The sequence below is a fragment of the Microbacterium sp. GXF7504 genome (assembly GCF_054798235.1).
Genome location: NZ_JBSJZI010000004.1, coordinates 167930 through 224824, shown reverse-complemented (window position 1 = coordinate 224824; position 56895 = coordinate 167930). Strand labels below are relative to the sequence as shown.

Below are 56895 nucleotides of genomic sequence, written 5' to 3'. Positions count from 1 at the left end.
CGCCGAAGGACGACGAGGAGCGCGACGCCGACACCGACGAACAGCGCTGACGCCCGCATCCTGCGTCATCGCGTCGCACGCCGTCGCGGAGTCGGGGAGAATCGACGGAAGCCGGCACGGTGACCCCCGTGCACTGCGCCGACGACGGAAGACCCATGAGCTCCACGCACGACCACCCCGCGCCCCGCCCCGCCCCGCCGATCTCGGCCGCCCGCCGACGGACGATGATCCTGTTCGCGGCCACGGCCGCGGTCGTCACGATCTCGGCCATCGGTGCGCCGGTGATCGCCCACCAGGTGGCGTACGTGAAGGCGCTCGGTTCCTACCGGCAGTCCGTCGACGCCGTCACCGACGCGTACGCGCGGCTGGTTCGGGCGCACGCCGCGTTCGACGTCGCCACCGGCCGTGCCGAGGCCGCTGCCGCGGAGGCGACCGAGCTCCTGACGGACGCGGTGGAGGCCGCGGACCCGGTGGATCTCGATGCGCTGCGCACGGAGACCCGCCACCTCGCCCGCCGCGCCGGCCTCGTCCTCACGCCTCCCGGCGCGGACACGCGGTCGGTGACCGTCAGGCAGCACGACCCCGTCCCTCGCCTGGAACTCGGCGAGACCCCGCAGGGGATGCATCCGCTGCGGGAGGCGACCGATGAGAACGACCGCCGCGCCGCGAGCCTCGCACACGACGCCGCGGGCTACGAACTCGCAGTCGATGCCGTCGAGGACCAGCTCGAGGTCGTCATCGACCTCACGACCGGCATCCGCGACACGGTGCACGGGTTCGGCGCCGGCGGGCGCGTCATGTTCGATCCGGATGCTGCGGACGACCCCGTCCTCGCGGCCGCCGAACCGGATGCCGAGGCGTCGACGCCGGCGGCGTGACACGCCCCAGCGGCCGCCGTCGCGGCGCGCAGCGGCCCCGTTCGTGCCCTCCGTCCGCGCCGTTCGTGCCCTCCGTCCGCGCGGGGGGGGCGTGCACAACTGCGGAGATTGCACCCGACACGCCGCGCCCCCGGCATCCGATCCCGGCGTGTCGGCCGTCGACTCCGCAGTTGTGCACGCGGTGATCAGACGGGAGTGCACGCGGCGCGACCGGATTCGGGCGCACGCGGCGCGACCGGACTCGGGGTGCACCCGGCGTGGGCCGGATGCGGCGGCTACCCGTTCGGGTTGGTGGCGACGCCGTCGAGCCACAGCTCGTCGGTCGGATCCGCGTGCGTGCCGCCGCTGCCCACGTGCTTCCCGCTGATCTTCGGCCCCTTCGTGATGACGTGGACCATCGCCATCGCGTGACCGCGGCCGAGCCCGTAGTCCTCGGCCAGCCACGCCACGATCGGCGCGGCCTTGGTGTGCTCGTCGAACCCCTTCGCCCGGGCGAGGTCGATGAGCTCGCGCGGGGTGAGGCCCGTCTTCTTCTCGACGGCGTCGAGGTACGCCTGGAACGACATGATGACTCCTTCGTGTGTCCGGTTCAGTCGGTGACGGCGGGGATGTCGAGGCGACCGCGGTCGTCCCACCACTCCTGGATGATCAGCGGGGAGGCGTGCATGCAGACGATCCGCAGCCGGCCCGCGCCGACATTGACGAACCGGTGCCACGTTCACACCGGCGCCGTCGCGGTGTCACCCGCTTCGGCGCGCAGCACCCGGTCGCCGATGGTGAGCTCCGCCGAACCTTCCAGCACGAGCCACGTCTCGGTGTACGGATGCCGGTGGAGCCCCGGGCCCTGACCAGGTTCGTTGTCCACGAAGAAGTACGACACGTCTGCGCCGTGCTCCCGGCCGACGAACCTGCGCGTCCGGCCCGTCCCGATGCGCAACGATCCCGCTGCGACGATGTCTGCGATCTGCTCGTCCACGATGACCTCCGATCGATTCCCTTCGAGCGTGGCGCGGGTGGACCTGGCGTCCTAGCCTTTCGATGTGGATCGAAAGGTCGTCGACTTCGTGCTCGCACCCGACGACGTGCGTGCGATCCGATTCGGCGTCTCACCGGGGCACGAGCTCTGTCACGCGGTCCGTGTGGTGCAACGGCCCGACCTCGCCCCGCTGCAGTGGGGATGGCTGCGCGCCACCCGTGCCGGGTTGCCGCGGGACGCGTTGGAACTGCTCGTCCTCCTCATCCGCGACGAGGGGTACTTCCCCGACTTCCTCACCAGCGCGCCGACCTGGGATCTCACGCCCGAGGACGAGGCGGAACGGTTGCGGCACGTCGACGACGACCGCTTCGCCGTCGACATGCGCAAGGTGCTCGACCGCTCCACGGGTGCCCGACGCGACGCCGTACAGCGGCTGCTCGACCACCCGGACCGGGCGCGCGCGATGATCGCGGAGGCGTGGCTCGAGCTGTGGCGGGCCGCGCTCGAGCCGGTCTGGCCGCACATCGAACGCCTGGTGCGCGCAGACATCGCGGTGCGATCGCGGCGGATCGCCGAGCAGGGCCTGGGCGCCATGATCGAGACGCTGCACGACCGGATCTCCTGGCACGAGGGCGCCGTCCGCGTCCGGATGCGGATCTGGAGCGAGGTCGTCGACTGCCGGGGCAGCGGCCTCGTGCTGGTGCCGTCGGTCATGAGCTCCACCGGATGCAGCGTCATCACCGAACCGCCTTCGACGCCCACGCTGTTCTACGCCGCACAAGGAGTGACCGCCGACTGGGCTCGGCGCGCCGAAGGCTCCGGGGCGCCCCTCGCCGCACTGCTGGGACCCGCCCGCGCGCGGATCCTGCTCGACGCGCACGAGGCGCGCACGACCGGTCAGGTGGCGGCGGACACCGGAATCACGGCGTCGACCGCCTCGCATCATCTCACCGTGTTGCGTGAGGCCGGGCTCCTGCTCAGCGAGCGGAGCGGCCCGCGGATGCTGCACCGACGCTCGCCGCTCGGCGAGGCGCTCGTCGCCGGCGCGGTCACGGGCTGAGCGGACGCGGCACGCCCTGCCCGGCGCGACCGGTCAGCGGATGACGGCGGCGACGGCGGCCAGTTCGATGAGTGCGCCCGGCACCGCGAGGCCCGCCACCCGCGCCGACGTGACGAGCGGCGGGCGGTCGGCCGCAAGTTCCGCCGCGATCGCGCGGTAGCCGGCGGCGACGTCGACGCCGTCGACGAAGAGGACGGTCCACTGCACCACGTCGGCGAGCGTCGCGCCTGCCGCGGCGAGCGCGACCTTCGCGTTCGCGAGCGCCTGCACGGACTGCGCGGCGACGTCGCCCGCGCCGACGAGCGACCCGTCCTCGGCGATCGCGTTCTGTCCGCCGACGTAGATCGTCGTCGCCCCGGGCGGCACCACCGCGACGTGGCTGAACGCAGGACTGGACACGAGCCCTTTCGGCTTCAGGCGTTCGATGCGGTTCATACGGACACGATGGCACGCACCGGGGACACCGCGCTCAGGGCCGCGGACGCTCCGCGCCGAGGATGCGGAGCAGGTCGACCAGCTGCGCACGCTGCGGCTCGGTCAGGGCGTCCAGCATCCGCACCTCCGCCGCGACGAGCTCGCGCATCGCCCGCTCCGCGACCGCACGCCCCTCGGGGGTGATGCGGACGATGCGGCTGCGCGTGTCGTCGGGGTTCCACTTGCGGGCGACGAACCCGCGCTGCTCCAGCCGGTCGGTGCGGTTCGCCATGGTCGCGGACGGCGTGTGCGTCGCCGCCGCGAGTTCCGAGGGCGTCGACATGCCGTGCGGCGCGACGCACAGACTCGAGAGGATCTCGAACTCCCCGGTCTCGAGGCCGGCGCGTTCGAAGGCCGCGGCACGCTCGACCTGCAGCGCCTGACCCAGCCGCCGCATCCGCGAGAACACCTCGAGCGGTGAGAAGTCGAGGTCGGGGAGCTCGTGCTTCCACCCGGCGATCACGAGGTCGACGTCGCCGGTGACCGCGTCGGGAACCTGTCGCCGCCGCATCCGCCCCGCCTTCCCGTACGCGCTCGAACGGACCGGATGCGGCCCGCGGTCTCAGTATCGCGTACCCCGGTGCCGGCGGGACCGCGGCCGTATGATCCAAGGGCGGTCGTGGGGACCGCGAGGAGCACCGGGGACAGCCCGGTCTGACGGCGCCGGGACGCCGAGGGGGATGCGCATGGCCTCGACGCGACGGAGCCGCCGGCAGATTCGACGACTGCGCGCGGTGCTGCTGAGCATCGCCGGCGTCATCGTGGTGGCGGCGGTGGCGGGCGTCGTGTGGCTGGTGTCGGCCACCCGTACCGAGTCCGCGCCTGCCGCCGAGACCACACCCACCCCCGCGGCGACGAGCACGGCTCCCGACGCCCCGACCGACCCGGTCGACGCGCTCCTCGCCGGCACCGACGATCCGAACGCGTGTGCGGTCTCGTTCCACGGCGACGGCATCGACGTCGCCCCGCAGCTGCAGACCCAGGGCCTGCGGTACACGGGCCTCCCGATCCCGTCCCGCGACGGCTCCGTGTTCGGCGGCTGGTACGCCACGGATGCGGCGGCCGCCGCCCTCGACCCGGCCGCGCGGATCAACGGCGGCCGCGTGGTCTCGTGCACCGACCGGCGCATCGAGCTGCACGGCGCGTGGACGACCCCGGGCGAGCTGGCCGCCGCCGACGTGGGCGTGCCGATCCTGATGTACCACCAGTTCACGACGAACCCGGCCGGCGAGGACAACTCGCTCAAGCTCAACTACATCTACACCGCCGACTTCGACGCGCAGATGGCGTACCTGGCCGACACCGGCTTCTACTTCCCCACCTGGGACGAGCTCAGCGCCTTCATCGACGGACGGCTGTGGCTGCCCGAGCGGTCCGTGATCGTCACCGACGACGACGCCGACCGCACCTGGCTGGAGCTCGGCGTGCCGATCGTCGAGGCCCACGGCGTGCCTACCACGTCGTTCGTCATCACGAAGTGGCGCACCGAGCCGACCCCGTCGGTGTTCGTCGACCAGCGCTCGCACACGCACGACATGCACGACCCGGGTGCGAACGGCCAGGGCCGGATGGTCAACTGGCCGGCGGCCGAGATCGCCGCGGACCTCGAGACCTCGGCGCAGATCCTCGGCGCCAAGGAGGTCGTCGCCTACCCGTTCGGCCATTACAACGACACCGCCAAGGAGGGCGTGCGCCAGGCCGGGTTCGAGCTGGCGCGCACGATCGAGCAGGGGTATGTGCACGTGGGCACCGACAAGCTCGCGCTGCCCTGCATCCGGGTCAACTACGGCACCACACTGCAGCAGTTCATCGCCGCCGTCGGCTGACCTGTCGTTCTTGGCGCCGCGGGGCGAGCACAACTGCGGAGATCGTCCGCGACACGCCGTGCGTGCCGCATCCGTCACCGGCGTGTCGATCACGGACTCCGCAGTTGTGCACGGGATGCGGGCGGATGCGGCGCCCCGCCGCACACGCATGCCGCCTCGAGGCGATCCGAGGCACTGGGCGACTCCTCAGCATCCGACGGGCGTCGGGGCGTGCGCGCGCCGTAGCCTGGAGGCATGACCTCCGAGAACGCGACCATCACCATGTTCGGCGCCGACTGGTGCCGTGACTGCCGCCGCACGAAGGCGCAGCTCGACGAGCTGGGCGTCGCCTACGAGTACGTCGACCTCGAGCAGGACCCGGCCGCCGCCGACGTCGCCAAGGAGATCTCGGGCCGCACGAACATCCCGGTGGTCGTGTACCCCGACGCCACGCACCACGTCGAGCCGAGCAACGCCGACGTCGAGGCGAAGCTGCGCGAACTCGCGATCATCTGATCGCGTGAGCGCTCCGGGTCCGGCCCGCGCCGGGTCCGCGCCCCGCCGCGACATCCAGGGGCTGCGCGCGGTCGCGGTCGTCGCGGTGGTGCTCTGCCACGCCCTCGGCCTTCCCGCGGGCGGGTTCGCCGGTGTCGACGTCTTCTTCGTCGTCTCCGGCTTCGTCATCACGGCGTCGCTGCTGCGCGACGTCGCCCAGCACGGCAGGGTGCGTCTCGGGTCGTTCTACGGCGCCCGTGTGCGCCGCATCCTGCCGGTCGCGGTCCTCGCGATCGCCGTCGTGACCGCGGTCGGGTTCGCGGTGTTCAACGGTCCGCGCGCCTGGCAGACGCTGCAGGATGCGGGCTGGGCCGCCGTCTTCGCGATGAACTGGCATCTCGCGCTCGAGGGCACGGACTACTTCGCCGCGTCGGGCGCCGAGTCGCCCCTGCAGCATCTGTGGACGCTGTCGGTCGAGGAGCAGTTCTACCTCGTCTGGCCGCTGCTGGTCGTCCTCCTCGTCGCGGCGCTGCCGGCCGCCGCCCGCAGCGGACGCCGGGCCCGCGTCGTCGTCGGGGCGGGTGCGCTGGCCGTCGCCGCCGCATCCTTCGCATGGGGTGCGGTGCAGACCGCGGCCGCGCCGGAGGTCGCCTACTTCTCCACGGCGACACGCGCCTGGGAGCTCGCGCTCGGTGCGGTCCTCGCCGCCGCCGCGCCGGTGCTCGCGCGCATCCCGCGCCCGATCGGCGGCGCCCTCGGATGGGTCGGCACCGCCGGCGTGGTCGCCGCCTTCCTCATGCTCGACCCGGCGAGCCCCATGCCGGTACCGGCCGCCGTGCTGCCGACCGCGGCCGCCGCGCTCGTGCTGGCCGGCGGCGTCGCGGGCGATCCCCGGCACCGGCACCTGTTCGTCCTCACGAACCCGGTGAGCACCTTCATCGGCGACATGTCGTACTCGCTGTACGTCTGGCACTTCCCGGTGCTCGTGTTCGCCGCCGTGCTTCTGCCGCCGGGGACGGCGACGACGCTGCTCGTGCTGGCGGTCGTCGCGGTCGTCTCGCTGGTGTCGTACTTCGCCGTCGAGCAGCCGCTGCACCGGTCCCCGTGGCTGCGTCCGGTCGACGAGTCACCCGCGCCCCGCGACGTCGTCGAACCGGCGATCGCAGCGGCGCCGGCGCCGGAACGGATGCTGCCGAGCACCCGCCCCGCGGGCTGGCAGCCGGGTCGCCGGTACTTCCCGGGCGCACCCGCATCCACCGTCCCGGGTCTCTCGCCGCAGCCGGCCGCGCTCGAGGCCGCCGCACCCGAGCCGGCCGCGCCCGAAACCGCCGCGCCCCGGCCGCAGGCACCCGCGGTGGAAGCGCCCGAGCCGGTCGACGCGCCTGCCCGCCGCGACGCGTGGGCGGCGTGGCGAGCCCGCTACGCGCCGCGGGCGGGCGGCGCGCTGCTCGGGCTCGTCGCCGCGGCGGGCGCGGTCGTGCTCGTCCTGCAGAGCGTCCTCGGGGTGCCGGTGCTCCCACGCATCGACCCCCTCGCGGCGCCGCCGGCAGCGGACACCGATGCGATGGCGACGCTGCAGGCCGAGTTGGCGGATGCGGCGACGGCGACGGCCTGGCCGGACCTCACGCCGTCGATGGAGTCGGTGCTCGACACCGGATCGGGCGACAACCCGGCCCACGACTGCTTCTCCCCCGAGGTCGAACCGGAGCTCGCCGCATGCACCTGGGGCGCGGCCGACGCCCCACGGCACCTGTACCTCGTCGGGGACTCGACCGCCATGGCGTACGCACCGGCGTTCCGCGCGATCGCCGACGCGAGCGGCGGTGCGCTGCGGATCACCACCGTCGGACTGTACGGCTGCCGGTTCACCGACGTGCTCGTGGAGAACGGCGGCGCGGGCGTCATGGCCGCCTGCCAGGCCCGCAAGGATCTCGTCGCCGCGGCGATCCAGGCCGACGCCCCCGACGCGGTCGTCGTCTCGAACGCGTTCACCCTCGGCCACACGGTCGCGGGTCAGGACCTCGCGGCAGCCGATCTGGCCGCCGCGGCGCGGAACGAGGCGGCACGGTACGGGCTGCCCGGCCGCATCGTCTTCCTCACCCCGCCGCCGGAGAGCGTCTCGCCGCAGGTCTGCTTCTCGCCCGCCACCGGTCCCGCATCCTGCCTGTCCGGCATCGACGAGACCTGGCGCGCCATGGCCGCCGCCACCGCCGAGGACGCGGGAGCCGTCGGGGAACGGTACGTGGATGCGGTCGGCCTGGTGTGCTGGGAAGGGGTCTGCCCCGGCTTCGCGGGCGGCATCCCGGTCCGTTACGACCAGACGCACCTCACGGTGGCGTACGCCGAACACGTCGCGCCGGCGCTCCGCGAGGCGCTGACCGCCGCCGGCGTCCTCTGAGCCGCGTCGCAGTACCCGCCCCCGACTGCGCCTGTCAAGCACCGCGCGCGCACCGTTCGACGGCGACATGATGCCGGAAGACGACGCCACCCATCCCCCCGACGGCGTCGCCGACAGGAGCATCGTGACGCTGAGTGAGGTGATCCCCGCGCGCCTCGACGAGGACGCGCCCGCGGACGGAACCGCGACCCCGATCCGGGTGGCGTCGGTCCCCGCGAGTCATGTGTACGTGGAGCATCTGCAGCCCGAGCGGCACCGGACGGCGCCGCCCGTGCTCCGACTCCCCGACCCCGACCCCGACGACCCGGGCCGATCCGCGGTGTCGCGGTGGTGGCCCCCGGTGATGCTGGAGCCCGAGTGGGTGCGCGCCAATCGGGGTTTCGACCTGCTGCACCTGCAGTTCGGGTTCGACGCCCGCACGCCCGCGCAGCTCGCCGGGCTCGTGGCGGCGCTGCGGGAGACCGGCCGCCCGCTCGTCTACACCGTGCACGACCTGCGGAACCCCCACCACGACACCCGGGAGCTGCACGACGAGCAACTCGACGTGCTCATCCCCGCGGCCGACGCGCTCGTCACCCTGACCCGGGGCGCCGCCGACGAGATCGCGCGTCGCTGGCATCGCGAGGCGCTCGTGCTGCCGCATCCCCACGTCGTCCCGATCGAGCGGATGCGGGCGGTCGCCCCGCCGCGGCGGGACGGCGTCTTCCGGGTCGGTGTGCACGTGAAGAGCCTGCGCGCGAGCATGAACCCCCTCGCGGTGCTGCGCGTGCTCGTCGACGTCGTGCGCAGCATCCCCGGTGGGGTGCTGCAGGTCAACGGGCACCGTGACGTGCTGGAGCCGGACGGTGCCCGCTTCGACCCGGAGCTCGCGGGGTTCCTCCGCACGATGTCGGCGGGCGGCGCGCTCGAGCTGCACGTGCACGACTTCCTCCCGGACGACGAGCTCTGGGACTACCTCGAGTCCCTCGACGTGTCGGTGCTGCCGTACCGCTTCGGCACGCACTCGGGATGGCTCGAGGCCTGTCGCGACCTGGGCACCGCGGTCGTCGCGCCGACCTGCGGGTATTACGCCGACCAGGGTCCGGTGTACTCGTACGCGAACGACGAGCACGGTCTCGACGAGACCTCGCTCGCCGCCGCCGTGCTCGCCGCCTTCGAGGACGGGGCTCCCGAGCCGCTGTCGCCGGAGGCCCGGGCGGCGCAGCGCGACTGGGTCGCCGCCGAGCACGCCGCGCTCTACGAACGGCTGTGCCGATGACAGGCCTGCGCATCTGTCTCATCGCGTCGAGCCGGTTCCCCATCGCGGAGCCGTTCGCCGGTGGGCTCGAGGCGCACACGCACGCCCTCGCATCGGCGATGCGCGCCCGCGGGCACCGGGTCACGCTGTTCGCGGCGCCCGGCTCCGACCCGGACCTGCTGGCCGAGACGCTCGAGGTCGACGCGTTCGAACCGTCCGAGCGCGCCCGCCGCGACGTCGGCGCCGCCCCGGACGCGTTCATGCGCGAGCACCACGCCTACCTCGCCCTCATGCTGGACCTCCAGCGCCACGGCCGCCGCCGCTTCGACGTCGTGCACAACAACTGCCTGCACCACCTGCCGGTCGCCATGTCGGCGGCGCTCGACGTCCCGCTCGTCACCACGCTGCACACCCCGCCCACCCCGTGGCTGGAATCGGCGATGCGCCTCGCGGGCGGGCGTACGACGGCCGTGGCGGTGAGCGCGGCGACCGCCCGGCAGTGGGCGGGAACGGTCGACGCCGGGGTGATCCGCAACGGGGTGGACGTCGGCCGGTGGCGACCGGGGCCGGGTGGCGCGGACGCGGTCTGGTTCGGCCGGCTCGTCCCCGAGAAGGGGCCCCACCTCGCCATCGACGCGGCCAAGGCGGCCGGGATGCGGTTGGTGCTCGCGGGGCCCGCGCACGACCGCGCGTACTTCGACGACGAGATCGCGCCTCGGCTGAGCGCCGACGTCCGGTACGCCGGGCATCTCGCCGGAAGCGCCCTCCGCCGGCTCGTGGCGTCGTCGCGCGTCGCACTGGTGACGCCGTGCTGGGACGAACCGTACGGACTCGTCGCCGCGGAGGCGATCGCCTGCGGCACCCCCGTCGCCGCCTTCGCACGCGGCGGGCTCACCGAGATCGTCGGCCCCGACGCGGGACGCCTGGCCGCCCCGGACGACGTCGCGGGCCTCGCCGCCGCGATCGTGGCGGCCGCGGACCTTCCGCGCGCCGGAGTGCGCCGCCACGCCGAGACGCGGCTGTCGCTCGACCGGATGGTGACCGAGTACGAGGAGCTGTACCTCTCCCTGAGCCGGATGCGCACGGCGGCGTGATCGGCTACTACATCCACCACCACGGCCGGGGCCACCTCGACCGGGCGCTCGCGATCGCCGCGGCGAGCGCGACACCGGTCACCGGGCTGTCGTCGCTGCCTCGACCGGACGACTGGGCGGGCCCGTGGATCGACCTGCCGATGGACGACGGCGACGCGGCGGCGGATGCGGACGCCCACGGCCTGCTCCACTGGGTCCCCGTCGGCAGTGTCGGGCTCGCGGCCCGGATGGCGGCGGTGACCGCGTGGATCGTCTCGGCCCGCCCCACCGCGATGGTCGTCGACGTCTCGGTGGAGATCGCCGTCCAGGCACGCCTCCTCGGCGTTCCGGTCGTCACGATGGCACTGCCCGGTACCCGCACCGACCCCGCCCACGCCCTCGGCTACGGCCTGTCCGCCGCGATCATCGCCGCGTGGCCCCCGGGCGCCGCGGGCTGCCTCCACGGGATGCCGGACGCAGCGGCGGCACGCCTGCATCCGGTGGGCGCGATCTCGCGCTTCCCGCCCTTCGCCGCCACCGCCCCCGAGCCCCGGCACGTGCTCGTGTTCGCCGGCTCCGGCGGCGACGGCCTCACCCCCGGGGTCGTCGACGCGGCGCGGTCCGCGACCCCGCACTGGACCTGGCTGCACATCGGGGGCGGATCGGGCGCCTGGCTCGACGACCCGCGGGAGGCGCTCGCGGCGGCGTCGGTGGTCGTCACGACCGCCGGCCAGGGGGCGCTCGCGGAGGTCGCGGCGGCCCGCCGACCCGCCGTCGTACTGCCCCAGGAGCGTCCCTTCGGCGAACAGGCGGCGAGCGCGCGGGTGCTCGCCGACGGTCCGTGGCCGGTCGTCGTCCGCGATCGGCTGCCGGCGCCCGGCGGCTGGGAACCCCTCCTGGACGAGGCCGCCGCGCTCGACGGTCGACGGTGGGACGGCTGGAACGACGGCGACGGCGCCGCGCGCGCCGCCGAGATCATCCACCGGGTCGCGACAGGAGGACTCCGCTGATGCGCACCGCCGCCATCACCATCGCCCACGGCAGACACACGCACTGGGCGGCCCAGTGCGCCGCGATGGCCCGGGCCCGCCCCGGCCCGGACCGGCGCATCCTCGTCGCCATCGACGATCCGTACCTGGCCTCCTGGGCCGAACACGCCCGTACGGGCGTGGACGTGCTCGAAGTGGAGGCCGACACCGCGGGGCTTCCGCTCGCCCGGGCGCGGAACGCCGGGGCCGCGCGCGCGATCGCGGACGGCGCGGAACTCCTCGTCTTCCTCGACGTGGACTGCCTCCCCTGCCCCGAGCTGTTCGACGCATACGTCGCCGCCGCGACCGCCGAGGGCGGCCGTCTCCACTGCGGGCCGGTCACCTACCTGCCTCCGGCGCCGCACGGCGGCTACGACTTGACCAGGCTCGCCGACCTCGACGATCCGCATCCGGCCCGGCCCGCCCCCGCGCCGGGCGAACTGCTCCACGACGACCGCCACGAGCTGTTCTGGTCGCTGTCGTTCGCGGTCACGGCCGACACCTGGACCCGCATCGGCGGGTTCCATGAGGAGTACGTCGGCTACGGCGGCGAGGACACCGACTTCGGGCAGGCCGCGGCGGCGGCCGGCGTCGGCATGTGCTGGGTCGGCGGCGCCCGCGCCTACCACCAGCACCACGAGGTCGAGTCGCCCCCGGTGCGGCACCTCGACGCGATCATCCGCAACGGCCGGGTGTTCCGTGACCGCTGGGGCTGGTGGCCCATGGGCGGATGGCTCGACGAGTTCGAGGAACTCGGGCTCGTCGCGCGCGAAGCGGACGGCGACTACGCGATCAGGCACAGGCCGCGTCACTAGGCTGGTCTCCCCGCACGAAGGAGAGCGCCGTGACCCCAGCCGCGAACCCCGCGCACGCACTGCCCGATGCCGAGATCGCCGCGCTCGAGGGAGACATCGACGCCCTCCGCACCGGCGCCCGGCTGTGGTCGCAGCTGACCCTCGGCCAGCGCATCACGCTCCTCGAACGCATCCGCGAGGGCGTCGGCGCCGTCGCGGCCGAGTGGGCCGACGTCGCCGCCACCTCGAAGGGACTCGGCCCGGGCCACCCGGCCCGTGGCGAGGAGTGGATGTCCGGGCCGTACGCCGTGCTCGGCGCGCTCGACGGGTACCTCCGCACGCTCCGCCGGCTCGCCCGCGGCGGCAGTCCGCTCGACGGCGTCCGCATCGACGCGGCACCGGGTGACCGCATCCGCGCCCACGTCTTCCCCGCGACCGGCACGGACCGACTGCTGCAGTCCGGGTTCACCGGCGAGATCTGGCTGCGCCCCGGCGCGACGGCCGCGGACGCGGTGCGACGGGCGGGCCTCGGACAGCTGCGTCCCGGTGCCGAGGCCGGCGTCGGGCTCGTGCTCGGCGCGGGCAACATCACCTCGATCCCGGTGCTCGACGTGCTCTACGAGCTCCTCGCCGACAACCGGGTGTCGCTGTTGAAGGTGAACCCGACGCAGGATGCGCTCGTGCCGGTGTTCGAGCGCGCGCTTGCACCGCTCATCGGTCCCGGGATGCTGCGCATCGTCCGCGGCGGCGGCGACGTCGGGGCCTACCTGACCGCGCACCGGGCGTTCGAGCACGTGCACATCACCGGGTCCGCGGTGACGTTCGACGCGATCGTGTGGGGTACCGGCGGCACCGCGACGAGGCGCCGCCGCGAGGACCGGCCGAAGCTGAAGTCCCCGATCACGGCCGAGCTCGGTGGGGTGTCGCCCATCATCGTGGTGCCCGGCCGCTGGACCGACGCCGACCTGCGGTTCCAGGCCGAGCACGTGGTGACCATGCGCCTGCACAACAGCGGGCACAACTGCATCGCCGGGCAGGTGGTGCTGCTGTCGAAGGACTGGCCGCAGAAGGACGCCTTCCTCCGCGCCCTCCGCGACGCCTACGACGCCGCCCCCGAGCGCCCGGTCTGGTACCCGCGCAGCGACGACAAGCTCGCCGCCGCCGACGCGGACTACCCGGACGCGGCGCGCTGCGGCGACGGCACGAGGCGCCTGGTCGACGTCACCGAAGCGGATGCGGCGGCCATCGAGTCCACGGAGTACTTCGCGCCGGTGCTCGGCGTTGTCGAGCTCTCCGGCCTCGGGCAGGCGTTCCTCGACGCGGCCGTCGACCATGCGAACGAGAAGCTCACCGGCACCCTGGGCGCCAACATCCTCATCGACCCCGAGACCGAGGCCGCACTCGGTGACGGGTTCGACCGGGCGGTCGCGGCGCTCCGCTACGGCGGCATCGCGATCAACACCTGGACCGGCGTCGTCTTCGCGACCCCGGTGCTCTCGTGGGGCGGCTTCCCCGGCAGCACCCTCGCCGACGTCGGCAGCGGCCTCGGCATCGTGCACAACACGAGCCTGCTCGCCGACGTCGAACGGTCCGTGCTGCGAGGCCCGTTCCGGCCCTTCCCGCGGGCACTGACCGGCGGCCGGTTCACGGTGCTGCCGAAGCCGCCGTGGTTCGTCACCTCCCGCACCGCGACCGCGGTCGGCGAAGGACTCACCCGCTACCTCGTCGACCGCGACCCGCTCGGGCTCGCGGTGACCCTGACGAAGGCGATGGGCGCGTGAGCCGGTCCGCGCTCACCGCGGACTACATCGTCGTCGGGGCGGGCTCCGCCGGTGCCGCACTGGCGGCGCGGCTCAGCGAGGACCCCGCGACGTCGGTCGTCCTGCTCGAGGCGGGCGGGCCCGACAAGGCACTCGAACTGCACGTGCCGGCCGCGTTCTCGCGCCTCTTCCGCGGGCCCTACGACTGGGACTACGACACGGTCCCGCAGCCGCAGCTCGACGGCCGCACGGTGTACTGGCCCCGCGGCAAGACGCTCGGCGGGTCGTCCTCGCTCAACGCGATGATGTGGATCCGCGGCTTCGCCGCCGACTACGACGAGTGGGCGGAGACCGCCGGCGAACGGTGGAGCTGGGACGCGCTCGTGCCGTACTTCCGCCGCGTGGAACGCACGAGCGACGCCGCCGACCCGAGCCAGGGCGTCGACGGCCCGCAGTGGGTCGAGCACCAGCGCGACCCGCGCCCGCACACCGCCGCGTTCCTCGAGGCGGCCCGGCAGGCGGGGCACCGCGTCACCCCCGCCAACCTCCCCTCCGACCAGGGATTCTCGCAGACGATGGTCACCCAGCACCGCGGCGCGCGGGCATCCACCGCCGACACGTACCTGCGGCCCGCCCGGCGCCGCCGCAACCTGCGGGTGCTGACGGGCGCGCACGTCCGGCGCGTGACGTTCGCGGGCACCCGCGCCACCGGTGTGTCCGCCGACATCGCCGGCGTCACCCGGCAGCTCACCGCACGCCGGGAGGTGGTGCTCGCCGGCGGCGCGATCAACACCCCGCAGCTGCTGATGCTCTCGGGCATCGGGCCGGCGGACCACCTCGACGACCACGGCATCCCGGTCCGGGTCGACAACCCCGGCGTCGGCGCGAACCTGCAGGACCACCTCGTCGCGGGGCTCGCCCCGGGTGCGCGCGGCGGCACCCTCTTCGGCGCCGAACGGCGTGCGGAGCTGCTCCGCTACCTCAGCGGTCGGCGCGGGATGCTGAGCTCCAACGTCGCCGAGGGCTACGGCTTCGTCCGCACCGACGTCGCCGACGCGCTGGGCGCACCCGCCGGCCTTCCCGACATCGAGATCATCTTCGCCGCGGCGCCGTACGTCGGCGAGGGGCTCGTGCCGCTCCCCGCCGAGGGGCTCACCGTGGGCGCGATCCTGCTGCGGCCACGGTCGCGCGGCAGCATCCGGCTCGCATCCGCGGATCCGCTCGCCCACGCGCTCATCGACCCGGCCTACCTGTCCGACCCCGACGGGGCCGACTGGGAGACCATGCGCGCCGGACTCCGCGCCTGCCTCACCCTGCTCCGCACGCCCGCGCTGCAGGCGCTGACGGACGGCTGGGTGCAGCCTGCCGACGCCGACCGGATGAGCGACGAGGAGCTCATCGACACCTCGATCCGCCGCTACGCGCACACGCTGTACCACCCGGTCGGCACCGCCCGGATGGGCGAGGACGCCGCATCCGTCGTCGATCCGGAGCTGCGGGTGCGCGGCGTGGAGGGCCTGCGGGTCGCCGACGCGTCGGTGATCCCATCCCTCATCCGCGGGCACACGAACGCCCCGGCGATCGTCATCGGCGAGGTCGCCGCCGACCTCCTCCGCGCCGCCCGCTGAGCCGCCTGCCCACGGCGCGCGCGGCCGCCGAACCGGTCGCGTACGGTCGCCCGCAGCGTGCACAACTGCGGAGACGACGCGCGACACGCCGGGCCACCGGCATCCGGGCCCGGCGTGTCGGCCGCGAACTCCGCAGTTGTGTCCGCGCGCGATGCGGCCGAGCGCCGTGCCCGGGCGCCGAGTCAGCCGGCGAAGCGGTCGGTGGCGGCGCGGAGCGCGGCGGCGATCCCCGGCTCGCTCGCGGCGTGGCCCGCATCCGGGACGACCGTGAACTCGGCCTCCGGCCAGGCGCGGTGCAGGTCCCACGCGGTCATGATCGGGGTGCACACGTCGTAGCGACCCTGCACGATGACGCCCGGGATGTGCCGGATGCGGTCGACCTGCGCGATGAGCTGGTTCTCGCCGAACCAGCCGCCGTGGGTGAAGTAGTGGTTCTCGATGCGGGCGAACGCCGTCGCGACCGCCGCGTCCTGCATGTCGGCGATCTTGTCCTCGTCGGCCTGGAGCGACACGGTCGCCGCCTCCCACGTCGACCACGCCACCGCGGCCGGGCGGTGCACCGCCGGGTCCGGGTCGAACAGGCGCCGGTGGTACGCCTCGATGAGGTGCGCACGCTCCAGCACCGGGATCGGCGCGAGATAGTCCTCCCACCGGTCGGGGAAGAGTGCGGCCGCCCCGCCCTCGTAGAACCACTCCAGCTCGTGCGGGCGGAGCGTGAAGATGCCGCGCAGCACCAGCTCGGTCACATGGTGCGGATGCGCCTCGGCGTAGGCGAGCGCGAGCGCGCTGCCCCATGACCCGCCGAAGACCTGCCACGCGTCGATGCCGAGGTTCTTCCGGAGCAGGTCGATGTCGGCGACGAGGTGCCAGGTGGTGTTGTGGGTGAGGTCCGCGTCGGGCTCGCCGGCGTGCGGCGTGCTGCGACCGCATCCGCGCTGGTCGAACAGCACGATCCGGTACCGCTCGGGGTCGAAGAACCGCCGATGCCACGGGCTCGTGCCGCCGCCGGGACCGCCGTGGAGGAAGACGACCGGCTTGCCGTCGGGGTTGCCCGACTGCTCCCAGTACAGTCGATGCCCGTCGCCCACGAGCAGCATCCCGGTCTCGTAGGGCTCGACGGGTGGGTACAGGATCCCGTCGAGTTCGCTCACCGTCATAGGCTCACGGTACTGCGCCGTGCCCGCGCCACCGGGGATCTCAGGCGACACGGTGGCGGACGGCCCGCGCCCGGGAGGAAGGGAACCGCGATGGAGAGTCTCATCGTCGTCGTGCTGGGGGTGGTGCTCATCGTCGCGGTGACGGCGGTGGGCCGCCGGGTGAACATCGCGGCGCCCCTCGTGCTCGTCGCCGTCGGGCTGCTGCTGGCGGCGGTGCCGTTCGTGCCGGACCTGCCGCCGATCGACCCGGAGTGGATCCTCATGGGGGTGCTGCCGCCGCTGCTCTACTCCGCCGCGGTCAACGTGCCGGCGATCGAGTTCCGGCGCGACTTCACCCCCATCGCGGGGCTCTCCGTGCTCCTGGTGGTGGTCAGCGCGCTGGTGCTGGGGCTCTTCTTCACCTGGGCCGTCCCGGGACTGCCGTTCCCGGTCGGGGTCGCCCTCGGGGCCATCCTCAGCCCGACGGATGCGGTCGCCACCGGCATCGTGAAGCGCATGGGCATCGCGCCGCGGGTCGTGACGATGCTCGAGGGCGAGAGCCTGCTGAACGACGCGACGGCGCTGGTGCTCCTGCGCACGGCGATCGTCGCGATCGCGGGCGGGTTCTCCTTCGGACTCACGATCGGCACGTTCGCCTGGGGCGTGCTGCTGGCCCTCGTCATCGGCGCCGTGGTCGGCTGGCTGAACCTCCGCGTGCGGCGCTGGGTCGGAAACCCGGCCGCGAACACCGCGTTGAGCTTCGCCGTGCCGTTCATCGCCTACCTGCCCACGGAGGAGCTCGGCGGTTCCGGACTCGTCGCGGCCGTCGTCGCCGGCATCGTGACCGGCCAGGGCGCCGCCCGCTGGTTCACCCCCGAGCAGCGCCTCTCGGAACGGCTGAACTGGCGCACGGTCGAACTCCTGCTCGAGGGCGGGGTGTTCCTGGTCATGGGGTTGGAGCTCTCCGACGTCGTCGACCGCAACTTCGCCGAGCACGACGGGCTCTGGCACGGAACCTGGCTCGCGTTCAGCGCGCTGGGCATCGTCCTGGCGGTGCGGGCGCTGTACGTCACGCTCATCATCTGGGGCCAGGGCCGGCGCGCGAAACGCTTCAGTCATGCCGACCTCGACCGCATCGGGGCGCGCGTCGACGCCGCCGAACGCGCCGGCACCCGCCCGTGGGGCCATCCAGCCCGGCAGGAGCGCCGGTTCGAGGCGGTCCGCCGGCGCCTGCGCCGCCTCTCGGCGGACCTCGACTACTACCGGGAGTCACCGCTCGGGTGGAAGCACGGCGCACTCATCGTGTGGGCCGGCATGCGCGGTGTCGTGACGCTGGCGGCGGCGCAGACCCTCCCCACCGACACCCACAGTCGACCGCTGCTCGTGTTCGTCGCGTTCCTCGTCGCGGTGATCAGCCTGCTCCTGCAGGGGCTGACCCTGCCCGCCGTCGTCCGCGCACTCCGTTTCACGCGCGCCGAGGAGGACCGTGAGGAGGAGGACGAGGACGCCCCGGAGGAGGACGAGCGCCTCCGGGACGAACTCCGCGAGGCGGCCGCCGCGCAACTTCGCGATCCGGGCCTGCGCAGACGCGACGGCGCACCGTTCGACGCCGACACCGTCCGGCATGCGCGGGAGCGCCTCGCGCAGCTGCCGGAGCACGCGCCCCGGCTCGACACCGACGAGCTGCTGGAGCTTCGGGTCGTCATGATCGAGGTCATGCGCCGCCGGCTCGTCGAACTCACCGCCACCGGGCGCTACAGCACCCCCGTGCTGCGGCACAGCCTCGCGGAACTCGACGCCGACCAGCTGAGCCTGCAGCTGAAGCTCGACGACGAGGACGGCGAGTAGGCACGGGCCCACGCTCGGTGGACAATGGAGGGAAGGACGAGGAGGCGATGTGACCGAGCACACGCACGCGGCACCCGAGGGCGACGCCGCGACGACGAGTCCGATCCACCTGCCACACGACGCGTCCACCTGCGTCCGCTGCTTCCACGAGCTGGAGGAGGACCGCGACTGGTGGCGCGCCCGCCCCGCCGGGTCGCGGCTGGTCGGCATCGTCGTGAACCGCGACGACATGCCGTCGGTGGTCGAGCAGCGCAACGAGCTCGCCCGGTTCGGCGTGCCGATCCACGGCTTCCGGCACCCCTCGCCCGACCCGCTCGAGTCGTGGGAGCAGCGGCTCAGCCGGCTGTTCGGGCGGCTGACGAAGGGCGACGTGGTCGTCGTGACGAGCGTGCATGCGCTCGGCCGCGACCTCGAGGAGGAGACCCGCACGGTCGCGGAGCTGCAGCGCCGCGGCGTCGTGGTGAAGGTGCTCGGGCACGGCGCCCGCCACCTGTTCGACGCCGGACGCTGAGCCCGGACGCCTGCGGCCCGCGATCAGTTCGCGCGCCAGCATCCTTCGACGTGGTCGTCGACCATGCCGGCCGACTGCATCAGCGCGTACATCGTCGTCGGCCCGACGAACCGGAACCCCCGGGCGCGCAGGGTCTTGCTCATCGCCGCCGACTCCGGCGTGACCGCGGGCACATCGGCGAAGGCGCGGGGCCGCGGCCGGGCCGGCGGGGCGAACGACCACAGCAGCGCGTCGAGCTCGCCCGGCGCCATCGCCGCGACGAGCGCCGCGTTCCCGATGACGGCGAGGATCTTCGCACGGTTGCGGATGATGCCCGCATCCGCCATGAGCCGCTCGACGTCGTCGGCGCCGAACCCGGCGACGACCCCGGGCTCGAAGTCCGCGAACACCTCGCGGAACCGGGGACGCTTGCGCAGGATGGTGATCCAGCTAAGCCCGGCCTGGAACCCCTCGAGGCTCATCTTCTCGAACAGCGCACGGTCACCGTGGAGCGGCCGCCCCCACTCCTGGTCGTGGTAGCGCTGATACTCCGGATCGGCGCCCGCCCAGGCGCAGCGGTCACGCCCGTCGGGGCCGGTCAGCAGGTCGGTCACCCGCCCACCATACGACCCGCCCCCGACGGCTGCCGGGGGCGGGTGACGGTCACTTCTTCGACTTCTTGTGCAGCGTCTTCTCGGAGACCGGCGCCGTGCCGGACGCCTTGAGCTCGGCGTAGTAGGCGGCCGCCTCGTCCTGGCGCTGCTGCTCGGCACCCGACGCGATGGGCGCACGGACGTGCTCGGGTTCGAAGCCCCACGCGTCGACGAGGTCCTGCGCGTGCGGGCGCAGCCGCAGGCAGAGCCGGTCGATGTAGCGGGAGACGGTGCCGGCACGCTGCGCGGACAGCCGGCCGTTGATGAGGTACCAGGCCAGGTGCTTCTCGATGAGCGAGAGCCCGAACAGGTCGCGCACCCAGGTGAGCACCTGCAGCGTGCCGTCGTCGCTCACCTTGTGGAGCGCGTCGGTGAACGCCTCCCACTGCAGCAGCTCACCGTGGGCGCGGGCGGCCTCGATGAGCTCGGCCTGGTTCTCGTTGAACAGGGCGGCGGCGGCCTCCGGGCTCAGCTTGGATGCGGGACGAAGGCGGCCGGCGATGTCCGAGACCATCTGCTGCACGCGGTCGGCGAGCAGCTGGTGCTGCTGGTCCTCGCGCAGCCCGAACTCGACCGACCGGGCGCTGGAACCGAAATCGGCGACCGTCTGCCCGAGGCGGCGCAGGCCCGCGCCGTGGAACACCTTGCCCGCGGTCTGGCCGACGGCGTAGCGGGCGAGCTTCGCCGCATCCGCACCCTTGAACTGCTTCGCGAAGTCGCCGAGCAGGCGCTTGCCGACCAGCTGCAGCAGGACGTTGTTGTCGCCCTCGAAGGTGGCGTAGACGTCGAGGTCGGCGTGCAGGCCGACCAGGCGGTTCTCGGCGAGGAAGCCGGAGCCGCCGCACGCCTCGCGGCATTCCTGGATCGTGTCGAGCGCGTTCCACGTGCTGAGGGGCTTCAGCGCCGCGGCGAGCGTCTCGAGATCCTCACGCTCGGTCGGGGTGTCGGTGCGGCCGCTGAAGACGCCCTCGAACTTCTTCAGGAACTCGTCGTGCGCGAACGCCTGCGCGTACACGGTCGCGATCCGCGGGATGAGGCGGCGCTGATGCTTGCCGTAGTCGAGCAGCACGATCTCGGGGGTGCCGGCGCCGGAGTCGAACTGGCGACGCTGGTTCGCGTAGGTGGTGGCGATGTACAGCGCCAGCGCGGTGCCGGTGGTGGCGGCGCCGTCGAGCGAGATGCGACCCTGCACGAGCGCGCCGAGCATCGTGAAGAAGCGGCGGCCGGGGCTCGGGATCTCGCTGGAGTACGAGCCGTCGGCGGCGACGTCGCCGTACCGGTTGAGGAGGTTCTCGCGCGGCACACGGACCTGGTCGAAGTGCAGTCGGCCGTTGTCGATGCCGTTCAGGCCGCCCTTGACCCCGTCGTCCTCGCCGCCGACGCCGGGGAGGAAGTTGCCCTCCTCGTCGCGGATCGGCACGAAGAAGCAGTGCACGCCGTAGTTCACGCCGCCGGTGATGAGCTGCGCGAACACGGTCGCCGCGCGGCCGTGCACGGCCGCGTTGCCGAGGTAGTCCTTCCACGCCGCCCGGAACGGCGTGTGGATGACGAACTCCTCGGTCTCGGGGTCGTACGTGGCGGTGGTGCCGATCGCGGCGACGTCGGAGCCGTGCCCCGTCTCGGTCATCGCGAACGCACCCGGCAGCTTCAGCTGCGCGACGTCGGCGAGCCACTTGTCGTGGTGCTTCTTCGTGCCGAGCTGCTGGATCGCGGCGCCGAACAGGCCCCACTGCACGCCGGCCTTGATCTGCAGGCTCGGGTCGGCGAGCACGAGCTCCTCGAAGCCGGCGATGTTGGCGCCGTTGTCGTCCATCCCGCCGTACTCCTTCGGGTACGCGCGGGCGGAGGCGCCGTTCTCGACGAGCAGGTGCAGCTGGCTGAGCACGCGCTCGCGGTGGTCGGCGACGCTCAGGCCGTCGACGCGCCAGAACGCGGGGTCCTTGATCATCGCGCGCGCCTGACGGCGGGTGTCGGCCCAGGTGCCGAGCAGCATGTCGTTGACGGCCGCCAGGTCGATGCGCGGCTCGGCTGCCTCGGCCGCCGAGTGCGCGGCGGTCGGCGCACCACCGGCGGGGGTGCGCTTGTTCGTGGCGGGCTTGCGGGAACGGATGACGGCGTCGGCCATGACCTCACCCTTCGGTGTGACGGACAGTGGATGTCATCCTCGACGGTAGGACTCCCACAAGGGCACCCCAACTCGGTTGGACACCCTCGACAATCGCCCCGGACGCCGTCGCCCCGGCGGATTGTGCCCTCCCCACAGCGGTGCGGGCCGCATCCGGTGTCCGTCCGGGCGGTGGGGGCCGCATCCGGTGTCCGCCTGGGCGGTGCGGCCGCATCCGGTGTCCGTGGAGCGGTGGGGCCGTTCGGAACCGGTGTCCGTCGGGGCGGTGCGTGGACGTCCGTGTGCGGTGCGTGCTTCGTCGTGCTGTGTGCCGCGCGTGCACAACTGCGGAGATGGTCGCCGACACGCCGCGACCACCGCGCCGCGGGGCGGCGTGTCGCACACGGACTCCGCAGTTGTGCTCGCCCAGACCGACGCCCACCTGTCGCGAACTGCTGCCGGCGGCGACCACGAGCGACAGGCGACCGGATGCGGCGGGCACCGGATGGCGGCGGGCACCAGATGCAGGGCGCGAGCGTGGCGGTGATGCGCAAAACTCCGGACATTCCGACGGCTGCCACCGGGTCACGCGGATCGCGGGGGCCCTCCCCGCATCCGTCCTGAGTTCTGCACGGCGGCGACGCCGCGGCCGACGGGCCACCCACGGCGGCGAGCGCGGGCACGGGCCGGGCGGCGGGTCAGTGGCGGGAGACGACCTCGAGCACGGCCTCGCCGAACGCCTCGCGCTTCTTCGCACCGATGCCGCTGATGCCGTCGAGGTCGCCCATCGACTGCGGCCGGGTCGCGGCGAGCGCGCGGAGCGTCGCGTCGCCGAACACGATGTACGCGGGCACGCCCTGCTCCCGCGCGGTCGCCGCACGCCAGGCCCGCAGCGCCTCGAAGAGCTCACGGTCGCCCTCGGGCACGTCCGACGGCGCGGCGGACTTGCGCGTGCGCGGGACGCTCACCCGGCCCATCACGTCGTGCCGCAGCGGCACCGGGGTCTCGCCGCGCAGCACGCCGCCCGCCTCCTCCCCGAGGCCGAGGGTGCCGTACTCGCCCTGCGCGACGAGGATGCCGCGGGCGAGCAGCTGCCGCACGACGCTGCGCCAGTCCTGGTCGCTGAGGTCGGCGCCGAGCCCGTACGTGCTCAGCGCGTCGTGACGCTGCTGGCGGATGCGGTCGGTGTCGGCGCCGCGGAGGATGTCGATGAGGTGCCCCGCACCGAACGCCTGACCGCGCTCCCGCTGCAGCCGCACGATGGTCGAGAGCAGCTTCTGCGCCGGCACGAGTCCGTCGAACGTCTCGGGCGGGGTGAGGCAGGTGTCGCAGTTGCCGCACGGCTGGGAGTCCTGGCCGAAGTAGCCGAGGAGGTTCTGCCGGCGGCATCCGACCGTCTCGCACAGCGCGAGCATGGCGTCGAGGTGCTGCCCGAGGCGCATCTTGAACGTGCGGTCGCCGGGGCTCTGGTCGATCATGCGGCGCTGCTGCACCACGTCGCCGAGGCCGTAGACCATCCACGCCACGGAGGGCTCGCCGTCGCGGCCGGCTCGACCGGTCTCCTGGTAGTACCCCTCCACGGACTTCGGCAGGTCGATGTGCGCGACGAAGCGCACGTCGGGCTTGTCGATGCCCATGCCGAACGCGATCGTCGCGACCATGACGACGCCGTCCTCGCGGAGGAAGCGCGACTGGTTCGCGGCCCGCACCTCGGCCGGGAGGCCGGCGTGGTACGGCAGGGCGTCGACGCCCTGCGCCGCGAGGTACGCGGCGGTCTGCTCGACGCTCTTGCGACTGAGCGCGTAGACGATGCCGGCTGCACCCTCGGGCTGCGAGCGGATGAACGCCACGAGCTGCCGGCGCGGGTCGACCTTCGGCTCGATCCGGTACTGGATGTTCGGGCGGTCGAAGCTCGCGACGAAGTGGCGGGCGTCGGGCAGCCGCAGCCGCTCCGCGATCTCCCGGTGGGTCTCGCGGGTGGCGGTGGCGGTGAGCGCCATCCGGGGCACACCGGGGAAGTCGTCGGCGAGTTCGCCGAGCTGCAGGTAGTCGGGGCGGAAGTCGTGGCCCCACTGCGACACGCAGTGCGCCTCGTCGATCGCGATGACGCTCAGGCGCCCGCGCCGCAGGAGCGACTTCGTGGCGACGAGGTTCAACCGCTCCGGCGCGACGTAGAGCAGGTCGAGCTCGCCGGACAGGTACGCCTGCTCGGTCGCCTGCCGCTCGGCCATGGACTGCGTGGAGTTCAGGTACGCGGCGTTGACGCCGTTCGCGCGCAGCGCGTCGACCTGGTCGTGCATGAGCGCGATGAGCGGGCTCACCACGAGCCCGGTGCCCTCACGGACGAGCGCGGGCACCTGGTAGGTGACGCTCTTGCCACCACCGGTCGGCATGAGCACGACGGCGTCGCCGCCGCCGACCACGTGCGCGACGATCTCGGCCTGGTCGCCGCGGAACGCGTCGTAGCCGTAGACCTCGGACAGGACGGCGAGCGGGTCGGCGCCGGTGTGGACGCGACGGGGCGCGGGGCGCACCTCGGGGGCGGATGCGGCGGCCCCGCCCGACCACGGATCGTCGGGCGGCGGGGCGAACTCGTCGTCGGGGGCCCAGTCGTCGGGCGGCACCCAGCCGTCGGGGAGCTCGTCGAAGCCCGCCGTGTCGTACCGGGGGACGGGGGGCTGCGAAGTCACCGTCCCAGCGTAACGACCGCCGCTGACAGTCGGCCGGTCAGCACCAGCGCTCGGCGAGCGCAGTCACGACCGAGAGGTTGCGGTTCGTCGCGACCCCCAGCATCCGTGCCGCCCCGAGCGGATCGACCTGCCCGGGCGTGTACCCCGCCCGCAGGAGGGCGTGGACGGCCCGGCCGCGCACGACCATCTCGCCGCGCTCGTCCGAACGCGCCTCGACGGCCGCCGCGGCCTTCGCGTCGAGTTCCTCCTTCAGCAGGTACACGTAATGGCGGTCGAGGCCGGTGCGCGTCGCGGACAGCTCGGCGGCGTCGCGGGCGAGCTCCGCGAACTCGTCGGCGCGGAACGCGATCACCGGCACCTCGAACCCGCGGTCGGCGAGGTACGCCCGCTCGAGCGCGGCTTCGACGCGCGCCCGCGACCGCATCGCGGTGCCGAGGCGGACGTTCCCGGTGTTCAGGTGGGTGGCGACGTCGTCGAAGCCGGCGGCGGCGGTGGCCGCGACGATCGCGTCCTTCGGGAACACGCGGGTCGCGCCGAGGTTGATCGCGCGCAGGAACGCGAGCCAGGTGGTCATCTCACTCCCCTCCCGGGAACGACGACTTCAGTGCGAGCACCCGGCGGGCGGCCGCATCCACCGACTCGGCGAACGCCGGATCGGCCTGCGCCCGGGCGAGCACGGCGTCGTACATCTCGGCGAACACGGCCGGGTCGGCCGAGACCAGCACGACATCGGCGCCGGCGCCGATCGTCAGGAGCGCCCGGTCGGCGGGCGACCACCGGGCGACCTGCGCCGGCGCGGAGAGGTCGTCGGTCATCACGACGCCGTCGAACCCGAGGCGGCCGCGCAGCAGATCGGTCACGACCGCCGGCGAGAACGCCGCGGGGGCGCCGGGGTCGATCTGCTCGTACACGGCGGTGGAGAGCATCACGATCGCCGTGCCCTGGGCCAGCAGCATCCGGTACACGTCGACGTCGGGCGCGTCGGCCGTCACCTCGGTGTCGACCACGTCGGTCGCGTAATCGGTGTTCGCGGCCGCCCGCCCGAGTCCCGGGAAGTGCTTGAAGGTCGGCAGCACGCCGGCCACCCGCATCCCCTGCGCGAACGCGCCCGCGCACGCGGCGACGGTCGGCTGGTCGTAGCCGTAGTGGCGGCCTAGCCGGCCGATCGGCGGGTTCTGCCGTGCGGTCTCGGGACTCGTGACGATGTCGAGCACGGGCGCCAGGTTCACGTTGACGCCGGCGGCGGCGAGCTGTCCGCCCCACCGGAGGGATGCGGTGCGCAGGGCCCCGCATCCCTGCTGCGCCTGCGTGAGCGCCGTGGGCATGTCGTCGAACCCCGGGCCGGAGAGCACCTGCACGTCGCCGCCCTCCTGGTCGGTCGCGACCCACAGCGGGGGCGAGCCCGCGGGGACGAGCGAGGTGAACTGCGACACGAGCCCGGCGATCGCCTCGGTGCCCGCGTCGGATCGGCCGTGGAGGAACACCCCGCCCGCGTGGCGTTCGGCCACCGCGGCGAGCGTCGCCGGGTCGGCACCCTCGACCGGGGTGCCGACCATGAACAGCTGCCCGACGCGCTGCTCGAGCGTCAGCGCGTCGAGCGGATCGGCGGTGGCCGTGGGCGTCGGGGTCGGGGACGCCGTCGTCCGCGTCGGAGACGGATCGGCGGCGGGCTCGGGGGCGCACGCGGCACCGAGGAGGACGAGCGCGCCGAGCGCGATCGCCGCCGTGAGCCGCCGCATCCGCATCGTTCCAGTCTCCCCCGTGCGGCACGCCCCGGGCAGGATGCTGTGGAACGCGCCCGGGAGGGCTACAGCCGGACGACCTCGGACACGTGCACGACCGCGGCACCCTGCTCGGCGGATGCCTCCAGGTCGACGTCCGCGCGGATGCGCCAGTCGTGGTGGCCGGCCGGGTCGTCGAGGATCTGCTCGACCCGCCAGCGACCCTCCGCCGCCGACGACTCGTCGATGACGCACAGTGCGGGGGAGCGCGCCGGGCCACCCGTGAGGAGCTCATCGTGCTCCTCGTAGTAGGCGTCGAGCACGGCCGGCCAGTCGACGTCGGGGTCGAGCGCGACGAGCTCGTCGTCGCGCTGCCGCGCCGCGAGCTGCACCCGTCGGAAGAGCTCGTTGCGCACGAGCACGGTGAATGCGCGACGGTTCACGACGACCGACGGCGGAGCCGGCGGCACGACGACCTCGCCCTCCGCGGCCGGGTTCACGAGCGACTCCCACTCGTCGACGAGGCTCGAGTCGACCTGTCGCACCAGCTCGCCGAGCCACGCGATGAGGTCCTGCAGCGGCGGCGTCTGCGCCTCGGCGGGGACCGTCTGCCGGATCGCCCGGTACGCGTCGCTGAGGTAGCGGAGCACGAGGCCCTCGCTGCGGCCGAGCTGGTACCAGTTCACGAACTCCGCGAACGAGAACGCCTGCTCGAACATGTCGCGCACCACGGACTTCGGCCGCAGTTCGAAGTCGCGCACCCACGGCTGCGACTGGGCGAACGTCTCGAACGCCTGCGCGAGCAGTCCCTCGAGCGGTTTCGGGTAGGTGACCTCCTCGAGCGCGTCCATCCGCTCGTCGTAGTCGAGCCCCTCGCGCTTCATCGCCGCGACGGCCTCGCCGCGCGCCTTGAACTCCTGCTGGGAGAGGATCGCCCGCGGGTCGTCGAGGGTCGCCTCGATGACGCTCACGACGTCGAGCGCGTAGTGGCCCGAACCCGCGCCGCCCGGCTTCTCCTCCGGGTCGAGCAGGTCGATCGCGGCGAGCGCGAACGGCGACAGCGGTTGGTTGAGCGCGAAGTCGCGCTGCAGGTCCACCGTGAGCCGGATCGTCCCGTCGACGACCTCGACCACGCCGGCGGTGCGGAGGGTGCGGAAGATCGCGAGCGCGCGGCGGGCGAGCTCGTACCGGCGGGCCTGCGGCTCGTGGTTGTCGAAGACGAGCGAGCGGACGTCGCCGAACACGTCGCCGCCGCGCGCGATCACGTTGATGAGCATGGCCGAGGTGAGCTGCAGCTGCGGCACGAGCGGTTCCGGCACGCCGTCGCGGAGGCGCTCGAACGAGCCCTCGCCCCAGTTCACGACGCCGGTGGGCGCCTTCTTCCGCACGATCTTCTTGCGCTTGGCGGGGTCGTCGCCGGCCTTCGCGAGCGCCACGGCGTTCTCGATCTCCCACTCCGGCGCCATCACCACGACGTTGCCGTGGGGGTCGAACCCGGCGCGGCCGGCGCGGCCCGCGACCTGGTGGAACTCGCGGGCGGTGAGCTGCCGCATCCGGGTGCCGTCGTACTTCGACAACGCGGTGATGACGACCGAACGGATGGGCACGTTGATGCCGACGCCGAGGGTGTCGGTGCCGCAGATCACCCGGAGCAGCCCGCGCTGCGCGAGCGTCTCGACGAGGCGGCGGTAGCGCGGGAGCATCCCGGCGTGGTGCACCCCGATGCCGGCGCGCACGAGCCGCGAGAGGGTCTTGCCGAATCCGGTGGTGAACCGGAATCCGCCGATGGCGGCGGCGATCTCGTCGCGCTGCGCCCGCGACGCGATCTGCACGCTGCCGAGCGCCTGCGCCCGCTCGAGCGCCTGGGCCTGCGAGAAGTGCACGATGTAGATCGGCTGCTCCTTCTCGTCCAGGAGCGAGGCGACGACCTCGTGCACCGGGCGACGCTCGTACGAGAAGTGGAGCGGCACCGGGCGCTCGGCGCCGGTCACCTCGACCGTCGGGCGTCCGGTGCGGCGGGCGAGGTCGTCCCGGATGCGGGTGGTGTCGCCGAGCGTGGCCGACATGAGCAGGAACTGCGCCCGCGGCAGGAGCAGCAGCGGCACCTGCCACGCCCACCCGCGGTCGGGCTCGCCGTAGAAGTGGAACTCGTCCATCACGACCTGCGCGACGTCGGCGTCCGCGCCCTCGCGGAGGGCGAGGTTCGCGAGGATCTCGGCGGTGCAGCAGATGATCGGCGCATCCGGGTTCACCGACGAGTCACCGGTGATCATGCCGACCTGCTCCGGGCCGAAGATGTCGACGAGCGCGAAGAACTTCTCGCTGACCAGGGCCTTGATGGGCGCTGTGTAGTAGGTCCGGCCGCCGGCGGCGAGGGATGCGGCGTGCGCGGCGATCGCGACGAGCGACTTGCCGGTGCCGGTCGGCGTCGACAGGATCACGTTCGCACCGGAGACGAGTTCGATGACCGCCTCGTCCTGCGCCGGGTACAGCGTGAGCCCGCGCGACGCCGTCCACTCCAGGAACGCGTCGTAGACCGCATCCGGATCGGAGCCGGCGGCACGGGCGAGGTCGAGCAGGGAGGTCACCGGTCGAGTCTGCCCCATGCCGCGTGCACGACCGCTGTACGGGCGGTGCGGGCTTGAGCGGCGCCGGACGCCGCCGTAGCCTGCGAGCATGATCGACCCATCCCAGCCGGACGAGGACGTGCGCGTCGTCCGCGACGACGAGCACGACCGCTACCGCGTCGAGGTCGACGGGCAGACCGCCGGGTTCACCGCGTTCCGCCGGGACGGCGAGCGCCTGCGGTTCGTGCACACCGAGGTCGACGAGGCCTACAGCGGCCGCGGGCTCGCGAAGACGCTGGTCGCCCAGGCGATGGCCGACGTCGCCGACCGCGGCGAGACGGTCGTGCCGCTGTGCCCCTACGTGGCGTCGTTCCTGCGTCGCACCGAGGTGCCGGGCCTGAAGGTGCACTGGCCCGCCGGGTCCGAGGGATGACCAGGCTCGACGCCGAGCCCGACGCGGGCCCGGAACGCGCGGCGGACTGCGACGGCCCGCGCGCCGTGCTGCTGGACTCCCGCGAGGTGCCGCTCGGCGGCGTACGTGCGATGTCGGTGCACCGGGCGCTCCCCCAGCGCGACCTGCCGCTCGTGGGGGCGTGGTGCTTCCTCGACCGGTTCGGGCCGCAGGAGGTGCGGATGCGGGTGGAGCCGCATCCGCACATCGGCCTGCAGACGGTGACCTGGCCGCTGACCGGTGAGATCCGCCACCGCGACACGATCGGCAGCGACGTGCGGATCCGCCCCGGCCAGCTGAACCTCATGACGAGCGGCGCCGGCATCGCCCACAGCGAGTACTCGCTCGGCGAGACGCCCGTGCCGCTGGACGCGCTGCAGCTGTGGGTGGCACTGCCGGAGTCGCGCCGGCACGGCGAGCCCGCGTTCGAGCAGCACACCGACCTGCCGGAGGTGGTGCTCGACGGTGGGGGCACGGCGACCGTCGTGATGGGGGAACTCGCCGGGGTCGTGTCGCCGGCGACCGTGCACACGCCGATCGTGGGCGCCGAGGTGCGGGTTCCGGCGGGCGCGCGGGTGCGGCTGCCGCTGCATCCGGAGTGGGAGTACGCGGCGGTCGGCGTCGGGGGCGACCTCGTCGTCCACGCGGGCCCCGACACCGCGGTCGGCACGCTGCAGCTGTGCTATCTCGGACTCGGCCGGGATGCGGTGGAGGTCTCGTCCGCGACCGGTGCGACCCTGTTCCTCCTCGGCGGGGAGCCGTTCGAGGACGACATCGTCATGTGGTGGAACTTCGTCGGCCGCAGCCACGAGGAGATCGTCGAGGCGCGCGAGGCGTGGGAGGCCGCATCCGACCGCTTCGGCCATGTCGTCGGGCACGGCCCCGAGCGGGTGCCCGCGCCGCCGCTCCCCGCCGTGCGCCTGACCCGTCGTCGTCGCCGCCTCTGAAACCGCCGAGACCACACCCACCGCGCGAGACCACATGCGATCGGATGTGGTCTCGGCGGATGGATGTGGTCTCGCGGGTGGTCGGGGTTACTTCCGGCCGGTGACCTGGCGGGCGACGATGTCGCGCATGATCTCGTTCGTGCCGCCGTAGATGCGGTGCACGCGGGCGTCGAGGAACGCGCGGGCGATCGGGTACTCGGTGATGTAGCCGTAGCCGCCGTGCAGCTGCACGCCCAGGTCGAGCAGCTCCCACTCGCGTTCGGTCGCCCAGTACTTGACCTTCGCCGCCTCCTCGGCGGTGAGCTTGGCGTCCTTGTAGAGCATCATCGCGCGGTCGATGTACGCCCACAGCACGTCGACCGTGGTCGCCATGTCGGCCAGCTTGAACCGGGTGTTCTGGAAGTCGGCGATCGGCTGCCCGAACGCCTCACGGCTCAGCGTGTAGTCACGCGTCCAGACGAGCGCGGCCTCGGCTGCGGCGGCGGCCGCGACACCGATCGAGAGGCGCTCGAGCGGCAGGTTCATCATCAGCTGGATGAACCCGCGGCCCTCGACGCCGCCGATGAGGTTCTCCTCCGGCACGAACACGTCCGAGAACGACAGCTCGGCGGTGTCCCAGCCGTGGAAGCCCATCTTCTCGAGCTTCTTGCCGTGGTCGAAGCCCTCCATGCCGTTCTCGAGGATGAGGAGCGAGAACGCGTCGGGGCGGTTGCCCTCACCGGTCTTCACGAACGTGACGACGATGTCCGCGGTCTTGCCCGACGAGATGAACGTCTTCGCACCGTTGACGAGGTAGCCGCCGTCGACCTTCTTCGCGGTCGTCTTGATACCACGAAGGTCGGAGCCGGTGCCGGGCTCGGTCATCGCGAGCGCGCCGAGCACCTCGCCGGTGGCCATGCGGGGCAGCCACTTCTCCTTCTGCGCCTGCGTGCCCATGTGCGCGATGTACGGCACGGCGAGGTCGTCCTGGATGCCGAGTGCACCGGCGAGCGAGCCGTGACCGGCGCCGATGACCTCCTCGTTGACGATCGCGCGGAAGCGGTAATCCTGCAGCATCCCGGCGCCGCCGAACTCCTCCGGCACGGACAGGCCGATGATGCCGGCCTCACCCGCCGCGAGCATCGTGGCACGGTCGACCTCACCGTCGGCCTCCCACTGCTTGCGCTTCTCCTCCGTCGCGTAGCGCTTGATGAACTCCTTCACGACGTCGCGGAACGCCGCGTGGTCCTCGTCGTAGATGTCGCGCTCCATGCGTGCGCCGTCCTTCCTCCGCGATGCGGGATCTCGAGGCGACGCGGGGCCGTTCGGGCGGCGTCGCCGCACCGAGTCTATGGGCGCGGCACTCGGATGCGGCAGTGCGATGTGGGATCGCATCGCACCGGACGCGATACCCGGTGTCATGGTTTGTGGGATGCCTCCAGACGGCACCGACACCCGCCCGTGCCGCGCGGCGGCACCCCTCACTCGACGTAGTCGGGGGCGGCGGGCAGCCCGAAGAACTCCTCCAGCGAACGCCAGCCCCCGTCGCGGTACGCCTTCGCGAGCTCCGGCCCGATGTAGCGCACGTGCCACGGCTCGGCCTTGTACCCGGTGATCTCCGTAGCCCCCTCGAGGTACCGCACGACGAAGCCGTACTCCCAGGCGTGCTCGGCGACCCACGCGCCCTGCGGGGAGCCGCCGAAGTCGTCGAGGCCGCCGCATCCGCCCTCGCCGCACGCGACGAGGTCGACCGTGATGCCGGTCTGGTGCTCGCTGTGCCCGGGCCGCGCGCTCTCGAGGTCGGCGACCTGCCGGCCGTCGGCGTCGACGTGCTGGGCATACGTGCGCTGCTGGGTGGTGTAGGACCGGTACGCGCTGAGGGCTGCGAGCTCACCCGCCCCTGCGGCCTGCGCGCCCGCCCGCATCGCGGCCAGGGCGGCTGCAGCATCCGGGCGCAGGCTCACGACGTCGAGCGTGCGCACCCCGGCGGGCGCGGCGAGTTCGGCAGGTGCCGCATCGGCCGGCACGAGGGGGCGCTGCTTGTTCACCACCACCCATTGCCGCGAGACGTCCGACAGCGAGACGCAGGGCGCCGCGCCGACCGCGACGGCGGCACGGAACGCCTCACCACCACCCGCGGCCGCCACCACCGCCTCGTCGTCACCGGCCACCAGTGCAGCCTGCACGGCGGGGTCCTCGCACATGCCCGGCACGGCCTCCACCTGCGGCACCGGGAGCGCGTCGACCATGGGCGGCAGGTCCTCGGGCCCGTCCCGGAGGGCGTCGGCGGGCGGACCGTCGACCATCCCCGGCAGCACCAGCGCACCGGCCACGGCGGCCGCCGCGGCCACCGGCACGAGCGCCGCGAGCATCCGGCGCCGGCGCGCACGCGCCTTCCGCACCGCGGCGACCTCGCGCGCGGCACGGCGCGTCCGAGAGTGCGGCGTGCTCACCCCTCCATTGTGGGCGCCCGGTGCCGAGAGACGGCCGGTTCGCACATCCTTCCGTGCATGGCTTGACGTAGTCTCGAATCTTTGTTCCACTGGGGACATGCGATGGCAGGGACAGCGGGTGGGCGAGACGGATGCGGCTGCGCTCCCCGGTCTCGACCGGATGGACGGGCTCGTCCGCAGCGTGACGACGCCGGAGTTCGCGGGCATGACGTTCCACGAGGTCGTCGCCCGCTCCGCGCTGAACCACGTGCCGGGCGCATCCGCGATGCCGTTCGACTGGACGGTGAACCCCTATCGGGGCTGCTCGCATGCGTGCACCTATTGCCTGGCACCCGAGACGTCGATCCTCATGGCGGACGGAAGACAGAAGCCGCTCTCGGACATCCGCGTCGGCGACCGGGTGATCGGCACGGAACGGGTCGGTGAGTACCGCCGTTTCGTCGAGACCGAGGTCCGTGCCCGCTGGAACACGCGCAAAGCAGCGCATCGGATCACGCTCGCGGACGGCACCGTCCTGACGGCCAGCGGTGATCACCGCTTCCTCACGGAGCGGGGATGGAGATACGTCACGGGCGCCATGAGCGGATCCGCCCGTCGCCCGTTCCTCACGACGAGCAACCGGATGCAGGGATTCGGTGCGTCCGGTCCCGCAATGGGCACTGAGGATGCCGAGTACCGCCGCCCTGCCATCACCAGAACGCCGGCCGTCGTCGGTCGGGCGGTGAAGACGGTCGCAGATCTGCGCGTCCGGTCGATCGAGGCCTTGGGAGTCGAGATCGACATGGTCGACATCACGACCGGCACCGGGGATTTCATCGCGAATGGGGTCGTCAGCCACAACTGCTTCGCCCGCGGCACCCACACGTATCTCGACCTCGACGCGGGTCGCGACTTCGACTCGCAGGTGGTCGTGAAGGTCAACGTCGCGGAGGTGCTCTCGCACGAGGTGCGACGCGGGTCGTGGGGGCGCGAGCACGTCGCACTGGGCACGAACACCGACCCGTACCAGCGCGCGGAGGGGCGCTACCGGCTCATGCCCGGGATCATCGACGCGCTCGCGTCGTCGGGCACACCGATGTCGATCCTCACGAAGGGGACGCTGCTGCGGCGCGACCTGCCGCTGCTCACCGAGGCGAAGCGGGAGGTCTCCGTGTCGCTCGCGATGTCGATCGCCGTCTTCGACGACGCCCTGCAGCACGCCGTGGAACCCGGGACGCCGACCGCGCAGGCGCGGCTGGACACCGTGCGCGCGGCGACCGAGGCGGGGTTCCGCGTGACGGTCTTCCTCATGCCGGTGCTGCCGCACCTGACCGACTCGGTCGCGGCGCTCGACGACGCCCTCCGGCGGATCAAGGATGCGGGCGCGGTGCGTGTCGTCTACGGCGCGCTGCACCTGCGGCCCGGGGTGAAGCCGTGGTTCATGCAGTGGCTCTCCCGCGAACGCCCCGACCTGCTGTCGTCCTACCGCGCGCTCTACCCGGGGGCCGCGGTGCAGGCGCCGAAACCGTATCGGCAGTGGCTGGCCCGCCGCATCCGGCCGCTCATGCGCGCGCACGGGCTCGACGGCCGCTCCGAGGAGGAACCGGTGCGCGCCCGACCGGTGACCCGGGACGCATCCGCCGCCTCGCGCGCCGCGGCGACCTCCGTCCGTACGACGGGTCCGCAGCCGCGCCTGTTCTGACGGCCGGCGCCGGCAGGTGCCCTGGGGGGTCCCAGCAGGCCCTGGAACACCCCGCGCACGCGCTCTAGGTTCGGGTCGAGGAACCCACCGACGGCCCTCGCGGCCCCGACCAGCAAGGAGCGCGACCATGACCACCCGACAGCGCAGCCTCGAACCCGCCGCGCGCGAGTTCGCATCGGCGACCGCCGACCCGCCGTACCTGTTCGACCTCGGACCGGTGGAGGGCCGGAAGACCGTGGAACAGGTGCAGTCCGGCGACGGCGTCGACAAACCCGCGATCGACGAGGAATGGGTGACCGTCTCCGGCGGGCCCACCGGTTCGGTGCGGGCGCGGATCGTCACGCCTGCCGGATCGTCCGGACCCCTGCCCGTCCTCCTCTACATCCACGGCGCGGGCTGGGTCTTCGGCAGTGCGTCCACGCACGACCGGCTCGTTCGCGAACTGGCGGTCGGCGCCGGTGTGGCTGTCGTGTTCCCCGAGTACGGGCTCTCCCCGGAACACCGGTACCCGGTCGCGATCGAGCAGAACTGGACCGTGGCCCGCTGGATCGTCGAGCACGGCGCCCGGCACGGGCTCGACGCATCCCGGATCGCCGTCGCGGGCGACTCGGTCGGCGGCAACATGACCGCCGCGCTCACCCTCATGGCGAAGGAGCGCGGGGGCGTCGGGTTCGCGCACCAGATCCTCTTCTACCCGGTGACCGACGCCTCCTTCGACACCGAGTCGTACCGCGAGTTCGCCGAGGGGTACTTCCTCCGTCGCGACGCGATGCAGTGGTTCTGGGACCAGTACACGACCGACCCCGCCCAGCGCGCCGAGATCACCGCATCCCCGCTGCGTGCCACGACGGAGCAGCTCGCCGGGCTCCCGCCCGCGCTCGTGATCACGGCCGAGGCCGACGTCCTGCGCGATGAGGGCGAGGCCTACGCCGCCAAGCTCCGCGACGCGGGCGTGGCCGTGACGCAGGTGCGACTGGGCGGCGTCATCCACGACTTCGTCATGCTCGACGCCCTCCGCGACACCCACGCCGCCCGGACCGCGATGCTCCTAGCGACCGCGACCCTGCGCGCCGCCCTCGCCTGAACGCGGACCGCGAGACTGCATCCGGTCGCCGAGACTGCGGGGTAACCCCGCTGTCTCGGAGCGCAGATGCAGTCTCGCGGTCCGGTCGTTCGTGGGGTCAGGCGGTGACGTCGGCGAGCTGGCGGCCGCTCAGCTCCTCGAGCAGGTCGTCGCCGGGACGCGCCTCCTGGAACGGCGCGGAGATCTCCGCGCGGTCCAGCAGCTCGTTCATGCGGCGGCGACGCTGACGGGTGATGAGCGTCACGACGGTGCCCTCGCGGCCGGCGCGGCCGGTGCGGCCCGACCGGTGCAGGTACGTCTTGTACTCGTCCGGCGCATCGGCCTGCACGACCAGGTCGATGTCGTCGACGTGGATGCCGCGGGCGGCGACGTCGGTCGCCACGAGCACGCGCACCTTGCCGTTCGTCAGCCGCTGCAGGTTGCGGGTGCGCTTGGCCTGGTTCAGGTCGCCGTGCAGGGCGACGGCGGGGATGCCGGCATCCTCGAACTGCTCGCTGAGCATCTCGGCGTAGGCGCGGGTCCGCGTGAACACGAGGGTCTTCCCGTCGCGGTCGACGAGCGAGTTGAGCAGCTCCGCCTTGTCACGGTGGTCGATGACGAGCACGCGGTGGTCGATCGTGCCGGAGTCCTGGTCCTCACCGGCCACCTCGTAGACGGCCGGGTCGACGAGGAACTCGTCGACGAGCGCGGAGACCTCGCGGTCGAGCGTCGCCGAGAAGAGGAGCTTCTGCGCCTTCGAAGGGATGAGGCGGAGCAGGCGCTGCATCGGCTCGAGGAAGCCGAGCTCGGACATGTGGTCGGCCTCGTCGAGCACCACGATGCGGATCTCCGAGAGGTCGAGCTTGCCCTGCGCCTGGAGGTCCTCGATGCGGCCGGGGGTGCCGATGACGATGTCCACGCCCTTCTTCAACGCACCCACCTGACGGGCCTGCGGCACACCGCCGTAGACCTGGGTGGTGAACAGGCCGACGCTGCGGGCGATCGGCTGCACGGTGCCGTCGATCTGCAGCGCGAGCTCACGCGTCGGGGCGAGGATGAGCGCCTTCGGGGCGCGGCCGAACTGCCGCTTCACGCCTGCCTGCGACCGGAGGATCGACTCGACGAGCGGGGCGCCGAAGGCGATCGTCTTGCCCGAGCCCGTGCGCCCACGGGCCAGCACGTCACGGCCGGCGAGGATCGGCGAGATGGTCGCCGCCTGGATCGGGAACGGGCTGTCCGCCCCGAGCTCCGCGAGGGCACGGACGATGTTCTCGCCGAGCCCCAGCTCGCCGAACGACGCCTCGGCGACGGTCGCGGCATCCACGGCCTGCGCCTGCAGGCGCTCGTGCACGACGTCGAGCTGCTGCTCGTGCGCCGTCTCACGGGGCTTGGCGTTCCAGTCCGAACGGTTCGGGCGCTGCTCGCCGCGACGGTCGTCGCGTCGGGGCTCGAAACGCCGGTCGTCGTGTCGGGCGGCAGGACGCTCCTCGAAGCGACGGGGCGCCTCGCGGCGGTCGTCGGTCCGGCGCTGCGGACGGTCGTCATACGAGCGGGGCGAACGCTGGGCGCGGTCGTCATACGAACGGGGCGAACGCTGCGGGCGGTCGTCATACGAACGGGCGGGCCGGTCGTCGCTCCGACGCTGCGGACGGTCGTCGTACGAACGGGCCGGGCGTTCGTCGTACGAACGGGCCGGGCGTTCGTCGTACGAACGGGCCGGGCGCTGGGCGCCGGAACGGTCGTTCCACGTGCGCGCGCCGCGCTCGTCGCGGCCGCCACGGGAGCCGCCCTCGGCGCGCGCACCACGGTGGCCGCCGTCGGGGCGCGAACCGGCGCGCTCCTCGAAGCGGGCGGGACGCTCCCCGCCGGCGCGGCTGCGGATGCTGCGGGCCTCGTCCCGGCCGGCGCGCTCCTGCGCGCTCCAGCGCTGCTTGGGCGCGGCGCCCTCGTCCGCGCGGTAGCCGCGGTGCTTCGGGCTCTTCGAACCGGTGGTGCCGGCCGAGGCCTCGCCGGGGCGGCGCTTGCGGTCCTGGAACGAGGTCTTCGCGCCGTAGCGCGGGTCGAAGTTCTTGGCCGGGCGTCCGCCGGCGGGCTTCTTGTTCTTGGGCATGGGTCGTCCTTCTGGTTCTCTGCGCACGAGAACAGCACCCGCTCACAGCGGGATACCCGGACGTTTCGTCGGCCGGGGCCATTTTCGATGATGGTCATGCACGCCGATCGGCGCCCATCATCGGCCCCAAGGACCACAGAACCACCCGCGCGATGCGCGGCGTCCAGAGCCGACCCGTCAATGGTAGCGAGCCGCCCTGGGAGCACGCCCTACGCTGAGGGCATGACCGCCGACCCCACCGGCCACCGCCACGTCCTGCGGAGCGCGCACGCCACCGCCGAGATCACCGAGGTGGGCGCGTCCCTGCGTGCGCTGCGGGTCGACGGCGTCGACCTCGTCGTCCGCTATCCCGACGGGATCCCGGCCCCGGCCGCGTCCGGCGTCGTGCTGCTGCCCTGGCCCAACCGCATCCGCGACGGCCGCTGGCGCCACGACGGCACCGAATACCTGCTCGCGATCACCGAGCCCAAGCTGGGCAACGCGTCCCACGGACTGCTCCGGTTCGCGTCGTACCGGCTGGAGGAGGCGACGGCGGATGCGGTGACCCTCGCGGCCGACGTCGTCCCGCAGACCGGCTATCCCTTCCACCTGGCGACCCGCGTGACCTACGCGCTCACCCCCGACGGGATCGAGGTGACGCACACCGTCACCAACGTCGGTGCCGACGAGGCGCCCGTCGCGCTCGGCGCGCACCCGTACCTCGGCATCTCCGACGTGGCCACCGAGGAGCTCACGGTGCAGGTCGTGGCGGACGAGTGGTACCCGGTCGACGAACGCAACCTGCCCGTCGGCGCCGCGGTCCCCGTCGACGATGCGCACGACCTGCGCACGCCCCGACTGCTGGCGGGCCTCGGTCTCGACACCGCGTACACGGCGATCCGTCGCGACGCGGACGGCCGCGTGCGGGGCGTGCTCCGGGCGCCCGACGGGCGCTCGGTCGAACTGTGGGGCGACGAATCGGTCACGACGCTCCAGGTGTTCACGACCGACCGCTACCCGGGGCACGACCTCGCCGTGGCGATCGAGCCCATGACCGCGCCCGCCGACGCCTTCAACTCCGGTCGCGACCTGCGCCGGCTCGCGCCCGGCGAGACCTGGGAGGTCCGGTGGGGGATCGTCTACCGCCGCTGACGGCACGAGCGGTTCGTATACACGATGTCAGGTTCGCGTCAAGGTAACACACGCCGCTGCTGCCTGTAACGGGCCACCACTAGACTGACGCGCAGCGGCAGGGCCGCCGCGCCGGTTTCAGGGTTCCGGCGCTCGCCATCCGGTGCGTGACGGGGAACCTCTTTCACGACTCCACCGGGGGATCAGGTGTCCGTCTGGGTGGAGGGTACCCGCATATGCGCATCGACCGTTCGTCGTTCTCCGAGCTCCGAGCGATGGCAGCAGTGCCCAGGCCGCCACGCCCCCGGGGGGTCCGACGGGCGGCCACCGCGCTCCTGGGCGCCTCCCCGGTGCACCTGGCGGTGCTGGCACTGCTCGTGCTCCTGGTCGGCATCGGCCTGTCGATCATCTCGACGACCGACCCGCAGTGGTGGCGCCTGCACTTCAGCCGCCTCGGCACCTTCCGCAACAGCTCCGGCGCCGCCTTCAACGTGACGCTCATCATCGGCGGGACGCTGGTGGCGATGTTCGCACACGCGGTCGGCCGCGAACTGCGGGCGCTGGAGCGGCACCGCGTCCGACGCGGCACCGCGCTCCTCGCCCGCATCCTGCTCACCGCCGTCGGTGTGAACCTCGCGCTCGTCGGCTGCGTGCCGCTGAACGTCAACCGATTCGTGCACGACAACGTCGCCGCCGGCATGGTGGTGAGCTTCGCCGTGCTGCTCCTGCTCAGCCCGCTGCTCATGCACCGGATGCCCAAGCGCCTGCTGGCGACCACCCTCGCCGTGTTCGGCTACCTCTTCGGCGGCGGCTGGCTCTTCGTGACCGCCACCATCAACCTCGCCCTGTTCGAGGTCATCGGCTTCAGCGCGATGTTCGCCTGGTCGGGCGTCTTCGTCGTCTGCCTCACCCGGGCGGGCGCGCTCCACGCCGCACAGGCGGCCCCAGCCGTGCTCGCCGCACAGCCGGTCCCGGCCCTGGTCGCAACGGATGCCGTCACGCCCGTTCGCGCACCGTTCGGCGCCGCAGCGCCCGCGGCATCCACCTCGCCGGCGGCACCGGTCGGCCCCCTCGGGCTCGAGCCGACGGCCGCGGAGCCGGTCAGTGCGATTCGCGGCGACGCAGCTCCCGCCTGCTCGGGACGTGCGCCTCGTCGGCGGCAGCAGGCGGCACCGGCCCGTCGTGCCCGTCGGACGAGCGCGCGCCCCGCTTCGCGGCGCGACGCTCGCGTGCTCCCTCGACGAGGTTGTAGAGGGTCGGCAGCACCAGCAACGTCAGCACGGTAGAGGACACAAGCCCGCCGATCACGACGATCGCGAGCGGCTGTGAGATGAATCCGCCTTGTCCGGTGATGCCGAGCGCCATCGGGGTGAGGGCGAAGATCGTCGCAAGCGCGGTCATGAGGATCGGGCGCAGGCGCCTCGCACCACCCGCGACGGTGGCCTCGAAGGTGCTGAGGCCCTTCTCGCGGTACTGGTTGACGAGGTCGACGAGCACGATCGCGTTCGTCACCACGATGCCGATGAGCATGAGCACGCCGATGAGCGAGGCCACGCCGAGCGGCACCCCGGTGGCGATCTGCAGCAGGATCGCGCCGGTCGCCGCGAACGGCACCGAGACGAGCAGCAGGAGCGGCTGCCGCAGCGACTTGAAGGTCGCGACCATGACGATGTAGACGATGAGGATCGCGGCGAGCATGGCGAGTCCGAGCTGCGCGAACGCCTCGGTCTGCTGCGTGACGACCCCGCCGAGGGAGGCGTCCGCGCCCGCCGGCAGATCGAGGTCGGCGAGGGCCAGGGTGACCGCGCTCGTCGCGCCGCTGAGGTCGTCCCCGGCGGGCGTCACGGTGACGGTCGCGGTGCGCTGGCCGCGCTCGGACGTGATGGAGGTCGGCCCCTGCGCCTGCTCGACCGTCGCGACCTCGTCGAGGCGGATCGCACCGGTCGCGCTCGGGACGGTGAGCGCCCGCAGCTCCTCGATCGTCGCCGGGGTCTGGGAGGCGGCGAGGTAGACGCGCAGGCTCGTGCCGTCGACCTCGACCGAACCGATGGCGCGGGGCTGCATGGCATTGGAGACGAGTGCGCCGACCGCGACCTCGGAGAGGCCGAGGGATGCGGCCTTGTCCCGGTCGACGACCACCGCGATGTACGGGAGGGATGCGGCGAGGTTGCTCGAGACCTGGCTGACGCCGTCGACGTCCGTGAGCGCGTCGACGACCGCATCCGTCGCCTCGGTCAGCGACTCCTGGTCGGGTGCCGTGACGTCGATCTCAATGTCGGAGGATCCGAACCCGCCGCCCGATGCCGCGACCGTGACGGTGCCGACGTCGTCCAGGTCTGCCAGGGCGTCCTGGACGCGTGCGCGCAGCTCGACCTGGTCGGCGTCGGCGTCCGTCGTGATCGAGTACGTGATGCCGCCGGCGCCACCGCTGAACGCGTCGCGGATCGCCGAACCGCTGGAACCGATGGAGACCTGCACGGTCTCGACGCCGTCGACCTCCTGGAGCGCCTCCTCGACGCGTCCGGCGGCCTCGTCCTCGGACTCGAGGCTCGCGGCGGGACCGAGGGTCTGGGTGACCGTGAGGGTGTTCTGCCCCGAGTCGCCGAGGAAGTTCGTCTTCATGAGCGGTGCGAGCGCGACCGTGCCGGCGAGCACGACGACGGCGAGCACGAGCGTGACGGCGGAGTGCTTGAGCGTCCAGGTGAGCACGGGCAGGTACGCGCGCTGCAGCCGGGACGGCGGTGCGGCCGGGTCCTCCGGATCGATCCGCTCGCCGGCGGCGTCGAGGACGGGCTTGCCGGGACGGAGGAACCAGTAGGCGAGGACGGGCACGATGGTGAGCGCGACGAACAGCGACGCGAGCATCGCGATCGTCACGGTCATCGCGAACGGCCGGAACAGCTCCCCGGTGAGGTCGCCGACGAACGCGATCGGCAGGAACACGGCCACCGTCGTGACGGTGGAGGCGGTGATCGCCGCAGCGACCTCGCGCACGCCGAGGAGCACCGAGGCGAGCTTGTCTGCGCCCTGCACGTAGTGCCGCTTGATGTTCTCGATGACCACGATCGAGTCGTCGACGACACGGCCGATCGCGATCGTGAGGCCGCCCAGCGTGAGGATGTTCAGCGAGTAGCCGAACGCCTGGATGCCGATGAAGGTGATGAGCACGCTCGTCGGGATCGAGATCGCGGTGACGAGCGTGGAGCGCACCGACAGCAGGAAGACGAGGATGACGAAGACGGCGAAGACGAGCCCGAGCAGCCCCTCCTCGGCGAGCGCCTCGATCGACTGCTCGATGTAGGGCGCCTGGTCGAAGACGATCGTGAACTCGCCGCCCTCGAGGTCGTCGGCGAGGCCCGGGAGCGCGTCGTTCACGGCGCGCGAGACGTCGACGGTGTTCGCCGACGGGAGCTTGGTGACCGCGATCGACAGCGCCGGCTCGCCGTTCACGCGCGAGATGGAGGTGACCGGGGCGGCGTCGAGTTCGACCGTCGCGACGTCGCCCACGGTGACCGGCCCGGCGCCGAACTGGGCGGGGTCGGTCGGCACGAGCGGGAGCGCGGCGACCTCCTCGACCGAGGTGAGCTTGGCGCCGGTCTGCACCGTGAGGGTCTCGTCGCCCTCGGTGATGTCGCCGCCGGGGAAGAGCACGCCGTTCTGCTCCAGGGCGTCGGTGATCGCCTGCTGGCTGAACCCGGCCCCGGCGAGCGCGGCCTGGTCGGGGGTGATGGTGACGCGCGGCGAGACCCCGCCGACGATCGCCGCGGCGTTCACGCCGGGGATGTCCTCGAGTTCCGGGACGACCGTGTTCTCCAGCCGGGTCTGGATCGCCTCCTCGTCGTCGAAGCCGGTGACGGCCAGCTGGATGACGGGGAGATCGTCGGTGGAGATCGAGAGCACCGTCGGTTCGACGCCCTCGGGCAGTTGGCCCTTGATGCGGTTGATCGCGGTGGTGATCTTCTGCTCTGCCGTCGCAAGGTCGGTGCCGTAGGTGAACGACGCCTGCACGATCGACGCGTTCGTCGTGCTCGTCGCCGACGTGGACTCGAGCCCCGGCACGCCCTGGATCGCGTTCTCGATCGGCGTGGAGACGTCGTTCGCGACGACGTCGGGCGAGGCGCCGGGGTAGGTGCTCAGCACCGACAGGGCGGGGAACTCGATCGAGGGGATGAGCTCCTGCTTGAGGTTCGTCAGTGCGAGGCCGCCGAACACCGCCGCCACGATCGTGATGAGCGCGATGAGGGCACGGTTGCGGAGGCTGAGGACGGCGAGTCTGGACACGGATTGCCTTCGTGAGCGCGTCGGGCCAGAGCCGGCCGACAGTTGTGGGAGATGCTTCTCCGGGTCAGTATTCCACGGGGGTGAGGGCGCGGGGCCGCCCCCAGCTGCGGCTCACAGCGCGCTGCCAGCCCACACGCCGACGCCCGCCGCGACGACCGTCGCCACGAGCGTGCCGAGGGTGTTCAGCGCCGCCGCCCTGGTGCGTCCCTCGTCGAGGGCGACCGCGCTCGTGGCGGCCACCGCGCTGAAGGTGGTGTAGCCCCCGAGGAGGCCGCTTCCCACGACGGCGAGCACGGCCGCATCCGACACCGCGCCGGCGGCGAACCCGAGGGCGAGCGAGCCGGTGACGTTCACCAGGAGCGTGCCCCACGGGAACCGGGCGCCGACGATGCGGGTCACCCCCAGGTCGACGAGGTGGCGCAGCGCCGCGCCGGTGCCGCCCGCGAGCGCCACGATCGGCAGCAACGCCCAGGTCATGCCCGGCCTCCTCGTCGCGGTGCGGCGGGGCGCACGAGCACGAGGCCGAACCATGCGGCGCCGACGCCGAGCACGGCGGTGCCGAGGGTCAGCCACACCGGTGTGCCGGTCACCGCGTCGAGCGCGAAGGCGCTGTACGTGGTGAAGCCGCCGAGCAGGCCCGTCCCGAGGAACTGCCGCATCGCCCTGGTCCGTGGGCCGTCGCCGCGCCGGACGACGGCACCGGTGACCACCCCGAGTCCGAACGCACCGATGAGGTTGACGATGGCGACGACGAGCCCCGGGATCGCCGGCGTCTCGATAAGGGTGACCGCGGCGCGCAGCGCAGTGCCGATCGCTCCCCCGGCCGCGACGAGCCCGAGGTGCGTCCAGGAGAATGCGGGAGGGCCGGCCACCGTTCCACGCTACCGGCGGATCAGGCGGCGAGCAGGGCGCGCAGCGCGGACTCCGGGCTGACGGACAGGTCGATGAGACGACCGCGCGCATAGGCGCGCCAGACCCGGGGGTCGATGTAGCTCGCCCGCGAGACCGCCGGCGTGTTCCCGAGCACCGCCGCGCAGGCGCGCACGGCCCGGCGCTCGGCGCGCTTGCGCTCCGCCTTGCCGCGGAGCCGTCCCTCCTCGGCGAGCGCGGTGGCGGCGGCGATCGTGCCGCGCAGCGTGCGGAAGTCCTTCGCCGTGAACGACCCCCCGGTGAGCGCTCGCACGTAGGCGTTCACGTCGGCGGCGCTGAGCGCCATCCGACCGCGTCCGCGCGGGTAGCTGAGGAGTGCTGATCGCGGCCGCCCCTGCAGCATCGGTGCGAGCACGCGGGCGAGGTCCTCGTCGTCGATCTCGACGTGCGCGCGCACCCCGCTCTTGGCCGGGAAGTCGAGCGTGACGACGGTGCCCTCGATCGTGGCGTCCTGCCGCTGCAGCGTCGTGAGGCCGCGGCCGCCGCCGCGGGCGGCGTACCGGCGGGAGCCGACCCGCAGGGCGCCGGCGTCCAGCAGCCGGAACGCTGCGGCGAGGGTACGCTCCCGGGAGTCCTCCTCACGACGCAAAGACGTCGTCACCCGCGCCCGGGCCTTCGGGAGTGCCGCTGCGAGGGCGAGCGCCCGCTGGTACTTGCCGCGGTCCCGCGGCGCGCTCCAGTCCGGGTGGTACAGGTACTGCCGGCGGCCCGCCGCATCCGTGCCGACGGCCTGGATGTGGCCGCGCCCGTCGGCGCAGATCCACACGTCCTCCCAGGCAGGTGGGATGACGAGCGCGCGGATGCGGTCGATGTCCGTCGTACGGACGGGTCCGCCCGAGGTGGTGCGGTATCGGAAGCCGTCGCCGGCGCGGACGCGGGTGATCCCCGGGTCCTCGCCGGGCGAGACCCGTCGCAGACGCGCCATCCTCAGTGGTTGCGCAGTCGGTCGATGAGTTGTGCCTTGCGCAGCTTGGAGTAGCCGGTGAGGCCCAGCTCCTTCGCGCGCTCGCGGAGGTCCGCGACCGTCCAGTCCTCGTAGTCCCCGCTCTTGCCGCCCCGGCGCCCGACCTTGGAGCGCCCCTCGCGGGCGGCGGCGTTGGAGACGCGCGCCGCCTTCTCCTTCGACGCCCCGTCGTCGCGGAGCTTCTCGTACAGCTCCGGGTCCTTCAGGCTGTTCCCGCCGCGTCCTGCAGGCATGATCCGACCCCTTCCACGGTGCCTCGACCGTCACCTGGACAGTAGGCGCGGCACCGTCCCCCGCCGATCGCCCTTGACAGTCGCGCGGACCGTCGGTAGCGCACGCCCCCCTTCCGCGGCTACCACCGCGCGCAGAACCGCGTCAACCCCCGGGACCGCTCCCGACGCGGAATGCCAACCTGAGGATGTGCCGTGAAGCGTCCGGGCACCGCCGAGAAAGCTGCGGCGTGACCGGCATACAGAAGGGGAGTCCCCATGAACATCGCACTGCTCATCATCATCGTCATCGCCATCGTGCTGGCCATCGTCGGCGGGCTGAACACCGCGCTGAACTGGCTGCTGTGGGTGGCGCTGATCGTCGGCGTGATCGCGCTCATCGCGTTCCTGTTCCGAGTCATCTCCGGCAACCGCCGGGCCTGACGACAAGACGTCACGGCGGATGCCGGATGCCTTCGGGCTCCGGCATCCGCCGTTTTCGCACCGGCAGGTCTTCCGCAACGCGATATATCGTGTTACTGTCCACGAACGCGATATAACGCGTTCACCGTGGAGGAAGACATGACACCGGAGAAGTGGCTGATCCAGCCCGGGCAGACCCGGGTGATCGACCTGGAGGACATCACGTCGCTGAAGGTCGGGCTGGTCGGCGGCCAGATCGACATCGTCGGCCGCGACGAACCGGGCGTGCGCATCGAGGTGCACGCCGTGACCGGCAAGGACCTGCGCGTCGAGGCGGCGGACGGCCGCGTCGAGATCGACCACCCGCAGCTGCGCTGGGACAACTTCCTCGAGGTGTTCCGGCACTTCGGGAGCGGCGGGCCCAAGGCGGAGATCAGCGTGGCCGTGCCGCGCGAGACCGCCCTGACGCTCGGCGTCGTGAGCGCGAGCGCGCTCGTGTCCGACCTCGTGGCGGACGCCAAGCTCAACACCGTCTCGGGCGATCTCATCGTCGACGGCCTGCGAGGCGACCTCACCCTGAACTCCGTCTCGGGCGACGTGCAGGCGCGCGGCCTCGACGGTTCCATCTCGGCCAACAGCGTCTCGGGCGACATCGCCGCGACCGGCGAGCTCGACGCCGTCACCGTCGACACCGTCTCGGGGGCGATCCTCATCGACGCCCACGGCACGGTGCACCGGATCGGCCTGAACACGGTCTCCGGCGAGACGACCGTGCGACTCGACGACGGCTACGCCGCGAACTTCGTCGTCCGCAGCGTGAGCGGCCGGGTGCAGGTCGACGGCGTCACCCACTCCGGACGCGGCGGCATCGCCACCACGGTGCAGCACACGATCGGGGAGACGAGCGGCGCGTTCGTCGACGTGCGCGCGAACTCCGTCTCCGGCGCGATCACCGTCGTCCGCCGCGCCGGCGAGGCGGTGCGCTGATGGCCCCCGTCTTCTCCCACGGCGACCTGCGCCTGTACCTGCTGAACCTCCTCGACGAGGAGCCGCGGCACGGCTACGACCTCATCACCGCACTCTCCGAGCGCACCGGTGGCACGTACACGCCGTCCGCCGGCACGATCTACCCCCGCCTCGCGAAGCTCGAGGAGGAGGGGCTCGTGACCAAGCGGGTCGAGGGTCGCAAGACCGTGTACGAGATCACCGAGGCGGGTCGCGCGGAGGTCGCGGCACGGGCCGGCGACTTCGCGGGCATTGAGGCCGACCTTGCCGACTCCGTCCGGCTCATCGCCGAACAGGTGCGCGGCAACGTCCGTGAGGCGATGAAGAGCCTGAAGGCCGACCTGGCCGCCGCCGCGGCGGCGGAGCGGGAGTCCGCGCCGGACCCGCAGCCGGCATCGGACGCACGGGCACGGACCCGGGAGCAGATCCACCGCGCCGACGTGGCCGTCTCCGAGTTCCGGGCGCGGGTGCGCACCGACCTGCGTTCGCACGCGGCCCGGGGCGGCGAGGTCGCCGACTCGGTGGTCGATGCCCTGGCCGACGCACTGGATGCGGCGGCGTCCGCGCTGCGGCGGTCACTCGACGGTCGCTGAGTCGTCAGTCGAGCCAGGGCGTCTCGGGTTCGACCTCGTCGTGCAGCGGCACGACGAGCACCGGGCGCTGCTGCCGGTGCGTGAGCCGGGCCGCGACCGAGCCGGTGAAGAACTCGCGGATCGACTCACCGATCCCGCGGCGTCGCGTGCCGACCACGATGAGGGGTGCGTCCACGTCCTCGGCCAGGCGCGCGAGCGCCGTGGCCGGGTCGCCGACGAGCGAGCGCACCGCCCAGCGGACGTCCGCGCCGTCGAGCTGGGCGGCAGCCGCCTCACGCACCGCTTCCGCACCCGCCTCACCGGTCGAGATGTTCATGTCGATCGGGGCGGAGTGCGGGGTGCCGTCGGGGTCCTCGTAGGTGACGAAGCGGGTGACGTCGACGTACGCCACGAGCAGGGGTGCGTCGAAGAGCGCCGCGTAGCGGGTCGCCTCCTCGAGGACGCACTTCGGCAGACCCGGCACGAGTCCGACGACGACGGCCCCGGTCCACTCGGTCTGCGCGTTCATGGTTCCTCCTCGCGGGGACTGGCCACTCGGCCACCGTGATATCCTGAACTCTACTCTTCCCGGTCGGACGGACCGGTTTGTGAATTCGTCGGGCCCATGCGATGCCCGCGACATCAGATCATGAGGGGGTCTCGCATGGGGCGTGGCCGTCAGAAGGCGAAGCACACGAAGATCGCCCGCGAACTCAAGTCGTTCAGCCCGGCGGTGAACTACGCGGCGCTGGAGCGTGAGCTCTCGCACCCGAGTTCCGACGACGAGTACGTCGACAAGTGGGCTGACGAGTACGCCGACGAAGACGAGGACGAAGACGAACTCGAGCGGGCCTGACCTGCACGAGCGGATGCTGCGAGCGCCTCGGCGCCGCAGCATCCTTTCATGTGGTCAGGAGACCTGACTGCCCTCGACCCAGGCGAGGTACTCGTCGGTGACCGTGCCGGTGACGTACCGGCCGTCGAAGCAGCTCATGTCGAGGTCCTCGACGTCGGAGCCCTCGAGGATGGCGGCCTTGAGGTCCTCGACCTCCTGGTAGACCATGTAGTCCGCGCCGAGCTCGGTGGCGATCTCCGGGATCGTCCGGCCGTGGGCGACCAGTTCGTGGCGCGACGGCATGTTGATGCCGTAGACGTGCGGGTACCGCACGGGCGGCGCGGCCGATGCGAAGGTGACCGTCTTGGCGCCCGCGTCGCGCGCCATCTGGATGATCTCCTTGCTCGTCGTGCCGCGCACGACCGAGTCGTCGATGAGCAGCACGTTCTTGCCCTTGAACTCGCTCGACATCGCGTTGAGCTTCTGGCGCACGCTCTTCTTGCGCACCGCCTGGCCGGGCATGATGAAGGTCCGCCCGACGTAGCGGTTCTTGTAGAAGCCCTCGCGGTATTCGATGCCGAGCTTGCGGGCCACCTGCATCGCTGCCGGCCGCGCGGAGTCCGGGATCGGCATGACGACGTCGATCGCCTCGCGCGGTGTGTGCTTGGCGATCGTGTCGGCGAGCCGCTCGCCCATGCGCAGCCGGGCCTCGTAGACCGAGATGCCGTTCATGATCGAGTCGGGGCGGGCGAGGTACACGTACTCGAACGAGCACGGGATGAGCTTCGGGTCAGCCGCGCACTGCCGGGTGTGAAGGGCGCCGTCCAGGGTGACGAACACGGCCTCGCCCGGCGCGACCTCGCGCACGACGTCGAAGCCGGAGTTCTCCAGTACGAGCGACTCGGATGCCACGATCCACTCGTCGCGTCCGCCCTCCGCATCCCGGCGCCCGAGGATGAGGGGACGGATGCCGAAGGGGTCGCGGAACGCGAGGAGCCCGTACCCGGCGATCAGGGCGATCGTGGCGTACGACCCCTCGACGCGCTCGTGCACGCGGGTGACCGCCTGGAACACCTGCTCGGGGTCGAGCTCGAGTCCGGAGATCGACGACTGCAGCTCGTTCGCGAGCACGTTCACCAGCAGCTCGGTGTCGGAGCTGGTGTTGAGGTGCCGGCGGTCCTTGTGGAAGAGCTCCTCGGTGAGCTCGCGCGTGTTCGTCAGGTTGCCGTTGTGCACCAGCACGATGCCGTAGGGGGCGTTGACGTAGAACGGCTGCGCCTCCTCCTCGCTGGATGCGGTGCCCTTCGTGGCGTAGCGGACGTGACCGAGCCCGATCGTGCCGAGCAGGGAGCGCATGTCGCGGGTGCGGAACGCCTCGCGCACCTGGCCGCGGGCCTTGTGCATGTGCACCACGCCGTTCGGTTCGGCGGTGGAGATGCCGGTCGAGTCCTGTCCGCGGTGCTGCAGGAGCAGCAGCGAGTCGTAGATGTCCTGGTTGACCGGGCCCTGCCCGACCATGCCGACGATGCCGCACATGTGGTGTTACTTCGCTCCATCTCGTGGGGTGTCGGCGTAGGCGCCGACCAGGCGCACACTGCCGCCGTCGACGCCCTTGGCGCCCTGCTCGAACTCGCCCGCGGGGGTCGCGCCGTCACCGACGGTGCCGACGCGCCAAGCGGCGATGCCCTCCTGCTCCATCGCGCGCAGCGTCGCGTCGGCATCCGCTTCGGCGACGACGGCGAGGAACCCGATCCCGAGGTTCCAGGTGCCCTCGGTGGCGGTCAGGTCGAGTCCGCCGAGATCGGCGAGCACCTGGAAGACGGCGGGCGGCGCCCAGGTCGACCGGTCGACCTCGACCCAGGTGCCGCGGGGCAGCACACGGGCGAGGTTCGCGGCGATGCCGCCGCCGGTGACGTGGGTGAGCGCGTGGAGGCCGGCGCCGAGGGCGTCGGCGAGACGGAGGAGCGGCGACGTGTACAGGCGCGTGGGCTCGAGCAGCGCCTCGCCCCACGTGGTGCCGAAGTCGTCGGCGTGGTCGCCGTACTGGATGCCGGCGCCGGCGACGATGTGCCGCACGAGCGAGTAGCCGTTGGAGTGCAGCCCGCTCGAGGCGAGCGCGATCACCGCGTCACCCGGACGGACGCGGTCGGCGCCGAGGATGCGGTCGGCCTCGACGACGCCGGTGGCGGCGCCCGCCACGTCGTAGTCGTGCACGCCCAACAGGCCCGGGTGCTCGGCGGTCTCGCCGCCGACCAGCGCGGTGCCGGTGACGGAGCATCCGGCGGCGATGCCGGAGACGATGTCGGCGATGCGTTCCGGGAACACCTTGCCGCAGGCGATGTAATCCGTCATGAACAGGGGCTTCGCACCCACCACGACGATGTCGTCGACGACCATGCCGACCAGGTCGAGCCCGATCGTGTCGTGCTTGTCGATCGCCTGCGCGATCGCCACCTTCGTGCCCACGCCGTCGGTGCTCGTGGCGAGCAGCGGGCGCGTGTAGCCGGTGAGCGCCGAGGCGTCGAAGAGCCCGGCGAAACCGCCCACGCCCCCGAGCACCTCGGGCCCGTGCGTGCGACGCACGGCCGACTTCATGAGTTCTACGGCGAGGTCGCCGGCGGCAGTGTCAACGCCGGCGTCGGAATAGGGATTGTGGGATGCGGCCACGCGCTAAGCCTACCTGCGCCGCAAGCCCCTCGGATCTCCCCGGTGGATCCTTACAATGGCCGCATGCACAGCGCCGGCCGTCCGGAGTGGCTGATCCGCGAGGACGCGAGTCAGCCGGTGCTGCTCGCCCTGTACCTGCGACAGATGCTCGGCATCCGGGCCCCGGAGGAGCTGCCGTCGCTGCGCGGCATCCCGGTGCCACGGCCGGAGCGGCCGGAGGCGGAACAGGCACTTCTGGAGCGCCAGTGGCGGTCCTACTGGGCGATGACGGTCGAGCCGCAGGCGCATCCGTCCGAGGTGCCTCTCGAGCTCGTGCCCGGGTTCGCGACGATGCTGGCGCTGCCGGCCACCGGGGCGGCGGAACTGCGTGGGGCGGCGGAGCCGTTCGGGCCGGATGCGGTGTCGTTCGCGCGGGATGCGCACGCCATGTACGTGGCGCGGGAGTCCGGCCACCACACGGGGGCGGCGTCGTACCGCGCGTACGCGAGCGTCATCGCCGAGCACGAGCGTCAGGTGGGGCGCCGTGCGCACTCGTTCGAGCTGAACGTGCAGGTGCTGCCGCTGGCGCAGCGCGGACTGTGGTGGATCGGCGCGCTGACGATCGCGGTGACCGACGGGCTCCGGCGGGATGTCGCGGCGTTCGACGCCGCGATCCATCCGATCATCGCCGAGCTGGCCTAGTCCTCTTCGACCTGCACGTGCTCGCGGTCGACGCGCACCTCGCGGGTCTTTCGCCCGACGGTGCGCTCGAGGACCAGCGCGACGAGCCCGCCGACGAGCAGTCCCAGCGCGGCGCAGATGAGGGCGAGGAACCCGAACACCTGCCCGGGGGTGTACTCGACACCGGTCGCGCTCGGCTCGGCCGTGCCCTGGAACGCGAACGTCAGGATGCCGGCCACGATGACGCCGAGGAGGGCGCCCAGCACGAGGAAGACCCAGATCTTAGGCGCGCGGCGGACGGTCACGGTCTCGATGTGCTCTTCGACGGTGACGCGGGGGGCGGGGTTCGGCTCGGCAGCCATGGCTCCATTGTCTCATCCCGGCGAACGACGGCGCCCCACGGTGCATGACCGTGGGGCGCCGTCGATCGGTGCGGGGATCAGTCCTCGTCGGTACCGGCGTTCCGGCGGCGGACGACCAGGACCGTCACGAGGATCGCGATGGCGATGAGCACCAGGATGCCGACGATCCAGACCCAGATCGGCAGGCCGGCGTCCGCGGTCTCCTCGTCCGCGGCGGTCGTGACGACGGTCTCGGCCTCCTCGTCCGCCTCGACCACGGCGACCGCGCAGTCGTCGGCGACGGGGAGCGTGACCGTGATCGGGTCGAGCGCCTCGCCCGCGGCATAGGTGCCGAAGGCTGCGGAACCGGCCTCGGTCAGCGTCGAGGCGTCCGCCTCGATCGTGATGACGCCGTCGACGGGGTTCGGCGCACCCAGGTCGAACTCTGCGAGTCGGACGTCCTTCTGGTCGACCGACTCACCCCCCTGGGTGGTACCGGTGATGTCGAACACGAGGTAGCCGGTGTCTCCGGCGAGCTCGAGGCGCGCGTTGGAGAACGTCGTGTTCAGCGCACCGTCGTGCCCGTGGAAGGCGAGCGTCCCGCCGAAGGTGACCAGCCCGGTCGCGGACTCGACGTCGATGGATCCGGCGCCGTTCGACCACACGTAGTCCGGGTACTCGTAGACGATGTCCGTGAGCTCCCAGCCGCCGTGTGCGATGCCCTCGATGTAGCTGCGGAAGGACTCCTTGTAGCCCCACTTCAGCTCCGCCCCTTCGACCGTGCACTGTCCGGCCGACGCGAGCGCGGCCTCACGGGCGAGGGTGAACTGGATGCCGCGGCTCACCGAGCCCTGGAAGGTCAGCGTGTGTACGCCGTCTTCGAGGGTGGCCGGCAGCACGCCCGTCCAGGTCGCGATGCCCCGGGCATCGGCATCCACCGTGCCGAGCAGCACCGGCGTCGAGTACACGACGATGGCGATGTCCTGCTCGAAGGGCTGGAAACCGCCCACCGAGATCGTCACCTGTCGGCCGGCCTGCAGATCCTCGAGCACCGGTTCGTCGACCTGGATGCCGGTGGTGGCCGGCGGAGTTGCCGGGAACGTCCGAGCCGGCGTCGGGGCGGCCGCGGTCGCGACCGTTCCGGTGGAACCGCTCGGCGCCGCGGAGGCCGCACCGATCGTGAAGGTGAGCGGATCGAGGGTGGTGTAGAAGTTGCGGAACATCGCACGCCCCTCGGCGGTGAGCGTCACCCCGGCATTGCGGTACGTGACGGCACCGTTCGCCGCGGTCTTGGCGGCGCCCGCGAGGTCGACGACACCGATGTGGACACCGCTCGCCCACAGCTGGGCGGTCGTGGCGGAGGTCACCCGGATCTGCGGGTTGCTGACCGCGAAGTCGAGTTCACCCGCGTGACCCCAGAACCGCACGGACCCGTTGTAGCCGACCGAGCCGAGCCCGGTCGCCGCGTCGTACGTCGAGCCGACGGCCTGCCCGAACTGGAACACTCCGTTCGCGTAGGTGGCACCGCCGGAGAGGCTCAGCGAGCCCTTGGCGATCTGTCCGGTGATGTAGGTGATGAACTGCGACTTGATGCCCCAGACCAGCGAGCCCGCGGCGACCGTCTGACCGGCGCCACCCGTGCTCGGCGTCTGTCCGCCGCCGTCGATCACCGGCACGACGGGCCAGTCGAAGGCGAGGGTGAGCGGGGACGGCGGCTTCTGCAGGTTCGCGGCACTCGTGCCCGACTGGTAGAAGTACGCCTGCAGCGCCGACGGCACCTCCAGCACGAACGCGTTCGGCCACGCGTTGCCGTACCCGGCATTCCACGTCCCCAGCGCAGTCGCACCCTCGTACGCCAGCTCGATCTCGGTGTCCACCGAGGAACCCGCACCGGCCACATCCGCGCCCGAGAAGGTCGCGAACACCAGACGCTTCGCCGTCGCGTTCGCCGACGTGGTCACATCAGCCGACCACACACCCGAACCATCAGCGGTCACCGACAGCACCGGATCCGTGAACGTGATCCAGTGACCCGCGTGCGGCTCCAACGTGAACCACCCGTCGAACGACACCGTGGCGCAGTTCGCGTCGGCACGGACCGTGCCGTTCGTGAACACGTAGTCGGACCCGTCGACCGTGATGTCCTCACCATCGGCCGTCTTCGCCCACTTCATGTACCCCGCGTACGAATACTGCGAGAACGCCCACGACGCCGACGCACCCGACGAGGTCTGCGCATTCGGGCTCAACGTGCACGCCGCAGGCACCGACACGTCCACCACACCGTAGTTCGCGGTGGTCGCCGCCTCGGAGGAGGCGTACCCGTTGTTCGAGGTGTACACGGCCTTGAACGTGTACCCACCGGCCGCGAGGGTGCGGTCGACGCGGACCGCGACGCCGTCGAGGAGTTCGGCGGTGCCGAGCGAGGCCCAGGCGTCCGTCCCCGCCGCCTTCGCGAAGAACTCCACCGAACCGGTCGGTGCGATCGCCCCGCCGGTGGTGACGGTGGCGGTGATCGTGAGCTCGTCGCCCTTGACCACTCGCGTCGAGGGGCTGACCGACACGGCGGTCTCGGTCGCCGTGATCACGGGCCAGTCGAAGGCGAGGGTGAGCGGGGACGGCGGCTTCTGCAGGTTCGCGGCACTCGTGCCCGACTGGTAGAAGTACGCCTGCAGCGCCGACGGCACCTCCAGCACGAACGCGTTCGGCCACGCGTTGCCGTACCCGGCATTCCACGTCCCCAGCGCAGTCGCACCCTCGTACGCCAGCTCGATCTCGGTGTCCACCGAGGAACCCGCACCGGCCACATCCGCGCCCGAGAAGGTCGCGAACACCAGACGCTTCGCCGTCGCGTTCGCCGACGTGGTCACATCAGCCGACCACACACCCGAACCATCAGCGGTCACCGACAGCACCGGATCCGTGAACGTGATCCAGTGACCCGCGTGCGGCTCCAACGTGAACCACCCGTCGAACGACACCGTCGCCCCACCGGAATCCGCACGCACCACACCGTTCGAGAACACATAGTCGTTGCCGACCACGGTGATGTCCTCACCGTCGGCCGTCTTCGCCCACTTCATGTACCCCGCGTACGAATACTGCGAGAACGCCCACGACGCCGACGCACCAGACGACTCCACCGCAGCCGCACCCGGCACATACGCAACCGGCACCGACACGTCCACCACACCGTAGTTCGCGGTCTTCGCGCTCTCCGACGCCTCGAACGCGCCGGACGCCGGGGTGAACCGAGCCTGGAAGGCATACCCTCCGGCGGCGAGGTCGGTCGTCTCGATGGCCGCGACGCCGGTCTGCACCGGTGCGACGCCGAGGGACACCGCGTCCGTGCTACCGGCCTTGGTCGCGAAGAACTCGACCGTCCCGTTCGCGACTGCCGGCTCGACCGTCGCGCTGAGCTCGACCGTACCGCCCTGGATCGCACGGGTCGCAGGACTCACGGCGAGGGTCGTCGAGGTCTCGACGGCGGGCTCGACCGGAGCCGCGGCGACCTCGTACGTGACGACCGAGGAGGTCGATCCCGCCACGCCTGAGTCGTCGGAGACGAAGGCGGCACTGAGCGAGTGCATCCCCTCGCCGAGCGTCGTGACGGTCACCGAGGCGGCACCGTCGACGACGGGTGCGGTGCCGAGCGACACGGCGCCGTCGAAGAACTCCACCGATCCACCGGATGCGGGGGTGACCGTCGCCGTCAGCACGACCGGGTCGCCCACGCGGGCACCGGTCTGCGGCGAAACCGCGAGTGCCGTCGTCGTCGCGGCGGGTGCGGCCTGGACCGTCGCCGAGAAGGTCACCGGGTCGACCGGGTCGCCGGCGTCGTACTCGCCCGTGTTGTAAGCCTTGAACGCCTCGGCGCCGGCGGCCGTGAGGGTGGCCGGGACGTTCGCCCACGTGGCCGTCGTCCCGCTCACGGCGGGCGTCCCGGCCCCGAGGGTCGCGAACGCCACGCGCTGCGTGCCAGCGGCGGTGGTCACCGAGACGTACAGCGTGCGCTCGGCGTCCGAGAGCACCACCTGCGGGTTGGCCAAGGTGATGTCGAGTTCGCCGTGGTGCTTGAGGAACGTGATCCCGCCCGTCCAGCTCACATTCGCGGTACCGGCGTCGACGTCGACGTCACCGGTTCCGGCAGCCCACTCGAACGGGTTCGCCCCACCGCCCGGCTGGGATGCGTTCCCGGTGGCCGTGATGGCGCCGTCGCCGCCGATGTTGGTGTTGGACACGTAGTTGCGGAAGCTCTGCTTGAAGCCCCATTGCAGGGTGCCGGCGGAGGCGGTCGCGGCGTCGGCGGGGATCGCGGTGAGCGAACCGGCCGCGACGAGCAGCAGGGTCAGGATGACGGCGAGGGCGGCACGGCCGCGACTCAACGATTGGGCTATCACGCTGTGTCTTTCGTGGAAGGGCATGGCACACGCCAGGGAGCGCGACCATGGTGCTCGGGTTTCGGAAGGTAAGGCTTGGCTAACTTTCCAGTTATGCTTGACGGTAGGCGACACGTGTCGTCGATGTCAACTTCTTAGGATTGCCTCACCTATGCGTCGTTTGCCCGTCGTTTCCGGCCTCGCCGCCTTCGCGCTGCTCCTCGGCGGATGTTCCGCCGCCGGCTCCTCGGCAGCGACCGCCGACGACTGCGTGTCCGCCCACCAGCCGATCGCCGAACTCGCCCTCACCGAGGATGTCCGCTCCGCGACCGGCGGCTCGACCGCGTGCCTCTCATCCGACTCGATCGAGGCGGTGTCCGACGACACCGCACCGAAGCTCCCGGCCACCGTCGTGGACTCCGAGGGCACCGAGGTCACCGTCGGCGACGTCAGCCGGATCCTGCCCCTGGACATCTCGGGGACGATCGCGGCGACCGTGTTCGGACTCGGTCTCGGTGACAACGTCGTGGGGCGGGACATCTCGACGGACTTCCACGGCACCGAGGAGCTGCCGGTCGTCACGAAGAGCAGCCACACGCTCAACGCGGAGGCGATCCTCGAACTCGCACCCACCGTCGTCGTCACCGACACCACGATCGGCCCGAAGGAGGTCCGGCAGCAGTTGCGCGACGCCGGCATCCCCGTCGTCGTCGTCAGCTCCGACCACGACGCCGACACGGTGGGCGACCTGGTCGCCGAGGTCGCGGCCGCACTCGGGGTCCCGAGCCGCGGTGACGCGCTCACCGAACGCATCGAGGCGGACATCGAGGACGCACTGGCCGAGATCGCGGCGGTCGTCCCCGCCGACGTCGAGGACCGCGCCCGCATCCTCTTCCTGTACGTGCGCGGCAGCGCGAACGTCTACTACATCTTCGGTCACGACTCCGGCGCGGACTCCCTGATCGACGCCATCGGGGGCGTCGACGTGGCGACCGAGATCGGGTGGGAGGGCGAGAAGCC

At 72.4% G+C, this 56895-nt stretch carries 49 protein-coding genes and 1 pseudogene (2 of these 50 only partly in view); 26 read left to right on the top strand and 24 right to left on the bottom strand.

The window, feature by feature from the left end:
- Together ACWAUO_RS11640 and ACWAUO_RS11635 are read left to right on the top strand one after the other, a co-directional pair.
- Positions 1–50: the end of a hypothetical protein gene (locus ACWAUO_RS11640; RefSeq protein ID WP_460775576.1), read on the top strand. It extends 124 nt beyond the left edge of the window; 50 of the gene's 174 nt are visible here — the last part of the coding sequence; its start codon lies off the left edge, out of view; its stop codon occupies positions 48–50.
- Positions 51–155: 105 nt separating this feature from the next.
- The gene (locus ACWAUO_RS11635; protein WP_460775574.1) at positions 156–878 is read left to right on the top strand and encodes a hypothetical protein; all 723 of its coding nucleotides are present in this window, start codon (positions 156–158) and stop codon (positions 876–878) included.
- Between the two features lie 275 nt (positions 879–1153).
- On the opposite strand, the gene ACWAUO_RS11630 is transcribed toward ACWAUO_RS11635, so the two are convergent.
- Together ACWAUO_RS11630 and ACWAUO_RS11625 are read right to left on the bottom strand one after the other, a co-directional pair.
- Complete coding sequence (locus tag ACWAUO_RS11630) at positions 1154–1444, bottom strand: DUF4287 domain-containing protein (RefSeq protein ID WP_460775573.1); 291 nt, start codon at positions 1442–1444, stop codon at positions 1154–1156.
- Between the two features lie 152 nt (positions 1445–1596).
- The gene (locus ACWAUO_RS11625; RefSeq protein ID WP_460775572.1) at positions 1597–1854 is read right to left on the bottom strand and encodes a cupin domain-containing protein; all 258 of its coding nucleotides are present in this window, start codon (positions 1852–1854) and stop codon (positions 1597–1599) included.
- Positions 1855–1918: 64 nt separating this feature from the next.
- Between ACWAUO_RS11625 and ACWAUO_RS11620 the strand changes: the two genes are divergently transcribed.
- Positions 1919–2914 (top strand): ArsR/SmtB family transcription factor, encoded by a 996-nt coding sequence (locus ACWAUO_RS11620; protein ID WP_460775570.1) that lies wholly within the window; start codon positions 1919–1921, stop codon positions 2912–2914.
- 33 nt (positions 2915–2947) lie between these two features.
- Here ACWAUO_RS11620 and ACWAUO_RS11615 read toward each other — a convergent pair whose 3' ends face one another.
- A complete protein-coding gene (locus tag ACWAUO_RS11615) occupies positions 2948–3349 on the bottom strand; it encodes a RidA family protein (protein WP_460775568.1) in 402 nt (133 codons plus the stop codon).
- 34 nt (positions 3350–3383) lie between these two features.
- A complete protein-coding gene (locus ACWAUO_RS11610) occupies positions 3384–3899 on the bottom strand; it encodes a MarR family winged helix-turn-helix transcriptional regulator (RefSeq protein ID WP_460775566.1) in 516 nt (171 codons plus the stop codon).
- Positions 3900–4074: 175 nt separating this feature from the next.
- On the opposite strand from ACWAUO_RS11610, the gene ACWAUO_RS11605 reads away from it, so the two are divergent.
- The 9 genes from ACWAUO_RS11605 (at position 4075) to ACWAUO_RS11565 (ending at position 15606) form a co-directional block, all read left to right on the top strand.
- Positions 4075–5214, top strand: coding sequence for a polysaccharide deacetylase family protein (locus tag ACWAUO_RS11605; protein ID WP_460775564.1), 1140 nt, complete (start codon positions 4075–4077; stop codon positions 5212–5214).
- A gap of 234 nt (positions 5215–5448) precedes the next feature.
- Positions 5449–5709, top strand: a complete 261-nt coding sequence (locus tag ACWAUO_RS11600; RefSeq protein ID WP_460775562.1) for a glutaredoxin family protein — start codon at positions 5449–5451, stop codon at positions 5707–5709.
- 4 nt (positions 5710–5713) lie between these two features.
- Complete coding sequence (locus ACWAUO_RS11595; RefSeq protein ID WP_460775561.1) at positions 5714–8086, top strand: acyltransferase family protein; 2373 nt, start codon at positions 5714–5716, stop codon at positions 8084–8086.
- A gap of 124 nt (positions 8087–8210) precedes the next feature.
- Positions 8211–9344 (top strand): glycosyltransferase family protein, encoded by a 1134-nt coding sequence (locus ACWAUO_RS11590; protein ID WP_460775559.1) that lies wholly within the window; start codon positions 8211–8213, stop codon positions 9342–9344.
- Positions 9341–10417, top strand: coding sequence for a glycosyltransferase (locus tag ACWAUO_RS11585; protein ID WP_460775558.1), 1077 nt, complete (start codon positions 9341–9343; stop codon positions 10415–10417). Before ACWAUO_RS11590 ends, ACWAUO_RS11585 begins: the two co-directional genes overlap by 4 nt.
- Entirely contained in the window at positions 10414–11406 is a 993-nt protein-coding gene (locus tag ACWAUO_RS11580; RefSeq protein ID WP_460775557.1) for a glycosyltransferase, read from the top strand. The genes ACWAUO_RS11585 and ACWAUO_RS11580 overlap by 4 nt, the downstream gene beginning before the upstream one ends.
- Positions 11406–12239, top strand: a complete 834-nt coding sequence (locus ACWAUO_RS11575; RefSeq protein ID WP_460775555.1) for a glycosyltransferase family 2 protein — start codon at positions 11406–11408, stop codon at positions 12237–12239. The genes ACWAUO_RS11580 and ACWAUO_RS11575 overlap by 1 nt, the downstream gene beginning before the upstream one ends.
- A 29-nt stretch (positions 12240–12268) precedes the next feature.
- Positions 12269–13999: an aldehyde dehydrogenase family protein gene (locus ACWAUO_RS11570; RefSeq protein WP_460775553.1), complete on the top strand. Its 1731-nt coding sequence runs from the start codon at positions 12269–12271 to the stop codon at positions 13997–13999.
- The gene (locus tag ACWAUO_RS11565; protein ID WP_460775551.1) at positions 13996–15606 is read left to right on the top strand and encodes a GMC family oxidoreductase; all 1611 of its coding nucleotides are present in this window, start codon (positions 13996–13998) and stop codon (positions 15604–15606) included. The genes ACWAUO_RS11570 and ACWAUO_RS11565 overlap by 4 nt, the downstream gene beginning before the upstream one ends.
- Positions 15607–15788: 182 nt before the next feature.
- Here ACWAUO_RS11565 and pip read toward each other — a convergent pair whose 3' ends face one another.
- Positions 15789–16763 (bottom strand): prolyl aminopeptidase, encoded by a 975-nt coding sequence (pip, locus tag ACWAUO_RS11560; RefSeq protein WP_460775549.1) that lies wholly within the window; start codon positions 16761–16763, stop codon positions 15789–15791.
- 90 nt (positions 16764–16853) lie between these two features.
- Here pip and ACWAUO_RS11555 point away from each other — a divergent pair, with 90 nt between their 5' ends.
- The gene (locus ACWAUO_RS11555; RefSeq protein WP_460775548.1) at positions 16854–18590 is read left to right on the top strand and encodes a cation:proton antiporter; all 1737 of its coding nucleotides are present in this window, start codon (positions 16854–16856) and stop codon (positions 18588–18590) included.
- Positions 18591–18639: 49 nt separating this feature from the next.
- Positions 18640–19101 (top strand): recombinase family protein, encoded by a 462-nt coding sequence (locus ACWAUO_RS11550; protein WP_460775547.1) that lies wholly within the window; start codon positions 18640–18642, stop codon positions 19099–19101.
- 23 nt (positions 19102–19124) lie between these two features.
- Here the strand turns inward: ACWAUO_RS11550 and ACWAUO_RS11545 are convergent, their stop codons facing one another.
- From ACWAUO_RS11545 to ACWAUO_RS11520, 6 genes are all read right to left on the bottom strand, one after another.
- A complete protein-coding gene (locus ACWAUO_RS11545) occupies positions 19125–19694 on the bottom strand; it encodes a DNA-3-methyladenine glycosylase I (RefSeq protein ID WP_460775545.1) in 570 nt (189 codons plus the stop codon).
- Positions 19695–19743: 49 nt separating this feature from the next.
- Positions 19744–21858: an acyl-CoA dehydrogenase family protein gene (locus ACWAUO_RS11540; protein ID WP_460775544.1), complete on the bottom strand. Its 2115-nt coding sequence runs from the start codon at positions 21856–21858 to the stop codon at positions 19744–19746.
- Positions 21859–22535: 677 nt separating this feature from the next.
- Positions 22536–24461 carry a DNA helicase RecQ gene (gene recQ, locus ACWAUO_RS11535; RefSeq protein ID WP_460775791.1) on the bottom strand — a complete coding sequence of 642 codons (1926 nt, stop codon included), beginning with the start codon at positions 24459–24461 and terminating at the stop codon, positions 22536–22538.
- Positions 24462–24564: 103 nt separating this feature from the next.
- Complete coding sequence (locus ACWAUO_RS11530) at positions 24565–25101, bottom strand: DUF1697 domain-containing protein (RefSeq protein WP_460775543.1); 537 nt, start codon at positions 25099–25101, stop codon at positions 24565–24567.
- 1 nt (position 25102) lies between these two features.
- Positions 25103–26272 (bottom strand): glycoside hydrolase family 3 N-terminal domain-containing protein, encoded by a 1170-nt coding sequence (locus ACWAUO_RS11525; protein WP_460775541.1) that lies wholly within the window; start codon positions 26270–26272, stop codon positions 25103–25105.
- A 62-nt stretch (positions 26273–26334) separates the two neighbouring features.
- Complete coding sequence (locus ACWAUO_RS11520) at positions 26335–28854, bottom strand: DEAD/DEAH box helicase (RefSeq protein WP_460775790.1); 2520 nt, start codon at positions 28852–28854, stop codon at positions 26335–26337.
- Positions 28855–28924: 70 nt separating this feature from the next.
- Between ACWAUO_RS11520 and ACWAUO_RS11515 the strand changes: the two genes are divergently transcribed.
- A complete protein-coding gene (locus ACWAUO_RS11515; protein WP_460775539.1) occupies positions 28925–29248 on the top strand; it encodes a GNAT family N-acetyltransferase in 324 nt (107 codons plus the stop codon).
- Positions 29245–30213 carry a pirin family protein gene (locus ACWAUO_RS11510; protein WP_460775538.1) on the top strand — a complete coding sequence of 323 codons (969 nt, stop codon included), beginning with the start codon at positions 29245–29247 and terminating at the stop codon, positions 30211–30213. Before ACWAUO_RS11515 ends, ACWAUO_RS11510 begins: the two co-directional genes overlap by 4 nt.
- A gap of 87 nt (positions 30214–30300) precedes the next feature.
- Here ACWAUO_RS11510 and ACWAUO_RS11505 read toward each other — a convergent pair whose 3' ends face one another.
- Complete coding sequence (locus tag ACWAUO_RS11505; protein ID WP_460775537.1) at positions 30301–31464, bottom strand: acyl-CoA dehydrogenase family protein; 1164 nt, start codon at positions 31462–31464, stop codon at positions 30301–30303.
- A 209-nt stretch (positions 31465–31673) separates the two neighbouring features.
- Positions 31674–32645, bottom strand: a complete 972-nt coding sequence (locus ACWAUO_RS11500; RefSeq protein ID WP_460775535.1) for a M15 family metallopeptidase — start codon at positions 32643–32645, stop codon at positions 31674–31676.
- Between the two features lie 97 nt (positions 32646–32742).
- On the opposite strand from ACWAUO_RS11500, the gene ACWAUO_RS11495 reads away from it, so the two are divergent.
- Complete coding sequence (locus tag ACWAUO_RS11495) at positions 32743–34326, top strand: Rv2578c family radical SAM protein (RefSeq protein WP_460775533.1); 1584 nt, start codon at positions 32743–32745, stop codon at positions 34324–34326.
- Positions 34327–34453: 127 nt separating this feature from the next.
- Positions 34454–35410 (top strand): alpha/beta hydrolase, encoded by a 957-nt coding sequence (locus tag ACWAUO_RS11490; protein WP_460775532.1) that lies wholly within the window; start codon positions 34454–34456, stop codon positions 35408–35410.
- A 97-nt stretch (positions 35411–35507) separates the two neighbouring features.
- On the opposite strand, the gene ACWAUO_RS11485 is transcribed toward ACWAUO_RS11490, so the two are convergent.
- Positions 35508–37499, bottom strand: coding sequence for a DEAD/DEAH box helicase (locus tag ACWAUO_RS11485; RefSeq protein WP_460775530.1), 1992 nt, complete (start codon positions 37497–37499; stop codon positions 35508–35510).
- A gap of 222 nt (positions 37500–37721) precedes the next feature.
- Here ACWAUO_RS11485 and ACWAUO_RS11480 point away from each other — a divergent pair, with 222 nt between their 5' ends.
- The gene (locus ACWAUO_RS11480; RefSeq protein ID WP_460775529.1) at positions 37722–38630 is read left to right on the top strand and encodes an aldose 1-epimerase family protein; all 909 of its coding nucleotides are present in this window, start codon (positions 37722–37724) and stop codon (positions 38628–38630) included.
- Positions 38631–38845: 215 nt separating this feature from the next.
- Positions 38846–39448: pseudogene (locus tag ACWAUO_RS11475) on the top strand (hypothetical protein); the annotation flags it as partial.
- A gap of 262 nt (positions 39449–39710) precedes the next feature.
- On the opposite strand, the gene ACWAUO_RS11470 reads toward ACWAUO_RS11475, so the two are convergent.
- The 5 genes from ACWAUO_RS11470 to ACWAUO_RS11450 form a co-directional block, all read right to left on the bottom strand.
- The gene (locus tag ACWAUO_RS11470) at positions 39711–42890 is read right to left on the bottom strand and encodes an efflux RND transporter permease subunit (protein ID WP_460775527.1); all 3180 of its coding nucleotides are present in this window, start codon (positions 42888–42890) and stop codon (positions 39711–39713) included.
- A gap of 111 nt (positions 42891–43001) precedes the next feature.
- Positions 43002–43367, bottom strand: a complete 366-nt coding sequence (locus ACWAUO_RS11465; RefSeq protein ID WP_460775525.1) for a fluoride efflux transporter FluC — start codon at positions 43365–43367, stop codon at positions 43002–43004.
- Positions 43364–43762, bottom strand: coding sequence for a fluoride efflux transporter FluC (locus tag ACWAUO_RS11460; RefSeq protein WP_460775524.1), 399 nt, complete (start codon positions 43760–43762; stop codon positions 43364–43366). The genes ACWAUO_RS11465 and ACWAUO_RS11460 overlap by 4 nt, the downstream gene beginning before the upstream one ends.
- A 20-nt stretch (positions 43763–43782) precedes the next feature.
- Positions 43783–44745 carry a DNA topoisomerase IB gene (locus tag ACWAUO_RS11455; RefSeq protein WP_460775523.1) on the bottom strand — a complete coding sequence of 321 codons (963 nt, stop codon included), beginning with the start codon at positions 44743–44745 and terminating at the stop codon, positions 43783–43785.
- A 2-nt stretch (positions 44746–44747) separates the two neighbouring features.
- On the bottom strand, positions 44748–45017 hold the full coding sequence (locus ACWAUO_RS11450; protein WP_460775521.1) for a DUF7218 family protein: 270 nt from the start codon (positions 45015–45017) through the stop codon (positions 44748–44750).
- A gap of 255 nt (positions 45018–45272) precedes the next feature.
- Between ACWAUO_RS11450 and ACWAUO_RS11445 the strand changes: the two genes are divergently transcribed.
- The 3 genes from ACWAUO_RS11445 to ACWAUO_RS11435 all read left to right on the top strand — a co-directional run bounded on the left by ACWAUO_RS11445 (position 45273) and on the right by ACWAUO_RS11435 (position 47014).
- A complete protein-coding gene (locus tag ACWAUO_RS11445; RefSeq protein WP_460775519.1) occupies positions 45273–45437 on the top strand; it encodes a hypothetical protein in 165 nt (54 codons plus the stop codon).
- A gap of 138 nt (positions 45438–45575) precedes the next feature.
- Entirely contained in the window at positions 45576–46403 is an 828-nt protein-coding gene (locus ACWAUO_RS11440; protein ID WP_460775518.1) for a DUF4097 family beta strand repeat-containing protein, read from the top strand.
- Positions 46403–47014 carry a PadR family transcriptional regulator gene (locus ACWAUO_RS11435; RefSeq protein ID WP_460775517.1) on the top strand — a complete coding sequence of 204 codons (612 nt, stop codon included), beginning with the start codon at positions 46403–46405 and terminating at the stop codon, positions 47012–47014. The genes ACWAUO_RS11440 and ACWAUO_RS11435 overlap by 1 nt, the downstream gene beginning before the upstream one ends.
- 4 nt (positions 47015–47018) lie before the next feature.
- Here the strand turns inward: ACWAUO_RS11435 and ACWAUO_RS11430 are convergent, their stop codons facing one another.
- Positions 47019–47522, bottom strand: a complete 504-nt coding sequence (locus ACWAUO_RS11430; protein ID WP_460775515.1) for a universal stress protein — start codon at positions 47520–47522, stop codon at positions 47019–47021.
- A gap of 135 nt (positions 47523–47657) precedes the next feature.
- Between ACWAUO_RS11430 and ACWAUO_RS11425 the strand changes: the two genes are divergently transcribed.
- Complete coding sequence (locus ACWAUO_RS11425; RefSeq protein WP_460775514.1) at positions 47658–47849, top strand: DUF3073 domain-containing protein; 192 nt, start codon at positions 47658–47660, stop codon at positions 47847–47849.
- 54 nt (positions 47850–47903) lie between these two features.
- Here the strand turns inward: ACWAUO_RS11425 and purF are convergent, their stop codons facing one another.
- Together purF and purM are read right to left on the bottom strand one after the other, a co-directional pair.
- Entirely contained in the window at positions 47904–49364 is a 1461-nt protein-coding gene (purF, locus tag ACWAUO_RS11420; RefSeq protein ID WP_460775513.1) for an amidophosphoribosyltransferase, read from the bottom strand.
- 6 nt (positions 49365–49370) lie between these two features.
- Positions 49371–50495 carry a phosphoribosylformylglycinamidine cyclo-ligase gene (purM, locus tag ACWAUO_RS11415; protein WP_460775511.1) on the bottom strand — a complete coding sequence of 375 codons (1125 nt, stop codon included), beginning with the start codon at positions 50493–50495 and terminating at the stop codon, positions 49371–49373.
- Between the two features lie 63 nt (positions 50496–50558).
- On the opposite strand from purM, the gene ACWAUO_RS11410 reads away from it, so the two are divergent.
- Positions 50559–51176: a zinc-binding alcohol dehydrogenase gene (locus ACWAUO_RS11410; RefSeq protein WP_460775510.1), complete on the top strand. Its 618-nt coding sequence runs from the start codon at positions 50559–50561 to the stop codon at positions 51174–51176.
- Here the strand turns inward: ACWAUO_RS11410 and ACWAUO_RS11405 are convergent.
- Both ACWAUO_RS11405 and ACWAUO_RS11400 read right to left on the bottom strand, forming a co-directional pair.
- Positions 51173–51517, bottom strand: coding sequence for a potassium transporter Trk (locus tag ACWAUO_RS11405; protein WP_460775509.1), 345 nt, complete (start codon positions 51515–51517; stop codon positions 51173–51175). The genes ACWAUO_RS11410 and ACWAUO_RS11405 overlap by 4 nt on opposite strands.
- Positions 51518–51594: 77 nt before the next feature.
- Positions 51595–55881 (bottom strand): HtaA domain-containing protein, encoded by a 4287-nt coding sequence (locus tag ACWAUO_RS11400; RefSeq protein WP_460775507.1) that lies wholly within the window; start codon positions 55879–55881, stop codon positions 51595–51597.
- Positions 55882–56047: 166 nt separating this feature from the next.
- On the opposite strand from ACWAUO_RS11400, the gene ACWAUO_RS11395 reads away from it, so the two are divergent.
- Positions 56048–56895: the 5' portion of a heme/hemin ABC transporter substrate-binding protein gene (locus ACWAUO_RS11395; RefSeq protein WP_460775506.1), read on the top strand. It continues 274 nt past the right edge of the window; 848 of the gene's 1122 nt are visible here — the first part of the coding sequence; it begins with the start codon at positions 56048–56050; its stop codon lies off the right edge, out of view.

Excerpts from the sequence above, each read along its gene's own strand:
- ACWAUO_RS11630 (WP_460775573.1), bottom strand. The coding sequence starts at position 1,444 with ATGTCGTTCCAGGCGTACCTCGACGCCGTCGAGAAGAAGACGGGCCTC.
- ACWAUO_RS11450 (WP_460775521.1), bottom strand. The coding sequence starts at position 45,017 with ATGCCTGCAGGACGCGGCGGGAACAGCCTGAAGGACCCGGAGCTGTAC.
- ACWAUO_RS11635 (WP_460775574.1), top strand. The coding sequence starts at position 156 with ATGAGCTCCACGCACGACCACCCCGCGCCCCGCCCCGCCCCGCCGATC.
- ACWAUO_RS11530 (WP_460775543.1), bottom strand. The coding sequence starts at position 25,101 with ATGACCACCTGGCTCGCGTTCCTGCGCGCGATCAACCTCGGCGCGACC.
- ACWAUO_RS11445 (WP_460775519.1), top strand. The coding sequence starts at position 45,273 with ATGAACATCGCACTGCTCATCATCATCGTCATCGCCATCGTGCTGGCC.
- ACWAUO_RS11495 (WP_460775533.1), top strand. The coding sequence starts at position 32,743 with ATGCGATGGCAGGGACAGCGGGTGGGCGAGACGGATGCGGCTGCGCTC.
- ACWAUO_RS11425 (WP_460775514.1), top strand. The coding sequence starts at position 47,658 with ATGGGGCGTGGCCGTCAGAAGGCGAAGCACACGAAGATCGCCCGCGAA.
- ACWAUO_RS11605 (WP_460775564.1), top strand. The coding sequence starts at position 4,075 with ATGGCCTCGACGCGACGGAGCCGCCGGCAGATTCGACGACTGCGCGCG.
- ACWAUO_RS11585 (WP_460775558.1), top strand. The coding sequence starts at position 9,341 with ATGACAGGCCTGCGCATCTGTCTCATCGCGTCGAGCCGGTTCCCCATC.
- ACWAUO_RS11540 (WP_460775544.1), bottom strand. The coding sequence starts at position 21,858 with ATGGCCGACGCCGTCATCCGTTCCCGCAAGCCCGCCACGAACAAGCGC.
- ACWAUO_RS11600 (WP_460775562.1), top strand. The coding sequence starts at position 5,449 with ATGACCTCCGAGAACGCGACCATCACCATGTTCGGCGCCGACTGGTGC.
- ACWAUO_RS11510 (WP_460775538.1), top strand. The coding sequence starts at position 29,245 with ATGACCAGGCTCGACGCCGAGCCCGACGCGGGCCCGGAACGCGCGGCG.
- ACWAUO_RS11410 (WP_460775510.1), top strand. The coding sequence starts at position 50,559 with ATGCACAGCGCCGGCCGTCCGGAGTGGCTGATCCGCGAGGACGCGAGT.
- ACWAUO_RS11490 (WP_460775532.1), top strand. The coding sequence starts at position 34,454 with ATGACCACCCGACAGCGCAGCCTCGAACCCGCCGCGCGCGAGTTCGCA.
- ACWAUO_RS11465 (WP_460775525.1), bottom strand. The coding sequence starts at position 43,367 with ATGACCTGGGCGTTGCTGCCGATCGTGGCGCTCGCGGGCGGCACCGGC.
- ACWAUO_RS11430 (WP_460775515.1), bottom strand. The coding sequence starts at position 47,522 with ATGAACGCGCAGACCGAGTGGACCGGGGCCGTCGTCGTCGGACTCGTG.
- ACWAUO_RS11480 (WP_460775529.1), top strand. The coding sequence starts at position 37,722 with ATGACCGCCGACCCCACCGGCCACCGCCACGTCCTGCGGAGCGCGCAC.
- ACWAUO_RS11515 (WP_460775539.1), top strand. The coding sequence starts at position 28,925 with ATGATCGACCCATCCCAGCCGGACGAGGACGTGCGCGTCGTCCGCGAC.
- ACWAUO_RS11485 (WP_460775530.1), bottom strand. The coding sequence starts at position 37,499 with ATGCCCAAGAACAAGAAGCCCGCCGGCGGACGCCCGGCCAAGAACTTC.
- ACWAUO_RS11575 (WP_460775555.1), top strand. The coding sequence starts at position 11,406 with ATGCGCACCGCCGCCATCACCATCGCCCACGGCAGACACACGCACTGG.
- ACWAUO_RS11610 (WP_460775566.1), bottom strand. The coding sequence starts at position 3,899 with ATGCGGCGGCGACAGGTTCCCGACGCGGTCACCGGCGACGTCGACCTC.
- ACWAUO_RS11405 (WP_460775509.1), bottom strand. The coding sequence starts at position 51,517 with ATGGCTGCCGAGCCGAACCCCGCCCCCCGCGTCACCGTCGAAGAGCAC.
- ACWAUO_RS11615 (WP_460775568.1), bottom strand. The coding sequence starts at position 3,349 with ATGAACCGCATCGAACGCCTGAAGCCGAAAGGGCTCGTGTCCAGTCCT.
- ACWAUO_RS11505 (WP_460775537.1), bottom strand. The coding sequence starts at position 31,464 with ATGGAGCGCGACATCTACGACGAGGACCACGCGGCGTTCCGCGACGTC.
- purF (WP_460775513.1), bottom strand. The coding sequence starts at position 49,364 with ATGTGCGGCATCGTCGGCATGGTCGGGCAGGGCCCGGTCAACCAGGAC.
- ACWAUO_RS11435 (WP_460775517.1), top strand. The coding sequence starts at position 46,403 with ATGGCCCCCGTCTTCTCCCACGGCGACCTGCGCCTGTACCTGCTGAAC.
- pip (WP_460775549.1), bottom strand. The coding sequence starts at position 16,763 with ATGACGGTGAGCGAACTCGACGGGATCCTGTACCCACCCGTCGAGCCC.
- ACWAUO_RS11555 (WP_460775548.1), top strand. The coding sequence starts at position 16,854 with ATGGAGAGTCTCATCGTCGTCGTGCTGGGGGTGGTGCTCATCGTCGCG.
- ACWAUO_RS11455 (WP_460775523.1), bottom strand. The coding sequence starts at position 44,745 with ATGGCGCGTCTGCGACGGGTCTCGCCCGGCGAGGACCCGGGGATCACC.
- ACWAUO_RS11525 (WP_460775541.1), bottom strand. The coding sequence starts at position 26,272 with ATGCGGATGCGGCGGCTCACGGCGGCGATCGCGCTCGGCGCGCTCGTC.
- ACWAUO_RS11520 (WP_460775790.1), bottom strand. The coding sequence starts at position 28,854 with ATGGGGCAGACTCGACCGGTGACCTCCCTGCTCGACCTCGCCCGTGCC.
- ACWAUO_RS11440 (WP_460775518.1), top strand. The coding sequence starts at position 45,576 with ATGACACCGGAGAAGTGGCTGATCCAGCCCGGGCAGACCCGGGTGATC.